The sequence below is a fragment of the Halopseudomonas aestusnigri genome (genome assembly GCF_002197985.1).
GTDB lineage: Bacteria > Pseudomonadota > Gammaproteobacteria > Pseudomonadales > Pseudomonadaceae > Halopseudomonas > Halopseudomonas aestusnigri.
The window spans coordinates 250,694-308,364 of sequence record NZ_NBYK01000001.1 but is presented as its reverse complement, the minus strand read 5'-3'; the positions used below and the strand labels follow the sequence as shown (position 1 = coordinate 308,364).

The 57,671-nt window shown below is 61.1% G+C and carries 49 protein-coding genes and 1 riboswitch (2 of these 50 running past the window's edge); of the genes, 16 read left to right on the top strand and 33 right to left on the bottom strand.

What is annotated here, in order from left to right:
- On the top strand, positions 1-1,442 hold the 3' portion of the coding sequence (locus B7O88_RS17905) for an AhpA/YtjB family protein (protein WP_088273424.1). It extends 106 nt beyond the left edge of the window; only the last 1,442 of its 1,548 coding nucleotides appear in the window; its start codon lies beyond the left edge, outside the window; it ends in the stop codon at positions 1,440-1,442.
- 17 nt (positions 1,443-1,459) lie between these two features.
- Here B7O88_RS17905 and parC read toward each other — a convergent pair whose 3' ends face one another.
- The 8 genes from parC to thiC all read right to left on the bottom strand — a co-directional run bounded on the left by parC (position 1,460) and on the right by thiC (position 11,358).
- Complete coding sequence (parC, locus tag B7O88_RS01480; protein ID WP_088273423.1) at positions 1,460-3,745, bottom strand: DNA topoisomerase IV subunit A; 2,286 nt, start codon at positions 3,743-3,745, stop codon at positions 1,460-1,462.
- A 51-nt stretch (positions 3,746-3,796) separates the two neighbouring features.
- Positions 3,797-4,276, bottom strand: a complete 480-nt coding sequence (locus B7O88_RS01475) for a retropepsin-like aspartic protease family protein (protein ID WP_088273422.1) — start codon at positions 4,274-4,276, stop codon at positions 3,797-3,799.
- A gap of 41 nt (positions 4,277-4,317) precedes the next feature.
- Positions 4,318-5,343, bottom strand: a complete 1,026-nt coding sequence (locus B7O88_RS01470) for an SdiA-regulated/phytase-like domain-containing protein (protein WP_088273421.1) — start codon at positions 5,341-5,343, stop codon at positions 4,318-4,320.
- Positions 5,343-7,238: a DNA topoisomerase IV subunit B gene (parE, locus tag B7O88_RS01465; RefSeq protein ID WP_088273420.1), complete on the bottom strand. Its 1,896-nt coding sequence runs from the start codon at positions 7,236-7,238 to the stop codon at positions 5,343-5,345. Before parE ends, B7O88_RS01470 begins: the two co-directional genes overlap by 1 nt.
- A 143-nt stretch (positions 7,239-7,381) precedes the next feature.
- Positions 7,382-8,182 (bottom strand): 3',5'-cyclic-AMP phosphodiesterase, encoded by an 801-nt coding sequence (cpdA, locus tag B7O88_RS01460; protein ID WP_088273419.1) that lies wholly within the window; start codon positions 8,180-8,182, stop codon positions 7,382-7,384.
- Positions 8,183-8,254: 72 nt separating this feature from the next.
- Positions 8,255-8,716 carry a DUF1249 domain-containing protein gene (locus tag B7O88_RS01455; RefSeq protein ID WP_088273907.1) on the bottom strand — a complete coding sequence of 154 codons (462 nt, stop codon included), beginning with the start codon at positions 8,714-8,716 and terminating at the stop codon, positions 8,255-8,257.
- Positions 8,716-9,330, bottom strand: coding sequence for an NUDIX domain-containing protein (locus tag B7O88_RS01450; protein ID WP_412779047.1), 615 nt, complete (start codon positions 9,328-9,330; stop codon positions 8,716-8,718). The genes B7O88_RS01455 and B7O88_RS01450 overlap by 1 nt, the downstream gene beginning before the upstream one ends.
- Positions 9,331-9,474: 144 nt before the next feature.
- Positions 9,475-11,358 carry a phosphomethylpyrimidine synthase ThiC gene (thiC, locus tag B7O88_RS01445; RefSeq protein WP_088273418.1) on the bottom strand — a complete coding sequence of 628 codons (1,884 nt, stop codon included), beginning with the start codon at positions 11,356-11,358 and terminating at the stop codon, positions 9,475-9,477.
- A gap of 73 nt (positions 11,359-11,431) precedes the next feature.
- A riboswitch (TPP riboswitch) is annotated at positions 11,432-11,531 on the bottom strand.
- 220 nt (positions 11,532-11,751) lie between these two features.
- Between thiC and B7O88_RS01440 the strand changes: the two genes are divergently transcribed.
- The gene (locus B7O88_RS01440) at positions 11,752-13,188 is read left to right on the top strand and encodes a TolC family outer membrane protein (protein ID WP_088273417.1); all 1,437 of its coding nucleotides are present in this window, start codon (positions 11,752-11,754) and stop codon (positions 13,186-13,188) included.
- A 60-nt stretch (positions 13,189-13,248) separates the two neighbouring features.
- Here the strand turns inward: B7O88_RS01440 and waaA are convergent, their stop codons facing one another.
- On the bottom strand, positions 13,249-14,511 hold the full coding sequence (gene waaA, locus B7O88_RS01435) for a lipid IV(A) 3-deoxy-D-manno-octulosonic acid transferase (protein ID WP_088273416.1): 1,263 nt from the start codon (positions 14,509-14,511) through the stop codon (positions 13,249-13,251).
- Positions 14,512-14,647: 136 nt separating this feature from the next.
- Here waaA and B7O88_RS01430 point away from each other — a divergent pair, with 136 nt between their 5' ends.
- The 3 genes from B7O88_RS01430 to B7O88_RS01420 are packed head-to-tail and all read left to right on the top strand — an operon-like array spanning position 14,648 to position 17,517.
- Complete coding sequence (locus tag B7O88_RS01430) at positions 14,648-15,826, top strand: NAD(P)/FAD-dependent oxidoreductase (protein ID WP_088273415.1); 1,179 nt, start codon at positions 14,648-14,650, stop codon at positions 15,824-15,826.
- Positions 15,823-16,626: an aldo/keto reductase gene (locus B7O88_RS01425; RefSeq protein ID WP_088273414.1), complete on the top strand. Its 804-nt coding sequence runs from the start codon at positions 15,823-15,825 to the stop codon at positions 16,624-16,626. The genes B7O88_RS01430 and B7O88_RS01425 overlap by 4 nt, the downstream gene beginning before the upstream one ends.
- A 3-nt stretch (positions 16,627-16,629) precedes the next feature.
- A complete protein-coding gene (locus B7O88_RS01420; protein ID WP_088273413.1) occupies positions 16,630-17,517 on the top strand; it encodes a metal ABC transporter ATPase in 888 nt (295 codons plus the stop codon).
- Positions 17,518-17,545: 28 nt separating this feature from the next.
- On the opposite strand, the gene ispD is transcribed toward B7O88_RS01420, so the two are convergent.
- From ispD to rpsB, 23 genes are all read right to left on the bottom strand, one after another.
- Positions 17,546-18,244 (bottom strand): 2-C-methyl-D-erythritol 4-phosphate cytidylyltransferase, encoded by a 699-nt coding sequence (ispD, locus tag B7O88_RS01415; protein WP_088273412.1) that lies wholly within the window; start codon positions 18,242-18,244, stop codon positions 17,546-17,548.
- On the bottom strand, positions 18,241-18,471 hold the full coding sequence (locus B7O88_RS01410) for a septum formation initiator family protein (protein ID WP_088273905.1): 231 nt from the start codon (positions 18,469-18,471) through the stop codon (positions 18,241-18,243). The genes ispD and B7O88_RS01410 overlap by 4 nt, the downstream gene beginning before the upstream one ends.
- A gap of 98 nt (positions 18,472-18,569) precedes the next feature.
- Positions 18,570-19,859: a phosphopyruvate hydratase gene (eno, locus tag B7O88_RS01405; RefSeq protein WP_088273411.1), complete on the bottom strand. Its 1,290-nt coding sequence runs from the start codon at positions 19,857-19,859 to the stop codon at positions 18,570-18,572.
- Between the two features lie 52 nt (positions 19,860-19,911).
- Positions 19,912-20,757 (bottom strand): 3-deoxy-8-phosphooctulonate synthase, encoded by an 846-nt coding sequence (gene kdsA, locus B7O88_RS01400; protein ID WP_088273410.1) that lies wholly within the window; start codon positions 20,755-20,757, stop codon positions 19,912-19,914.
- Between the two features lie 21 nt (positions 20,758-20,778).
- On the bottom strand, positions 20,779-22,407 hold the full coding sequence (locus tag B7O88_RS01395) for a CTP synthase (protein ID WP_088273409.1): 1,629 nt from the start codon (positions 22,405-22,407) through the stop codon (positions 20,779-20,781).
- Between the two features lie 131 nt (positions 22,408-22,538).
- The gene (gene tilS, locus B7O88_RS01390; protein WP_088273408.1) at positions 22,539-23,870 is read right to left on the bottom strand and encodes a tRNA lysidine(34) synthetase TilS; all 1,332 of its coding nucleotides are present in this window, start codon (positions 23,868-23,870) and stop codon (positions 22,539-22,541) included.
- Positions 23,871-24,827, bottom strand: a complete 957-nt coding sequence (gene accA, locus B7O88_RS01385; protein ID WP_088273407.1) for an acetyl-CoA carboxylase carboxyl transferase subunit alpha — start codon at positions 24,825-24,827, stop codon at positions 23,871-23,873.
- Positions 24,828-24,925: 98 nt separating this feature from the next.
- Positions 24,926-28,459, bottom strand: a complete 3,534-nt coding sequence (gene dnaE / locus B7O88_RS01380) for a DNA polymerase III subunit alpha (protein WP_088273406.1) — start codon at positions 28,457-28,459, stop codon at positions 24,926-24,928.
- Positions 28,460-28,563: 104 nt separating this feature from the next.
- Positions 28,564-29,154: a ribonuclease HII gene (rnhB, locus tag B7O88_RS01375; RefSeq protein ID WP_088273405.1), complete on the bottom strand. Its 591-nt coding sequence runs from the start codon at positions 29,152-29,154 to the stop codon at positions 28,564-28,566.
- A gap of 11 nt (positions 29,155-29,165) precedes the next feature.
- Positions 29,166-30,347: a lipid-A-disaccharide synthase gene (lpxB, locus tag B7O88_RS01370; RefSeq protein WP_088273404.1), complete on the bottom strand. Its 1,182-nt coding sequence runs from the start codon at positions 30,345-30,347 to the stop codon at positions 29,166-29,168.
- Between the two features lies 1 nt (position 30,348).
- Positions 30,349-31,125, bottom strand: a complete 777-nt coding sequence (gene lpxA, locus B7O88_RS01365; RefSeq protein ID WP_088273403.1) for an acyl-ACP--UDP-N-acetylglucosamine O-acyltransferase — start codon at positions 31,123-31,125, stop codon at positions 30,349-30,351.
- The gene (gene fabZ, locus B7O88_RS01360; protein WP_088273402.1) at positions 31,122-31,559 is read right to left on the bottom strand and encodes a 3-hydroxyacyl-ACP dehydratase FabZ; all 438 of its coding nucleotides are present in this window, start codon (positions 31,557-31,559) and stop codon (positions 31,122-31,124) included. The genes lpxA and fabZ overlap by 4 nt, the downstream gene beginning before the upstream one ends.
- A gap of 51 nt (positions 31,560-31,610) precedes the next feature.
- Positions 31,611-32,672, bottom strand: a complete 1,062-nt coding sequence (gene lpxD, locus B7O88_RS01355) for a UDP-3-O-(3-hydroxymyristoyl)glucosamine N-acyltransferase (RefSeq protein ID WP_088273401.1) — start codon at positions 32,670-32,672, stop codon at positions 31,611-31,613.
- Complete coding sequence (locus B7O88_RS01350; protein ID WP_088273400.1) at positions 32,672-33,178, bottom strand: OmpH/Skp family outer membrane protein; 507 nt, start codon at positions 33,176-33,178, stop codon at positions 32,672-32,674. The genes lpxD and B7O88_RS01350 overlap by 1 nt, the downstream gene beginning before the upstream one ends.
- A gap of 44 nt (positions 33,179-33,222) precedes the next feature.
- Positions 33,223-35,574 carry an outer membrane protein assembly factor BamA gene (gene bamA, locus B7O88_RS01345; protein WP_088273904.1) on the bottom strand — a complete coding sequence of 784 codons (2,352 nt, stop codon included), beginning with the start codon at positions 35,572-35,574 and terminating at the stop codon, positions 33,223-33,225.
- A gap of 75 nt (positions 35,575-35,649) precedes the next feature.
- Positions 35,650-37,011, bottom strand: a complete 1,362-nt coding sequence (rseP, locus tag B7O88_RS01340; protein ID WP_088273399.1) for an RIP metalloprotease RseP — start codon at positions 37,009-37,011, stop codon at positions 35,650-35,652.
- A gap of 36 nt (positions 37,012-37,047) precedes the next feature.
- A complete protein-coding gene (gene ispC / locus B7O88_RS01335) occupies positions 37,048-38,235 on the bottom strand; it encodes a 1-deoxy-D-xylulose-5-phosphate reductoisomerase (protein ID WP_088273398.1) in 1,188 nt (395 codons plus the stop codon).
- Positions 38,232-39,047, bottom strand: coding sequence for a phosphatidate cytidylyltransferase (locus B7O88_RS01330; protein ID WP_088273397.1), 816 nt, complete (start codon positions 39,045-39,047; stop codon positions 38,232-38,234). The genes ispC and B7O88_RS01330 overlap by 4 nt, the downstream gene beginning before the upstream one ends.
- Positions 39,047-39,799, bottom strand: coding sequence for a polyprenyl diphosphate synthase (uppS, locus tag B7O88_RS01325; protein WP_088273903.1), 753 nt, complete (start codon positions 39,797-39,799; stop codon positions 39,047-39,049). The genes B7O88_RS01330 and uppS overlap by 1 nt, the downstream gene beginning before the upstream one ends.
- A 23-nt stretch (positions 39,800-39,822) precedes the next feature.
- On the bottom strand, positions 39,823-40,380 hold the full coding sequence (gene frr, locus B7O88_RS01320) for a ribosome recycling factor (protein ID WP_088273396.1): 558 nt from the start codon (positions 40,378-40,380) through the stop codon (positions 39,823-39,825).
- A 3-nt stretch (positions 40,381-40,383) separates the two neighbouring features.
- Positions 40,384-41,118 carry a UMP kinase gene (gene pyrH, locus B7O88_RS01315; RefSeq protein WP_088273395.1) on the bottom strand — a complete coding sequence of 245 codons (735 nt, stop codon included), beginning with the start codon at positions 41,116-41,118 and terminating at the stop codon, positions 40,384-40,386.
- A gap of 186 nt (positions 41,119-41,304) precedes the next feature.
- The gene (gene tsf, locus B7O88_RS01310; RefSeq protein ID WP_088273394.1) at positions 41,305-42,174 is read right to left on the bottom strand and encodes a translation elongation factor Ts; all 870 of its coding nucleotides are present in this window, start codon (positions 42,172-42,174) and stop codon (positions 41,305-41,307) included.
- A gap of 138 nt (positions 42,175-42,312) precedes the next feature.
- Entirely contained in the window at positions 42,313-43,050 is a 738-nt protein-coding gene (rpsB, locus tag B7O88_RS01305; protein WP_088273393.1) for a 30S ribosomal protein S2, read from the bottom strand.
- Positions 43,051-43,332: 282 nt separating this feature from the next.
- Between rpsB and map the strand changes: the two genes are divergently transcribed.
- From map to dapD, 5 genes are read left to right on the top strand one after another with little or no spacing between them, the layout of a single operon-like run.
- Positions 43,333-44,121: a type I methionyl aminopeptidase gene (map, locus tag B7O88_RS01300; RefSeq protein ID WP_088273392.1), complete on the top strand. Its 789-nt coding sequence runs from the start codon at positions 43,333-43,335 to the stop codon at positions 44,119-44,121.
- Between the two features lie 52 nt (positions 44,122-44,173).
- Complete coding sequence (locus B7O88_RS01295; RefSeq protein ID WP_235005700.1) at positions 44,174-46,873, top strand: [protein-PII] uridylyltransferase; 2,700 nt, start codon at positions 44,174-44,176, stop codon at positions 46,871-46,873.
- 9 nt (positions 46,874-46,882) lie between these two features.
- Entirely contained in the window at positions 46,883-48,079 is a 1,197-nt protein-coding gene (gene dapC / locus B7O88_RS01290; RefSeq protein ID WP_088273390.1) for a succinyldiaminopimelate transaminase, read from the top strand.
- A 3-nt stretch (positions 48,080-48,082) separates the two neighbouring features.
- The gene (locus B7O88_RS01285) at positions 48,083-48,436 is read left to right on the top strand and encodes an ArsC family reductase (RefSeq protein WP_088273389.1); all 354 of its coding nucleotides are present in this window, start codon (positions 48,083-48,085) and stop codon (positions 48,434-48,436) included.
- A gap of 24 nt (positions 48,437-48,460) precedes the next feature.
- Positions 48,461-49,495 carry a 2,3,4,5-tetrahydropyridine-2,6-dicarboxylate N-succinyltransferase gene (dapD, locus tag B7O88_RS01280; RefSeq protein ID WP_088273388.1) on the top strand — a complete coding sequence of 345 codons (1,035 nt, stop codon included), beginning with the start codon at positions 48,461-48,463 and terminating at the stop codon, positions 49,493-49,495.
- A gap of 247 nt (positions 49,496-49,742) precedes the next feature.
- Here the strand turns inward: dapD and tcdA are convergent, their stop codons facing one another.
- Positions 49,743-50,525, bottom strand: coding sequence for a tRNA cyclic N6-threonylcarbamoyladenosine(37) synthase TcdA (gene tcdA / locus B7O88_RS01275; protein WP_088273387.1), 783 nt, complete (start codon positions 50,523-50,525; stop codon positions 49,743-49,745).
- A gap of 110 nt (positions 50,526-50,635) precedes the next feature.
- Between tcdA and B7O88_RS01270 the strand changes: the two genes are divergently transcribed.
- The 6 genes from B7O88_RS01270 to dapE all read left to right on the top strand — a co-directional run.
- Positions 50,636-51,139: a sigma-70 family RNA polymerase sigma factor gene (locus B7O88_RS01270; protein ID WP_088273386.1), complete on the top strand. Its 504-nt coding sequence runs from the start codon at positions 50,636-50,638 to the stop codon at positions 51,137-51,139.
- A complete protein-coding gene (locus B7O88_RS01265) occupies positions 51,132-52,049 on the top strand; it encodes a FecR family protein (RefSeq protein ID WP_088273385.1) in 918 nt (305 codons plus the stop codon). The genes B7O88_RS01270 and B7O88_RS01265 overlap by 8 nt, the downstream gene beginning before the upstream one ends.
- 96 nt (positions 52,050-52,145) lie before the next feature.
- Entirely contained in the window at positions 52,146-54,950 is a 2,805-nt protein-coding gene (locus tag B7O88_RS01260) for a TonB-dependent receptor plug domain-containing protein (protein ID WP_172409626.1), read from the top strand.
- Between the two features lie 3 nt (positions 54,951-54,953).
- Positions 54,954-56,033 (top strand): cytochrome-c peroxidase, encoded by a 1,080-nt coding sequence (locus B7O88_RS01255; protein WP_235005699.1) that lies wholly within the window; start codon positions 54,954-54,956, stop codon positions 56,031-56,033.
- 158 nt (positions 56,034-56,191) lie between these two features.
- Positions 56,192-57,148, top strand: coding sequence for a 23S rRNA (adenine(1618)-N(6))-methyltransferase RlmF (gene rlmF / locus B7O88_RS01250; RefSeq protein WP_088273384.1), 957 nt, complete (start codon positions 56,192-56,194; stop codon positions 57,146-57,148).
- A gap of 99 nt (positions 57,149-57,247) precedes the next feature.
- Positions 57,248-57,671, top strand: the beginning of a protein-coding gene (gene dapE / locus B7O88_RS01245) for a succinyl-diaminopimelate desuccinylase (protein ID WP_412779055.1). It continues 746 nt past the right edge of the window; 424 of the gene's 1,170 nt are visible here — the first part of the coding sequence; its start codon is at positions 57,248-57,250; its stop codon lies off the right edge, out of view.

The window sequence follows — 57,671 nt, the reverse complement described above, 5'->3', positions numbered from 1 at the left end:
CGCCCTTGATCCTGATCCTGGTGCTCATCCTCTGGCTGGGCAAGGTACAGTTGCAACAGGATGTCGCCCAGCAGGCCGACCGCGTTGGCAGCACGCTGGCGCGCCAGATAGCGGCGAGTGCCGCCGAGCCACTGGCAGCGGAAGATCGCTTGAGTCTCAACATCCTGCTGGCCCAGTGGAACCAGAACCCGATGATCGCCCACGCGAGCCTCTACTCACCGAGCAATCGCCTGATTGCCGAGGCTGGCAGCGAACCGCCCCGCCAGCAGCGTGCACCCGGCCAGGGGAAATACATTGCTGCGATACATCTGCAGGATCAGCTTACCGGCCAGGTACAGCTGACACTGGCAGCCTCGCCATTCATCCAGCCCGCCAACCTGATGCTGGAACGCCTGATCTGGGGCCTACTGCTGATTGGCTGCGTCGCCGGGCTTTTCGCCTGGCATCGCGGCCGCGAACTGGCGCGTCAGCTCAACGCCCTGGCGCTGTGGGACAGCACCCCCGTCTACCCGGCACCTGCCTGCAAACGCAACGATGAACTGGGTGAACTGTCACGGACGCTGCTCAACAATCGCGGCCTGATGCCAGAGCCAGAGCCAGAGCCAGAGCCAGAGCCAGAAATAATAGCCGAGCCCGAGCCCGAGCCATTAACCGAACCGGCACCGATTACCAGCGCACCCGCACTCAACTCCGGTGCCATCCCGATACTGGTGCCTGACGCGCCGCAGGACAACGATGACGCCGCAGACGGCCCGCAAGCACCCGCAGACTTGCAGCCAACGACCGACAGCGATGGCGAGGTCGTCGAGCATGGGCAGACTGCAGGGGAAACAGAGGGCGAAACCGAAGCCGAGTCCGAAACACCGCTTCAGAAACAGGGCTTGCTGGCAGTGCGCCTGGGTAACCACGACGCCCTTCGCCGGCTGCCCCGCGACCGCCTGATGAGATTGCTGGAGCGCTACCGTCAGCAAGTACAGCATGCCTGTCAACTCTACGGCGGAGAACAACATACCCTGCACGATGGCACCAGTATCGTACTGTTCAGAGATAGCACAGGGGATGGATCAGAACTGAAACACGGATTGTGCTGCGGCGAACTGCTGCGCGTGCTGGGCCATGATCTGCAGATCGAGATCGCCGACACCGGTATCGCGCTGCATCTGCAACTGGCGCTGGGTCATGCGGCCGGCCTTGAAGGGATGAGCGACGAAGCCCTGGGGCAGCATTCGGCCTGTCAGCAGGTTATCGAACACCTGCAGCACAGCCGTAACCTGCTGCTGGTGGATGCCGAACTGGCCGCCAGCGAAGGCCTGTCGCAATGCGCATCGGCGCGGCGCCTGGCAAGCCAGCCTGGCACCTTCTGCATCGAACGCCTGCTTGAGCCCTATCAGTCGCTGCTTGAGCGTCAGCTCAGCGCACTGTACAACCAGAGCCAATCCTGAGACTGGCGCCAGCCTCGCTACTCTGCGGCAGGCTCACTGCTTGCCGCAGCTCCCAGCTCTACCGCAACCGCATCAACCTTCTGGAAGCCGCGAGGCAGCTTGTTCCCGCGCCGGCCGCGCTCACCGCTGTAGTGCTCAAGGTCGGCCGCCTTCAGCGTCAATGTGCGTTTGCCGGCGGTCAGGACCAACTGCGCGCCCGGTGGCAACACCGCCAGCCCGGCAACGAACTCCTCACGCGATTTCACCCGCGCCGCAGGCAGCGAAATGATCTTGTTACCCTTGCCCTTGGCCAGCTGCGGCAGGTCCTTGAGCGGAAATACCAGCAATCTCCCCTCATTGGATACCGCAGCAAGGTGACTGCTTTGCGGATAGCGGACCGGCTGCGGAGCCAGAATTCGACCGCCGTCCGGAATGTTCAGCAACGCCTTACCGTTCTTGTTCTTGGCCAGCATGTCCTCGCCCTTGACCAGGAAGCCGTAACCGGCGTCGGATGCCAGCAGATACAAGCCCTGCTCATCCGGCATCAATACCGCGTCAAATCCTGCCCCGGTCGGTGGACTGAAGCGACCAGTCAGCGGTTCACCCTGGCCACGCGCCGACGGCAGTGTATGCGCCGACAGTGAGTAACTGCGACCAGTGCTGTCGATGAATACCGTCTGCTGATTGGAGCGCCCGCTGGCCTGCGCAAGGAAGCCGTCACCCGCCTTGTAACTGAGCGTAGTGCCATCCACATCGTGGCCCTTGGCACAACGCACCCAGCCCTTCTCTGACAGCACCACCGTCACCGGCTCGGAAGGTACCAGCTCGGTTTCCGACAGCGCACGCGCTTCCTTACGCTCAACCAGCGGCGAGCGGCGCTCGTCACCATAAGTCTCGGCATCGGCAGCGAGCTCGTCGCGCACCAGCGTGCGCAGCTTGCGCTCATCGCCGAGAATGCTCTGCAACTCATCGCGCTCTTCGCGCAGCGCGTCCTGCTCGGCTCGGATCTTCATCTCTTCCAGCCGCGCCAGCTGACGCAGACGGGTGTCAAGAATGTAGTCGGCCTGCAGCTCGCTCAAGTCGAAGCGCGCAATCAGTTCCGCCTTCGGATGCTCCTCGGTGCGGATGATGTGAATGACTTCATCCAGATTGAGGAAGGCGACCAGCAAACCGTCCAACAGGTGCAGACGCGCCAGTACCTTGTCCAGACGGAATTGCAGACGGCGTCGCACCGTGGCAACCCGGAAGCCCAGCCATTCGCTGAGCATGCCCCACAGGTCTTTCACCGCCGGCTTGCCGTCGGTGCCGATCACGTTCATGTTGACCCGATAACTGTGCTCAAGGTCGGTGGTCGCAAACAGATGCTGCATCAGATCGTCCAGATCGACCCGATTGGAGCGCGGCACGATCACGATACGCGTCGGGTTTTCATGATCGGACTCATCACGCAGGTCAGCTACCATCGGCAGCTTCTTGTTCTGCATCTGTGCGGCAATCTGCTCGAGTACCTTGGCACCTGAGACCTGGTGCGGCAGCGCGGTGATAACCACCTCACCGTCTTCCCTGCTCCAGACGGCGCGGCAACGCACCGAACCGCGGCCGCTGGCGTACATCTTCAGCAGCTCCTGGCGAGGGGTAATAATCTCCGCCTCGGTCGGAAAGTCAGGCCCCTGAATATGCTCGAGAATCTCGTCAAGGCCGGCGCCCGGATCGTCCAGCAGACGAATGCAGGCCGCGGCAACTTCCTTCAGGTTGTGCGGCGGAATGTCAGTGGCCATGCCAACGGCGATACCGGTAGTGCCGTTCAGTAGCAGGTTCGGCAACCGTGCAGGAAGAACCATGGGCTCATCCATTGTGCCGTCAAAGTTGGGTTGCCAGTCGACGGTGCCCTGCCCCAATTCGGTCAGCAATACCTCGCTGTAGCGCGCCAGACGGGCCTCGGTATAGCGCATCGCGGCAAACGACTTGGGATCGTCCGGCGCACCCCAGTTGCCCTGACCATCCACCAGCGGGTAACGGTAGGAAAATGGCTGGGCCATCAGCACCATGGCTTCATAGCAGGCTGAATCGCCATGCGGATGGTACTTGCCCAGCACGTCGCCAACGGTACGTGCCGATTTCTTGTGCTTGGAGCTGGCTGACAGCCCCAGCTCACTCATCGCATAGACGATACGGCGCTGCACCGGTTTGAGGCCGTCGCCGATATGCGGCAGCGCCCGATCCATGATGACGTACATGGAATAGTTGAGGTAAGCCTCCTCGGTAAAGGACGCCAGCGAACGTCGCTCAATACCGTCCAGGCTCAGATCCAGTGCATCACTCATGCTTGTTCTCCACACAGGCGGCAGCGCGCATTGCCCTGCCTGCCAGATAACTCATTGATACTGTCGCAGCAGCAGATCACCGCCCTGCGAACGAAAATCCAGTTGCCTGAGGGCGCTCATGCCCAGCAATACCTCTTCACCCGCCATACCGGGCACGATACCGGCCTCAACGTCGTGCAACAGAATGTCGCCCAGCTGCAGTGTCTGTAGCCGCGTGGCGTAGCCCTCGGCGGTGCCGTTGGCGGTATCAACCATGAACTGCCGACCACGCGGCAACCCCAGCTCGTCAGCCAGCGCGGCAGGAACGGCGACAAAACTGGCTCCGGTATCAACCAGCAGGGTCACCGCCTTGCGGTTGATCTGACCGCTGAGCAGATAGTGCCCCTGCCTGTTCGGCTCCAGCCTCACTTCCACGGCATTGCCCAACTGACTCGACGCCGGTCGCTGGTTGGGATTGCGCTGACGCTCTTCCACGCTGCTGAACCAGTAGGCCGCCAGCAGCAGCCCGGCCACCCAGGCCAGAATCATCATCCCGGTCCCCAGCTTGCGCTGTGAAGGTGGCAACGGTTCGGTCACGGCTGATAGCCCTCACGCCAGTCGTCAGGCAGAGCAAAGTGGAACAACCAGGGCCGCGTATCACCATCCGGACGCGCCCGGCCGTTGTTATCCAGACCGATGATGATGCCGTCATCGCTGATCAGCAGCGCTTCGGCCAATCCGAAGGGAGCGTCCGGATAGAAATACGGTTCGACCAAAACGCTCTGGACAAAGGACCAGCAGCGCTCACGCTTGCCCGATAGCGGATTGCGGCGGCAGACCTGATGCGCATTGCGCTCCAGCGTCCACAGCCGCCCCTGCCAGAACACCAGATCAGAAAAATCCACCGGCATCACTTCTCGATTCAAAATACCGGGACCAAAGGGCTCGGTTGGCAGGAATCGACGCTCCGCCAGCAGGACACAACCGGCCAGCGGGCATTTCCATTCATCGCCCTGACGCTGCAACTTGATCAGGCCCCGCGCCTGGCGCTCGGCGGCGAGCCAAAGGGTTCCAGCCTCGGCGTCAACCGCGATGCCTTCAGCCAGCGCGTTTATCTGCTGCCATAAGCCACGCGCCTCACCTTCGGTGTAAACGGCCGCATCCAGCGTCAGCCATTCACCGGTCACCGCTTGCTCAGCCGGCGGCGGCAGACGCAGCACCCCCAACTGGCTTTCGCTCACCAGATAGCGGTTACCCTCGCTGTCGCACGCCAGACCCTCGAAATCCAGTGCCGGGCCACTCAGACCGCGCAACCAGGCACCTGCAAGCAGCTGCACAGGCAGCATCGAAGGCGCTTGTGCCGGCAGCAAAAACGCTTCGACCTCAGCCTGGTAGCTTTCTTCGGCACGTTGCAGCACAAACAGGCTGCTATCTTCGCGATCAGATACAGCCAGCAAGCGCCCGTCGCAGCGCTGCAGTGCAGACAGATTGCCGCGCGGCATGCCGTCCAGCGGCAAGGCAGACTCCAACTGCAACTCCGGGGCGCGCTCAAATGCCAGCGCAGCACCGCTGACTGCCATCAGGAATGCGCCAAGCAGGCGCAGACGGATGCCACTCATCAAAGCAGCACCTCAGCCAGATTGCCCTTACTCTCGAGCCAGACCTTACGGTCGGAGGAACGCTTTTTGGCCAACAGCATGTCCATCAACTGCTCTGTATCCTGCGTCTCATCGACAGTCAGCTGCACCAGTCGGCGGGTTTCCGGCGCCATGGTGGTTTCGCGCAGCTGCAAGGGGTTCATTTCGCCCAGGCCCTTGAAGCGCGTTACCTGAATCTTGCCGCGCTTGCCCTCGGCTTCGATACGGTCGAGGATGCCCTGCTTTTCGGCATCATCCAGTGCGTAGTAAACATCCTTGCCGATGTCGATACGGTAGAGCGGCGGCATGGCAACAAACACATGACCGGCTTCAACCAGCGGGCGGAAATGACGGACGAACAAGGCGCACAGCAGCGTCGCAATGTGCAGCCCGTCCGAGTCCGCGTCGGCAAGAATACAGATCTTGCCGTAACGCAGTTGCTCGAGACTGGCCGCGCCCGGATCCACCCCGATGGCAACGGCAATGTCGTGCACTTCCTGCGAACCCAGCACCTCACTGGATTCCACTTCCCAGGTATTCAGAATCTTGCCGCGCAGCGGCATGATGGCCTGAAACTCCTTGTCTCGCGCCTGCTTGGCGCTACCGCCGGCGGAATCACCTTCCACCAGAAACAGCTCCGAGCGCTTGCTGTCCTGCCCGACGCAGTCCGCCAGCTTGCCCGGCAGGGCAGGCCCCTGGGTAATGCGTTTACGCTCGATCTTCTTGCCCGCCTTGAGCCGACGCCCGGCATGGCTGATCGCCATCTCGGCGATCTGCTGGCCGATCTCTGCGTGCTGATTCAGCCACAGACTGAAGGCATCCTTGACGACACCTGATACGAAGGCAGCCGACTCACGGGACGACAGTCGCTCCTTGGTCTGGCCGGAGAACTGCGCCTCGGCCATTTTCAGTGACAGCACATAGCTGACCCGCTCCCAGATATCTTCCGGTGCCAGTTTGAGGCCGCGCGGCAACAGGTTGCGGAATTCGCAGAACTCGCGAATCGCTTCAAGCAGCCCTGCGCGCAGGCCATTGACGTGGGTGCCACCCTGGGCGGTCGGGATCAGGTTGACGTAGCTTTCCTGGACCAGCTCACCGCCTTCGGGCAACCAGAATACGGCCCAGTCCACCGCCTCCTGCTTGGCACTGAAACTGCCGGCGAAGGGTTCTTCCGGCAGTTTTGGCCATTCGGCGCAGCTGTCGACCAGGTAATCGCGCAGGCCGTCTTCGTAGTACCAGCTGATCTTTTCCCCGGCCTGACGGTCGTCAAAGTCGACCTTGAGGCCCGGGCACAGCACCGCCTTGGCCTTGAGCAGATGCTTGAGGCGGCTGATGCTGAATTTGGGGGAATCGAAATATTTGGCATCCGGCCAGAAGATGACCGTGGTGCCGGTATTGCGCTTGCCGACGGTACCGATGACCTCCAGCTCACGGACCTTTTCGCCATTCTCGAACGCCATGGCGTATTCCTGTCCATCGCGCTTGACCCGGACCTCAACCCGCAGCGAAAGCGCGTTGACCACCGAGATGCCAACCCCGTGCAAACCGCCGGAGAACTGGTAGTTCTTGTTCGAGAACTTGCCGCCGGCATGCAGGCGGGTAAGGATCAGCTCGACCCCCGAGACGCCCTCCTCCGGGTGAATATCCACCGGCATTCCGCGACCATCATCGCTGACCTCAAGCGAATTGTCCTGATGCAGTACCACGCTGATGCTGCGGGCATGCCCGGCGAGTGCCTCGTCGACACTGTTGTCGATGACTTCCTGCGCCAGGTGATTGGGACGCGTGGTGTCGGTGTACATGCCCGGTCGGCGGCGCACCGGATCGAGACCGCTGAGTACTTCAAGCGCATCCGCGTTATAGGTCGAATCTGACATGGTGTGAGCAGGTATCCTTCTTGAATTTCTTCAACGCCCACCCGCCTGCCTGACTGACTGACGCCGGCCATCGGAGTGAGCTTGCATGGGGTCACATAGTATCCGGCGAGCGGACTGCCTGCCACCGTCAGTGCGGCTGCAACTCAATAGCCCACTGCTCCCGGCTCAGGCAAAAACAGGCCTTCCGGAAGGCGGCGAACAGCCGTTTCGATACGACCGTCGTCGTACAGACGCAGCCAACGATAGCCAGGCGCCAGCGTATCAGTGGCAAAATCGCTGCTGCCCGCGGCAAACTGGACGCAGGTGGAAGGCGTGGCCAGCAGACGCAAATGACCAAGCTGCTGGTCGAACTGCTGGTGAATATGCCCCCAAAGCACCACCTTTACCTCGGGGCGATGCTGGATACGGCCCAGCAAGTCCTGCGGGTTGAGCAGCCCGATCGGCGCCATCCAGTCGCTACCGATGTCGACCGGCTGGTGATGCAGACAAACCATGACGTGGCGCTCCTCTGCTGACGCCAGTGCGTCATCCACAATCTGGAGCTGTGATGCTGCCAGTCGGCCAGGCACGGCACCGGAAATACTGGTATCGAGCAGAACAATTCGCCAGTTGCCGAGGTCAACCCAGGGCCGGCTAAGGCCAAGAGGCTTTCCAACCTCGGCCATCAATTCGGCGTCATCGTGATTGCCGGGAATCCAGTAGCAGGGTGCGGGCAGGCGCTGGCTGGCGGCGATAAAACGACGGTAGGCATCTTCGCTGCCATCCTGGGTTATGTCCCCGGTCGCCAGCACCAAGTCCATCTCGGGTGTCTGTTCAAGCACCATATCAATGACAGCGTTCAAACTGGCGTGCGTATCCAGCCCCAGCAGGTCAGCACCCGCATCGGCAAACAGGTGACTGTCCGTCAACTGCACCACGCAGACGAAATCCGCCCCTAACGACATCGTGCCCCCACTTCTCGCTCCTTGTTTACACTCAATCTTGGCGGTTGCCGCCAGAGGAATCCAGCGATTCGGTCACAGACCCTGGCCGGCAATTGATAACGGCTGCGCGCTTTGTCCATTGCGCTGACAGTATCCCAGCCACTCCCCGAGAAACTGATTCAACTGAAACTTTTCGTCCGGCTGCAACATCTGCTCGTTCGGGTAGGGGTACACCCCCCGAAACCGGCGACTGTTATAGGCCGCAACCACCTCCGCCAGGCCCGCATCGTGATAAAGCCGAACTTCCATACTCGGCGGTGTTACCCACTCGTGCCGCCGCTCGTGAAACAGCTGCAGCGTCGAGGTATAGGGGCAACGCTCAAGCACGCGCATGACCAGCGCCTGAGCCGCACCATCGCCAGCATCGACCACAATGCGGTGCTCATCCTCCTCGTGCATACGCGGCATCAGCTTCAGCAGCTTCCAGTAATTGCTCTCGCACAGCGCCTGCAGGCCGATCAGATCAACGTGATAACGGGGCTTGCGCAAGGTCATCATGGCTGGGGCCCCGCCTCGGCGCGCAGGCGCTCGGCATGCAGCTGCAGCCACTGCAGCGCGATGATGCTGGCGGCATTGTCGATCCGGCCATCCTCAACCGCAGTAATGGCCTCGGCCCGCGGCCACAGGCTGACGCGAATATCCTCGCCTTCCTCGGCCAATCCGTGAATACCGCCCGCACCACGACTGTCGACCAGCGCACAATAAAGGTACACACGCTCGTCACTGCCGCCGGGGGACGGAAAATAGCGGGTAATGGGGTGCAGAGACAGCAGCGTCAAACCGGCCTCTTCCTGCGCTTCGCGGTGAGCGACCTGCTCCGGCGCCTCATCGGTATCGATCAGGCCGGCGACCAGCTCCAGCATCCACGGACTGTCACTTTTTTCCAGCGCACCCACCCGCACCTGCTCGATCAGAACCAGCTGATCCAGCCAGGGGTCGTAGGGCAACACACAGACAGCGTCGTGGCGCACGAACAGCTCACGGCGCAGTACCGGGCCCCAGCCACCGTCGAACAGACGATGGCGCAGCTGCAGGACATCCAGGCGATAGAAACCACGGAAGCCATCTTCCCGGCTGATGATCTCCACGTCGGCACGTGTAAAGGACAAGGCAATACCCCCGAAGGAAACAAATTGCAGCGGATCCGAAGCCCGAGGACCGACCAAGACCCGCTGCCGAGCGTCTAAGCTCGCATATCTTTCGGGGCAACGGCAAGGGTTCAGACGTGCCAGAACCCTCGCCGCACTGACTTGCTAGAGCTTGTGGTAGAGCTGCGATCCGGCAGTGCGGAACTCCTGCGACTTGGCCTTCATGCCCTCTTCAACCGCCAGATCAACCGCAGCGATGCGCTGCTCGGCCGCATATTCGCGCACTTCCTGGGTGATTTTCATCGAGCAGAACTTGGGGCCGCACATCGAGCAGAAGTGCGCCACCTTGGCGGATTCCTTCGGCAGCGTTTCATCGTGGAAGGCACGCGCGGTGTCCGGATCGAGCCCCAGGTTGAACTGGTCCTCCCAGCGGAACTCGAAGCGCGCCTTGCTCAGGGCGTTGTCACGAATCTGCGCGCCCGGGTGCCCCTTCGCCAGATCGGCTGCGTGGGCTGCGATCTTGTAGGTAATGATGCCGGTCTTGACGTCATCCCGGTTCGGCAGCCCCAGGTGTTCCTTGGGCGTTACGTAGCAGAGCATGGCGCAGCCGAACCAGCCGATCATCGCCGCACCGATACCGCTGGTGATGTGGTCGTAACCTGGCGCTATGTCGGTCGTCAGCGGACCCAGGGTGTAGAACGGCGCCTCATCGCAGCACTCCAGCTGCTTGTCCATGTTCTCCTTGATCAGTTGCATCGGCACGTGGCCCGGACCTTCGATCATGACCTGGACATCGTGCTTCCAGGCGATCTTGGTCAGCTCGCCCAAGGTTTCCAGCTCGCCGAATTGGGCTTCGTCGTTGGCATCGGCAATGGAGCCGGGACGCAGGCCATCGCCGAGCGAGAAGCTGACGTCGTAGGCCTTCATGATTTCGCAGATGTCTTCGAAGTGGGTATAGAGGAAATTCTCTTTGTGGTGCGCCAGACACCACTTGGCCATGATCGAGCCACCGCGCGACACGATGCCGGTGACCCGTTTGGCGGTCATCGGCACATAGCGCAGCAACACACCAGCGTGAATGGTGAAGTAATCCACGCCCTGTTCGGCCTGTTCGATCAGCGTGTCGCGGAAGATGTCCCAGGTCAGGTCTTCGGCCACGCCGCCAACCTTCTCCAGCGCCTGATAGATCGGCACGGTGCCAATCGGCACCGGCGAGTTACGGATGATCCACTCGCGGGTTTCGTGAATATTCTTGCCGGTCGACAGGTCCATGACCGTGTCGGAGCCCCAGCGAATCCCCCAGGTCATCTTCTCGACCTCCTCCTCGATGGAGGAGCCCAGGGCCGAGTTACCGATATTGCCGTTGATCTTTACCAGGAAGTTGCGGCCGATGATCATCGGCTCCAGTTCCGGGTGGTTGATGTTGGCCGGGATAATCGCTCGACCACGGGCGATCTCTTCGCGCACGAACTCGGGGGTAATTTCCTTCGGAATACTTGCGCCGAAACTGTGACCGGCATGCTGATCCTTGAGCAGCCCCGCATCACGCGCCTGCTGCAGCTTCATATTCTCGCGAATCGCGACGAACTCCATTTCCGGCGTAATGATGCCGCGGCGGGCGTAGTGCATCTGCGTCACGTTGCAGCCGGCCCTGGCGCGGCGCGGCGTGCGCACGTGGGCAAAACGCATGTGGTCGAGTGACGGGTCAGCCAGACGCGCGGCGCCAAACTCGGACGTCAGCCCCGGCAACACTTCTGTATCACCCCGTTCGTCGATCCAGGCACTGCGCACATCGGCAAGCCCCGCGCGCAGATCGATGCTGACGCCCGGATCGGTATAGGGGCCGGAGGTGTCATAGACCAGCACCGGTGCGTTGGCCTCGCCGCCAAAGTCGGTTGGCGTGTCGGCCAGGCTGATTTCCCGCATGGGCACGCGGATATCCGGACGCGAGCCGGTCAGGTAGACCTTGCGGGAATTGGGAAAAGGCTGGGTGGCGGCGCTGTCGGCACCGGAGGTGGCGATGGCGGTATCAGGCAACGTGCTGTTCATTATTGTGCTCCACTGCGTTGAGGTGCGCAGGGAACCGAATGACCACGACCACCCCAGCCCGGATGGACTGGGGCCTGCGATCGATCTCGATTCCTACGCCGGTACTAACCGGTTCAGGTTCAACGGGTATCATCTCAGCCCCCTGCAAGCAGGCAGCACCCCGTCAAGATGTCCGCACAGTCTAGAGATATGCTGTTACCGTCTCAAGCCCACGACAGATATCCCTTCCCAACACGCAGATCAAAGCGCCCGTGATGGCTGACAAAATCCGCGAAAACGTCAGCAAAAGACGCAACAACAGATTGTTCCCAATTGTGTCCCCCAAAGCCGCTTGACCCCGGCCCCCGACCCTTTTAGCCTTGCCTGACCTCCTCTCATGCGAAGGATTCGTGCATGTTGCGTCCGCTTACCGTTGCACTGCTGCTGGCCGGAGCTTCCGCTCACGCCGCTGCCAATACCGATCTGATGACCGTTTACCAGCAGGCGGTGCTCAACAGCGCTGACCTGGCCGCAGCACAAGCGGATGCACTGGCCCGTCAGGAAGCCCTGCCCCAGGCCCGCTCGCAGCTGCTGCCCAACCTCGGCGTCGCCGCCGGCGCATCACGCCAGGACCTCGACATTGATAACGTAGGCGGCGACGAATACTCCAACCACTACTATCAGGCCAGCCTTACCCAACCCCTGTTCCGGGCTGACCGCTGGTTCAGCTACCAGGCCGCCAAGTCGGTGAGTCAGCAGGCCCAGCTGGAGTTCTCGGCAACCCAGCAAAACCTGATCCTTGAGGTCTCCCAGGCCTACTTCAACGTCCTGCGCGCGTCAGACAACCTGGCAACGGCAAAAGCCGAGGAAAAAGCCTTTTCCCGCCAGCTGGAGCAGGCACGGGAGCGTTTTGAAGTCGGCCTGTCCGCACGCACCGACGTTCTCGAGGCACAGGCGGGATACGACAGTGCACGCGCAGCGCGCCTGACCGCCCAGACCAATCTGGACGTCAGCTACCAGGCGCTGACCCGCCTGACCACTCAGGACTACGACAGCCTGTACGGCATTAGCCACGAGCTACCGATCCTGCCGCCGACACCGGCCAGCATGCAGCAGTGGGTCGAAACCGCCGCCGAACAGAATCTGACCCTGCAGGCCAGCCGTTACGCCATCGACGGCGCCGAAGACAGCCTGCGCAGCAGCAAGGCCGGCTATGCTCCGGTCGTCGATGCCTTCGTGCGCTACAGCAACGACAACGGCGGCGCCAGCATCGCCGGTACCGGTCAGGCCAGCACCGATACAGAGCTGACCAGCTTTGGCGTGGAACTGAGCATGCCGCTGTTTACCGGCGGCCTGACCACCTCCCGCGTGCGCGAGTCGACCTACCGCCTGACCCAGGCCGAACAGAGCAGCGAGGCGCAGCTGCGCCGGGTTGTGGAAAGCACGCGCAACCTCTACCGCACCGTCACCTCCAGCGTTGATGAAGTGGCCGCACGGCGTCAGGCCATCGTCTCCGCCAAAGCCGCGCTCGACGCCACCCAGACCGGTTACGAAGTCGGTACACGCAACGTGGTAGATGTGCTGGAAGCCCAGCGCAACCTGTTCCGCACCGTGCGCGACTACAACACCGTGCGCTACAACTACATCATCAACAACCTCAGCCTGAAGCAGGCTGCCGGCACACTGAGCCCGCAGGATCTGCAGGACCTGTCACAGTGGCTGAACCCGAACTACGACCCGGATCGGGATTTCATCCCGCAGACAACCGAAGAGGAAGCCCGGCAGATGTCGATGGGCGGCCAGCCGCAGCCGCCTGCCATGCCAGCCAACGGCGACAGCAGCACGTTCTGAACGCCGGGCACAGAAACACAAACAGCGCCCTCGGGCGCTGTTTGTGTTTATACGGCAACCTCAGACTAGCAGGCGGGCGATGCCTTCGAGCAAGCGTTCCAGCGCGCCCTGATTGTCTACTACCACCGCTTGACCAGCCTGACCGGCACGCTGACGAGTCACGTCGTCCTGCAACCAGTCCTGCACTGCAGCAGCCAACGCAGCCTCGTCAGCTATCACCTGCAGGGCGCCTGCGCCTTCAAGCAGCTCGCTGATTTCGGTGAAATTGAAGCGGTGCGGCCCGGACAACACCGGCAGCCCCAGTGCCGCCGGCTCAAGATAGTTATGACCACCGTTCGGCACCAGCGAGCCGCCGACGAACGCCAGATCAGCGCAGGCGTAGAGAAACACCAGCTCGCCCATGGTGTCGCCAACCAGCACCTGCTGGTCAGCAGCCGGCAGCGCACCGCTGCTGCGCCGTACCATACCGAAACCCGCCTCACTGACCTGGCGCGCGACCGAATCAAAGCGCTCGGGATGCCTCGGCACCAGAATCAGCAATGCATCGGGCAGCGCATCCAGCACCTGACGATGCGCTCGCAGCACCTGCTCATCCTCGCCAGCATGGGTGCTGGCCGCAATCCATACCGGGCGGTCGCCGCCCCAGCGCGCGCGCAGCTCCTGCGCCTGCTGTACCTGCTGCGGATCGGGACGAAAATCGAACTTGATGCTGCCAGTCACCTGCATCTGCTCGCGCCCCACACCCAGCTCGATAAAACGCAGTGCCTCGGCCTGGCTCTGCACGGCAACCCAGTCCAGCGCCGCAAACATTGGCCGAACCAGCGCACCTACTCGCTGATAGCCGCGGGCGGAGCGAGCCGACAGCCGCGCATTGGCCAGTACCAATGGCACCCTCGCACGCCCGGCCTCGGCCACCAGATTCGGCCACAGCTCGGTTTCCATGATGATGCCGATCTTTGGCTGCAGCCGGCGCAATAACCGACGCTGCAGCCACGGCAGGTCATAGGGCAGATAGACGTGACCAACCTGACCGCCGAACAGCTTGCGGATCTGCTCGGAACCGGTCGGCGTCATGCAGGTGACGGTGATCGGCAGCGCCGGATAACGCTTGAGCAATTCACGCACCATGGGCGCGGCGGCAATACTCTCGCCGACCGACACCGCGTGCACCCAGATTCCGCCGCTGCGCACATCGCCTCCCAGAGCAAAACGTTCAGCCCAGCGTCGGGCATAGGCAGGCGCCTTGATCGCGCGATACAGCAGACGCAATAAAATCAGCGGCAGGCAAAGGAAGAAAAACAGGGTATAGAGACGACGGGCCATGAAAGCATCCTGTAGCAGCTAGGCGTCCGGTAAGGGCTGCGCTAAACCAGCGCTGGCTCCTAGGGTAACAGATGTGACCAGGCACGCCCCCAGTGACTATACTAGGGGGCCTTTTTAACCAGAGCTGCGGGAGCACATGAGTACAACCCTGGATACTGACATCTGCATTATCGGCGGCGGCGTCGCCGGACTATGGCTCAACGCGCGCCTGCGCAAGGCTGGCTATCATACCGTGCTGATTGAGCGTGGCGCCCTGGGAGGCGGCCAGAGCGTCAAGTCACAGGGCATCATCCATGGCGGTATCAAGTATGCACTCGGAGGCAAGCTCAACGCCGCAACGGAGGCGATCGCCGACATGCCCAACCGCTGGCGGCAGTGCCTGGCCGGCGAAGGCGAACTGGACCTGAGTGGCGTGCGCGTGCTTTCCCAGCACCATTATCTGTGGTCACCCGGCAGCCTGATCAGCAATCTGGCCGGCTTCTTCGCCAGCAAGGCCCTGCGCGGGCGGGTGGATCAGATCAAGGGCAAGGCGTTGCCCACCGTATTCAACAACCCGGGCTTCAAGGGCAAGGTGTATCAGCTCGGTGAGCTGGTGCTGGACGTGCCGGATGTGATTCAGCGTCTGGCAGAGCTCTCGGGCGACAGCCTGATCAGCGACAATAACCCGCATATCCTGCGTGACGACAACGGTGAGATAGCCGGGATTCAGCTGACCGGCACACGGGTCCGCGCCAGCCGTTATGTGCTTACCGCCGGGGAAGGCACCGAAGGTCTGCTGCAGGACTGGGGCGTCAGCGAGCCGGCAATGCAGCGTCGCCCGCTGCAAATGGTGCTGGTCAAGGGCCCGGACCTGCCACCCCTGTATGCCCACTGTCTCGGCGCCAGCCCCAAGCCGCGCCTGACCGTGACCACTCACCCCTGTGAAGACGGCCAGTGGTGCTGGTATCTGGGTGGCGACCTCGCAGAGCAAGGGGTCAATCAAGCACCGGACCAGTTGATCGACCAGGCTCGCCGCGAACTCCGTGAGCTGCTGCCGTGGATCGACCTTAGCGCGTGCCAGTGGACCACGCTGCCAGTCAACCGGGCCGAGCCGGCCCAGAGCGGGCTGGTACGCCCCGATAACGCCTATGTTCAAGCCTGTCACAATGCGCTGATCAGTTGGCCGACCAAGCTGGCCCTGGCACCCAATCTGAGCGATCTGGTGATGCAGGAACTGACTCGCCAGCAGGTAACATCGACCGGGCATCCGCCGCTGCCGCCAGACCTGCCGCGCCCGCGTGTGGCCGCGCCGCTCTGGGACGCCTGCTTCCAATGAGCACCCTGCACCCCTTCTACCGCACCCTGGGAGACACCGGCCTGCGCCTGTCTCCCCTCGGGCTGGGTACCGTCAAGATCGGCCGCAATCAGGGCGTCAAATATCCGAACGGTTTCGAATTGCCAGACGATGACGCTGTGCGCAACCTGCTCGCTCTTGCGCATGATCTGGGCATCAATCTGCTGGACACCGCGCCGGCCTACGGCACCAGCGAGCAACGCCTTGGCCCGCTGCTCAAGGGCCAGCGCGACAGCTGGATCATCTGCAGCAAGGTTGGCGAGGAGTTTGTCGAAGGCCAGTCGCAATTTGATTTCTCAGCCAAACATACCCGCCATTCGGTAGAGCGATCCCTGAAGCGCCTGGGCACCGATCGACTGGACCTGGTACTGGTGCACTCCGACGGCAACGATCTTGAGGTGCTGGATCAGGAGGTCTACCCGACGCTGGCCCAACTCAAGCAGGAAGGCCTGATTCTCGCCTACGGGTTCTCCGGCAAGACGGTAGCCGGTGGTCTGCGTGCCCTGCAGCAGGGCGATTGTGCCATGGTGACCTATAACCTGCGCGAACAGGCAGAGCGCGAGGTGCTCGACTTCGCCCTGCAACACAACAAGGGCATTCTGATCAAAAAAGCGCTGGCCAGCGGACACGTCTGCCTGAATGGCGAGGACCCGGTACGCAACAGCCTGGAATTGGTTCTCGGGCACCCCGGCGTGACCAGCGCGATTATCGGCACCATAACCCCCAGCCACCTTGCGCAGAACGTCAGCGCGGCCCTGTCGGTACTATCCAGCATGGAGTAAGGCATGACTCAAATCGTTGCCCGGAAAAATCCCGTCGCATTCAAGACCCAGGCCATCGCGGTTACCGCCAGTGCAGAGGTATTACGCTACGAACCTACCGGCAGCCCTCTGAGTTTTGCCCAGATGCAGGAGCGTCGCGTCCCGCTCCAGCTCAGCGACCCCAACCACTTCAATGTCGTTCTGGCCAATCTGGGGGTCTCGGTCGATCTGAATCTGCACTGGCAGCAGCGGGATTTTCGCCTGCTGGTACGTCAGGACCGGCCGGACCATGGCGACCAGGTTCTGAAACTGTTGTCCGGCTACGTTCCTTCCCACGAACTGCGCGTGCCGCTGTTGACCGTCATGACCGAGATCGCCGAGGAATTACTGATCGAGACTCGGAGCGGCTGGCTGCAGGGGCGCTATCAGGATACCTGGCTGCCGACGCCCTATGCAGAGAGTCTGCCATTGGACAGTGAACGCCATTTCACCCTTGGCGCACGCGCCGGAAACACCAGGCCGGTGCTCTGCCGGGAGCTGAACCTGCTTGAGCGCCCACGGGCATACGTCCACTTGCCGACCAGTTCGCTGCAACTGGTCTACCAGATGCAGCTTGCTCTGCCGGACGACATAGACGCCCCTTCGCTCTTGCATGCCGACGAATATCTTGATCCGGACAGCAGGGAACTGATCGCCCGGGTTGACCACCAGCAACCGGACCTGTTTCTGGCCGAATACCGCAATGGCGAACCCACCGGTGAGCTATATCATCTGCAACGCGGTGAGCTGGTCGCCCAGCCAACGGGGGGCCTGCTGCTGAGCGAGGCCTTTGCCGAACAACAGGGCTGGGTGGTCACCGCAGCCAACTGCCCACTGCAGCAGGGCCTTGGCCTGACGGACGGCACAGCGTAACCACTGATTCGGCGCAACCGTGTCAACATCAGCGCTCGCGCTGGCGCAGCCACTCCAGATCTTCGGGGCGGGTAATTTTCAGATTGTCTGCACGGCCTTCCACCAGCAGCGGTGCCTGACCGACCCACTCCATCGCCGAGGCCTCATCGGTAATCCGTGCGCCAGCGGCCAGCGCCTCGGCCAGCGCCCGCTGCAATGGCCCGAGACGAAACATCTGTGGCGTATACGCCTGCCAGAACAGGCTGCGATCGGGTGTTGATGTCACCCGGCCATCTGGACCGATCTGCTTGAGGGTGTCGCGCACCGGCACCGCCAGCAGTCCACCGACCGGATCATCGGCTAACGTGTTGAGCAGCTTGTGCAGGTCGCTATCGGCGAGATTGGGGCGAGCCGCGTCGTGCACCAGTACCCAGTCGTCATCAGCTGCGCCCAGCTCGCCTAACGCAATCAGGCCGTTCAGCACCGAGTCGGCACGCTCGCGGCCGCCAACAGCTCGGGTAATACGCGTATCCTGCGCGCAGGGCAGCGTCGGCCACCAGCCATCGTCAGCAGACAGGGAGACCACCAACCCGCGCAATCCCGGCTGATCCAGGAAGCAGGCCAATGTGTGTTCGATCAGGGTGCGTTCACCCCAGAGAAGGTATTGCTTCGGACGGTCTGCCTGCATGCGCGCGCCGACACCGGCGGCGGGCAGAACGACCCAGAAATCAGGTGTAACGACGCTCATTGGTCGCTCAGTTGGAACAGGGTTTCGCCCTGCTTGACCATGCCCAGCTCACGACGGGCACGCTCTTCGACAGTTTCCAGCCCCTGCTTGAGCTCAATGACCTCTGCCGTCAGCACGCGATTGCGCTCCAGCAGCTGCTCGTTCTCGCGCTGCTGCTCGGCAATCTGCTGCTTGAGCTGGGAAACGTGGGCAAGACTGCCCTCGCCAACCCAGAGTCGGTACTGCATCGCCGCCAGCAGCGACAGCGCAATGAGCCAGAGCCATTTCAAGCCGGATGCTCCTGTCGAGGAATGGCGGGTACGCTCGCACGCACCCGCCAGACCGATCAGCCGCGGAACTCGGCGCGACCCTTGTAGGGCGCCTTGTTACCCAGTTGCTCTTCGATACGCAGCAGCTGGTTGTACTTGGATACGCGGTCGGAACGGCATAGCGAACCGGTCTTGATCTGACCGGCAGCGGTACCCACTGCCAGATCGGCGATGGTGCTGTCTTCGGTCTCACCGGAGCGGTGCGAGATAACCGCAGTAAAGCCGGCAGCCTTGGCCATCTGGATCGCTTCCAGGGTCTCGGTCAGCGAACCGATCTGGTTGAACTTGATCAGGATGGAGTTGCCGATCTTCTCGTCGATACCGCGCTTGAGAATCTTGGTGTTGGTCACGAACAGGTCGTCACCGACCAGTTGTACCTTCTCGCCGATCTTGTCGGTCAGGACTTTCCAGCCAGCCCAGTCGGACTCGTCCATGCCGTCTTCGATGGAGATGATCGGGTAGCGCTGGGTCAGACCAGCCAGGTAGTCGGCAAAACCGGCCGCATCAAACACCTTGCCTTCGCCAGCCAGATCGTAATTGCCGTCCTTGTAGAACTCGCTGGAAGCGCAGTCCAGTGCCAGAGTGACGTCGTCACCCAGGGTGTAACCGGCGTTGGCTACGGCCTCGGCGATGGCTGCCAGCGCGTCTTCATTGGACGCCAGGTTCGGCGCGAAGCCGCCCTCGTCACCCACAGCAGTGTTCAGACCACGGGCCTTCAGAACCGCTTTGAGGTGATGGAAAATCTCGGCACCCATGCGCAGCGCATCGGCGAAGTTCTTGGCGCCAACCGGCTGCACCATGAACTCCTGGATGTCGACGTTGTTGTCGGCATGTTCACCACCGTTGATGATGTTCATCATCGGTACCGGCATGGAGTAGACACCAGGGGTACCGTTCAAGTCGGCAATGTGCGCGTACAGCGGCACGCCCTTGGCCTGGGCAGCCGCCTTGGCAGCAGCCAGGGAGACGGCGAGGATGGCGTTGGCGCCCAGAGTGGCCTTGTTCTCGGTACCATCCAGCTCGATCATTGCGCGGTCCAGATCGGCCTGGGCGGTGGCATCGCGGCCAACCAGCAGCTCGCGGATGGGGCCATTGATATTGGCGACGGCCTTGAGCACGCCCTTGCCGAGGTAACGGCTCTTGTCGCCATCACGCAGTTCCAGTGCTTCGCGCGAACCGGTTGACGCACCGGAAGGAGCGCAGGCGCTGCCCATGATGCCGCCTTCCAGAATTACGTCCGCTTCAACGGTCGGGTTACCGCGCGAGTCCAGAACTTCACGGCCCTTGATATCAATGATTTTTGCCATCTTTACTTGCTAGCTCCGTATATCGGGTCAATCGGGTGAAAGCGTTAGCGGCTCAAGCCGTTTCCAGCACCGGGAAGCTCTTGACCAGATCGTCAAGGGCCTTCAACTGGCCAAGGAACGGCTCCAGCTTGTCCAGGCGCAGGGCACAGGGGCCGTCGCACTTGGCGTTATCAGGATCGGGGTGCGCTTCGAGGAACAGACCCGCCAGGCCCTGGCTCATGCCCGCCTTGGCCAGATCGGTAACCTGGGCGCGACGACCGCCGGCCGAGTCACTGCGACCACCCGGCATCTGCAGGGCATGGGTCACGTCGAAGAACACCGGGTACTCGAACTGCTTCATGATGCCGAAGCCCAGCATGTCGACTACCAGATTGTTGTAACCGAAGGACGAACCGCGCTCGCACAGCACCAGTCGGTCGTTGCCGGCTTCTTCACACTTGGTGAGGATGTGCTTCATTTCCTGCGGCGCGAGGAACTGGGCCTTCTTGATGTTGATCACGGCGTTGGTTTTGGCCATCGCCACAACCAGATCCGTCTGCCGCGACAGGAAAGCCGGCAGCTGAATGATGTCGCAGACCTCGGCAACCGGCGCGGCCTGATAGGGCTCGTGCACGTCAGTGATGACCGGCACGTTGAAAGTGCGCTTGATCTCTTCAAAGATCTTCAGCCCCTCTTCCATGCCGGGGCCGCGGAACGAGTTGATCGACGAGCGGTTGGCCTTGTCGAAGCTGGCCTTGAACACGTAGGGAATCCCCAGCTTGTCGGTGACTTCAACGTAGTGCTCGCAGATCTGCATTGCCAGATCTCGCGACTCCAGTACGTTCATGCCACCAAACAGAACGAAGGGTTTGTCGTTGGCCATCTCGATGTCACCAACGCGCACGATTTTCTGTGCCATAAGCCAGCTTCTTCCTTAATCTCAGCCGTTCTTGTGCTGACGCAGCGCGGCGCCGATGAAACCACTGAACAGCGGGTGGCCGTAACGCGGAGTCGACGTAAACTCCGGGTGGAACTGGCAGGCCACGAACCACGGGTGATCCTTGACCTCGACTACCTCGACCAGCGCGCCGTCGCCGGAACGGCCGGAAATACTCAAACCGCCAGCCTGCAGATCGGGCAACAGATTATTGTTGACCTCGTAGCGGTGACGGTGACGCTCGACGATCACGTCCTTGCCATAGCAGTCGTGCGCCTTGGAGCCCAGCTCCAGCGTGCATTCCTGCGCACCCAGACGCATTGTGCCGCCCAGGTCGGACGCCTCGGTACGCAGCTCGGTCTGACCGGTCGCATCCTGCCACTCGGTGATCAGACCCACAACCGGGTGACCGGAGGTCTTGTTGAACTCGGTGGAGTTGGCATCACTCCAGCCCAGCACATTGCGGGCGTACTCGATGACCGCGACCTGCATGCCCAGACAGATGCCCAGGTACGGAATCTTGTTCTCGCGGGCATAGCGCACGGCCGCGATCTTGCCCTCGACACCACGGGAGCCAAAGCCGCCCGGCACCAGAATGGCGTCGACCCCTTCCAGCAGACCGGTGCCTTGCTGTTCGATATTCTCGGAGTCGATATAGCGCACATTCACCTTGGTGCGTGCCTGAATGCCGGCGTGGCTGAGTGCCTCGATCAGCGACTTGTAGGCATCGAGCAGCTCCATGTACTTGCCGACCATGGCGATGGTGACTTCGTGCTCTGGGTTGAGCTTGGCGTCTACCACGCGGTCCCACTCGGACAGGTCGGCCTGACCGCACTCCAGACCAAAGCGTTCGACGACGAAGTCATCCAGGCCCTGTGCGTGCAGTACAGACGGAATCTTGTAGATGGTGTCGACGTCTTCCAGACCGATAACCGCGCGTTCTTCCACGTTGGTGAACAGCGCGATCTTGCGGCGTGAAGACAGGTCGATCGGATGATCGGAGCGGCAAATCAGCACATCGGGCTGCAGGCCGATGGAGCGCAGCTCCTTGACCGAGTGCTGGGTCGGCTTGGTCTTGGTCTCGCCAGCGGTGGCGATGTACGGCACCAGCGTCAGGTGCATCAGCATCGCGCGCTTGGCACCGACCTCCACCCGCAGCTGGCGGATGGCTTCCAGGAACGGCTGGGATTCGATGTCGCCCACGGTACCGCCGATTTCAACCAGTGCCACGTCGGCATCGCCGGCACCCTTGATGATGCGGCTCTTGATCTCGTCGGTAATGTGCGGAATGACCTGAATGGTCGCGCCCAGATAGTCACCACGGCGCTCCTTGCGCAGCACGTCGGCATAGACACGGCCGGTGGTAAAGTTGTTGTTCTGGGTCATGGTAGCGTTGACGAAACGCTCGTAGTGCCCCAGATCGAGGTCGGTTTCCGCGCCATCATGGGTCACGAAGACTTCACCATGCTGGAAGGGACTCATGGTGCCCGGATCCACGTTGATATAGGGATCCAGCTTGAGCATGGTGACCTTCAGACCACGCGCCTCGAGGATAGCCGCGAGGGAAGCCGAGGCGATGCCCTTACCCAAAGAAGAAACAACACCACCCGTGACGAAGATGTAGCGCGTCATGAAAAACCCATAGATTGAACAGTTAAGCGGTTTGCACCGCGAGGAATTCGAAGGGAGTCAGAGGTGACCTGAAGGGTCAGCCAAAGTCTCGTCAAGATGGGAAGTCAGGATACCAGACGGGCCCCGCTTGCTCAATCCGAAACAGGCTTCCAACTGACCGTAAAACCACTCTGATTTCCGTCCACCAGAGCCTGCTCGGCGTTCCAGCGCCCCGCCACCGAAACCAGCTCGCCGCCTGAGTATAGCAACGGCACCGAAGGACGCAGCCAGGCAGGTACGCGGGCCTCCTGAAGCAGTTGTTTGACCGACCGGGTAGGCCGGCCCGCCAGCTTTATTCGCTCGCCCCCCTGCCGATACGCAAGCTGCCACCCAGCCGCACCGGGAGCTCGTAAACCGCCGGACGACGGCGCGATACAGAGGGTCCCGTTACCGGCCGACAGCGACTGACAGGCAAGCGGCTGACAAATCTGGGCACTCCCCTGCCGGGGCCAGCTGGCTTCCACCAGCCAGAGACGATCTGACGAACGGTATAGCCTGTGGCTACCCAGCAGCAGTTGCGGTTGCGCGTCGCTGCAGGCTGCGAGTTGCTGCACCCACTGATCAAGATGGCGCTGATCCGGCATCAGCACGCCCTGCTGCCTCAACCAGAAACGCAGCAGATTGCGCTGCCTGGCGGGCGACAACACCAAAACCGGTGCAAGCAGCAGACTCGGCCAGTGACCAAGCCATGCATCATCAAGCGGTAATACGGCAGACTGCAGATCAGATGCTGCCAGGTCATCCAGCAACCCGCTGGCCTCATCAGCATGTTCTGCCAGGCGGCGCAGACTCTGGTCTACCTGCGGCCAGCTGTTACGCAGCGCCGGCAACAACTCGTGCCGCAGCGCCGTACGGGCAAAACGCGCATCCCTGTTGGCAGGATCCTCAATCCAGTTCAAACCCTGTCGAACAGCGAAATCCGCAAGCTCGGCGCGCGACGCGTCCAGCAGCGGTCGTGACAGCCAGCCACGCCCGAGCGGGCGACGAGCAGGCATCCCTGCAAGCCCTTGAATACCCGTGCCACGCAGCATGCGAAACAACATCGTTTCCAGCTGATCATCGGCATGATGCGCCAGCAGCAACTCGGCGCCCTCCGGCAGTGCCTCAGCAAAGGCTGCGTAACGCGCGTCGCGGGCAGCCTGTTCGATACTGGGACTCTGCCCCACCCGCACCCGCACCACCGTCAGCGGCACACCCCGGGCATCGCAGGCACGCTGACAATGCATCGCCCAGGCGTCAGCCTCGGGGTGCAGTCCGTGATGAATGTGAATGGCGTAAAGAGGCGGAATATCAGAGGATTGGCGCGCCTGGACCAGCAGCTCAAGCAGAACCATGGAATCCAGACCACCGGACAACCCCAGCCACCAGGCCGGGGCGCTTAAACAGGAGCTGAGCTGCTCGCGCAGCCCCTGCGGGATGAGCATTTACTGAATACCGAAGGACATCAGCCGCTGGTAGCGGGTTTCCAGCAGTTGCTCGGGAGTGCGCTCGTCAAGTTTGGCCAGTTGCGCAACCAGCTGCTGCTTGAGGCGCTCGGCGGTTTCCTGAGGTGAGCGCTGTGCGCCACCCAGCGGCTCGGGGATCAGGGTGTCGACCAGTCCCAGCTCTTTCAGACGCTCGGCGGTGATACCCATGGCCGCCGCTGCATCAGCCGCCTTTTCGGCGCTCTTCCAGAGAATGGAAGCACAGCCCTCAGGCGAGATTACCGAATAGGTCGAGTACTGCAGCATCATCAGATGATCGCAGACACCAATGGCCAGCGCACCGCCGGAGCCGCCTTCACCAATAACAGTGGCGATGATCGGCGTTTTCAGACGCGACATGACCTGCAGGTTCCAGGCAATGGCCTCACTCTGGCCACGCTCTTCGGCATCGATACCCGGATACGCGCCAGGGGTGTCGATAAAGGTCAGGATCGGCATTTTGAAGCGCTCGGCCATTTCCATCAGGCGGCAGGCCTTGCGGTAGCCTTCCGGCTTGGGCATGCCGAAGTTGCGGCGCACCTTTTCCTTTACGTCACGACCTTTCTGGTGACCGATGATCATCACCGGACGGCCGTCCAGACGCGCAATACCGCCGACGATGGCGGCATCATCGGCAAAATGGCGATCGCCGTGCAGCTCTTCAAAGTCGGTAAAGATGTGACGGATATAGTCCAGCGTATAGGGACGCTGCGGGTGGCGCGACATCTGGGCAACCTGCCAGCTGCTCAGGTTGCCGAAAATGCTCTCGGTCAGGGACTTGCTCTTCTCCTGCAGCCGAGTGATTTCTTCGGTGATGTTCAGCGCGTTGTCACTGCCGACCAGACGCAGCTCTTCGATCTTGGCCTGCAGGTCCGCAATTGGCTGTTCAAACTCCAAGTATTTCTGGCTGTTGCTCATAGGCATCCATCATCCGCTTGCGCCCGATCCGGGCATCCAAAAGTTTCGCAAATAACCTTACGGGATTGCCGGGCGCCCGTCGAGCATCCGGCTTTGCGCTATCTATAGTGCAGAGAGACGCTGTCTTTGCCCAACTGGTCACGCAGGCTTTGCAGCAGATCGTCTGCCGGCTCCACACGCCACTCGTCACCGAGGCGCAGCAACGCTGCCGCATCGGCCCGCTGGTACCCGACCGTAACCGGGCAGCCGCCGCGATACTGCTGCAGCAGCCCTGCCATTCGGCTCAGCGCGGCGGCGTCGTGACGAGTGCCATCGAGGTTCACCCGTACACTGTCGAGCAGCCCGGTACGCGCCTCCTCCAGACTCATCACGCGTTTGGCACGCACCCGCATGCCGCCGGAGAAGTCATCGACCGCGACCTCCCCTTCGACCACCAGCATGGCGTCCTTCTGCAACAACGCCTGCGCCGCATTGTAGGCCTCGGAAAACAGCGACACCTCGATCCGCGCCGATCGGTCATCGAGGGTGATAAAGCCTACCTTGTCGCCGCGCTTGTTCTTCATCACCCGCATGTCGAATACCAGCCCAGCGATGGTCTGGCTCTCGCGCGAAGGCTTCAGATCCAGAATGCGCTGACGGGCGAAGCGGCGAATCTCACGTTCGTACTCGTCAATCGGGTGACCGGTGAGGTACAGACCCAGGGTTTCCTTCTCGCCACGCAGGCGTTCCTTGAAGGTCCACTCGCGCACCTTGCGGTAGGGCTCGTACACATCGCGTTCGGTAGATGGCCCCAGCAGATCACCAAACAGGTCGTCGTGGCCGCTATCGGCGCTGCGCGCGGTCTGTTCGGCCGAGGCAATCGCCTCTTCCATCGCGCTCATCAATGCTGCGCGGTTACGGTCGATCTGCTTCTGATAGGCCTGAACTTCCTCGGCGAAGAACGGCCCGAGGCGATCCAGCGCACCGCTGCGAATCAGCGCTTCCATCACCCGCTTGTTGATACGCTTGAGGTCCACCCGGGCGCAGAAGTCGAACAAGTCGTTAAACGGGCCGCCGGCCTTGCGGGTCTCAACGATGGTTTCGACCGGACCTTCACCCACGCCCTTGATCGCGCCGAGGCCGTAAACCACATCACCGGCGTCATCTACGGTGAACTTGAATTCCGAAACGTTGACATCCGGCGCCTTGATCCGCAGGCGCATGCTGCGGCATTCCTCAATCAGCGTCACCACCTTGTCGGTGTTGTGCATATCCGCCGAGAGAACCGCTGCCATGAAGGGTGCCGGGTAATGGGCCTTCAGCCAGGCAGTCTGATAGGACACCAGACCATAGGCGGCCGAGTGCGACTTGTTGAAGCCGTAACCGGCGAACTTTTCTACCAGATCGAAAATATTACCGGCCAGGTCCGCGTCAATGCCGTTATTGGCGCAGCCTTCGATAAAGCCGCCACGCTGCTTGGCCATCTCTTCTGGCTTTTTCTTACCCATCGCCCGGCGCAGCATGTCCGCGCCACCCAGGGTGTAGCCGGCCATCACCTGGGCGATCTGCATGACCTGTTCCTGATACAGGATGATGCCGTAGGTGGGCTTGAGCACCGGCTCAAGACCTGGGTACTGGTAGTTCGGGTGCGGGTAGGAAATCTCTTCGCGGCCGTGCTTGCGGTTGATGAAGTCGTCCACCATGCCTGACTGCAGCGGGCCCGGACGGAACAGGGCCACCAGTGCGATCATGTCTTCCAGGCAGTCGGGCTTGAGCTTCTTGATCAGCTCCTTCATGCCGCGCGATTCAAGCTGGAAAACGGCTGTGGTTTCCGCCTTTTGCAGCATGCTGTAAGTCGGTGCATCATCCAGCGGAATCAGGTCGATATTGACCAGTTCCTCGTCACTGACGCCCTGCGCACGCTGCTGGCGGTGGATGGTTTCCATCGCCCACTTGATGATGGTCAGGGTCCGCAGACCGAGGAAGTCGAACTTCACCAGACCGGCTGCTTCCACGTCGTCCTTGTCGAACTGGGTAACCAGACCGCCACCGGATTCGTCGCAATACAGTGGCGCAAAATCGGTCAGCTTGGTCGGCGCGATTACCACCCCCCCGGCGTGCTTGCCGACGTTACGGGTAATGCCCTCCAGCTTGAGCGCCATGTCCCAGATTTCCTGGGCTTCCTCGTCGTTGGCGAGGAAATCGCGCAGCATCTCTTCCTGCTCATAGGCCTTGGTCAGCGTCATGCCGACCTCGAAGGGAATCATCTTCGACAGCTTGTCGGCCAGGCCGTAAGACTTGCCCTGCACCCGCGCCACGTCGCGCACTACCGCCTTAGCCGCCATGGTACCGAAGGTGATGATCTGCGAGACCGCGTTGCGGCCGTAGGCGTCGGCTACATAGTCAATGACCCGATCGCGGCCTTCCATGCAGAAGTCGACGTCGAAGTCGGGCATGGAAATACGCTCCGGGTTGAGGAAGCGCTCGAACAGCAGATCGTAGGCCAGCGGATCAAGGTCGGTAATCAGCAGCGAATAGGCGACCAGCGACCCCGCCCCCGAGCCCCTGCCCGGGCCTACCGGCACGCCATTGCCCTTGGCCCACTTGATAAAGTCCATCACGATCAGGAAGTAGCCGGGAAAGCCCATCTGATTGATGATGTCGAGTTCGAAGTTGAGACGGTCGATGTAGACCTGGCGCTTGGCCTCATAGTCCGGCGTGTCCGGCGGCAGAATGACCTTCAGACGCTCTTCCAGGCCCTCGAAGGAGACCTTCTTGAAGTACTCCTCGATGGTCAGACCATCCGGAATGGGAAACTCCGGCAGAAAGTAGGTACCCAGCTGGACATCGATATTGCAGCGCTTGGCAATTTCGACACTGTTTTCCAGCGCCTCGGGGATATCGGCAAACAGCTCGGCCATTTCCTCAGAGGTCTTAAGATACTGCTCCTCGCTGTACTGACGCACCCGGCGCGGATCGTCCAGCGCCCTGCCCTCACCAATGCAGACACGGGTCTCGTGGGCCTCAAAGTCACCGCGCTTGAGAAAGCGTACATCGTTGGTCGCCACAACCGGACAGCCGCTGCGCGCCGCCAGCGCGACGGCGGCGTGCACGTGTTCCTCGTCATTGACGCGACTGGTGCGCTGCAGTTCGAGATAAAAGCGATCAGGGAAGACACCCATCCAATAGGCCAGCAGCTCATCCGCCCGTTTGGGGCTGGAAGACAGCAGCGCGATACCAATCTCCCCTTCCTTGGCTGCCGACAGAGCGATCACGCCTTCGCTGGCCTCGGCAATCCACTCCCGACGAACCGTAACAACGCCGTTGCGCTGGCCCTCGGTATAGCCGCGCGAGACCAGCTCGGTGAGATTGCGGTAGCCCTTGGGGTTCATCGCCAGCAGGCTGATGCGGGTCAGCACGCTGTCGTCTTCGGCATCGGTCAGCCACAGATCAACGCCGGAAATCGGCTTGATGCCACCGCCCATCGCAGCCTTGTAGAACTTGACCAGGCTGCACATGTTGCTCTGGTCGGTAATCGCCACCGCCGGCATGCCCGCCTCGGTAACAGCCTTGATCAGGGGTTTGACCTTGACCAGTCCGTCGACCAGGGAGTACTCACTGTGGACACGCAGGTGAACAAAGGAAAATGACATGGAAATCCTGTTTCAGATGGCGAAGCGTCAGGCAGAGAATTGTAGCGACGGGGAACTGCTGCGGCCAGTCGCAGCATACAGAACGATGTGACCGCTGCAGCCGGTTACCGTTCCAGCGCCTTGCGCACCGGCGCAAAGGAACGACGATGAATGGGTGTCGCACCCAGCTCACGCAGTGCGGCAAGGTGCACCGGCGTTGGATAGCCTTTGTGACCGGCTATGCCATACCCGGGATATTGCCTGTCCAGCTCTTGCATCTCACGATCACGCGCGACCTTGGCCAGAATCGACGCCGCCGCAATTGCCGGCACCCGACTATCGCCCTTGATCACCGGCTCGCTGCGCATCGGCAACGCAGGACAGCGGTTGCCGTCCACCAGCACCAGATCGGGGCGAACCTGCAACCCCGCTACCGCGCGCTGCATCGCCAGCATGGTGGCGTGCAGAATATTCAGCCGGTCGATTTCTTCCACCTCGGCTCGGGCAATACACCAGGCCAGCGCGCGCTCCTGAATCACCGGAAAAAGCGCCTCTCGCCGCGCCTCGGTCAATTTCTTGGAATCATTCAGCCCCTCGATCGGACGGGCCGGATCCAGGATAACGGCCGCGGTAACCACCGCACCACAGAGCGGACCGCGCCCTACCTCATCAACCCCGGCGATCAGCTCCTCGCCAGCCGGCAATGACCAGTCCATGCCGAGCTGACTCACAGGTGTCCGCGCTCGGCGATCAGGTCGGCAACCGCGTCCGCCGCGCACTGATCGGCATCACGACGCAGCATCTGGTGCAGCTGCATGAAGGTCTGTTCTGTTTCGGCTCGCTCTGCGGTCGGCAGCAGGCGGGCCAGCAGCGCCTCGCCCATAGCCTCGGGCGTGGCCGCATCCTGCAGGAACTCGGGAGCCACTTCGCGCCCGGCCAGCAGGTTCGGCAGCGATACATGCCCCACCTTGACCAGCCGCTTGAGGATACGGAAGGTCAGCCCCGCCATACGATAGGCCACCACCATCGGCCGCTTGAACAGCATGGCTTCGAGCGTGGCGGTGCCCGAGGCGATCAATACCGCATCACAGGCAGCCAGCACCTCGTGGGCGCGCCCGTCAAACAGGGTCAGCGGCAACTCAAGTCCGCTCTCGGCGAGAATGGCATCCATCTGCTGACGGCGTTCAGGGCTGGCGCAGGGCATGATGAACTGCAGGTCCGGCTGGCGTTCGAGACACCAGGCGGCGGTCTCAAGGAACAGGCGCCCCAGCTTGCGCAGCTCACCGTTGCGGCTACCCGGCAGCAGAGCGACAACCCGTCCCGCTTCCGGCAGACCCAGCGACTGCCGCGCGGCGGCACGATCCGGCTCCAGCGGGACACGGTCGGCCAGGGTGTGACCGACGCAGCGCACCGCCACACCGTGCCGGCGGTAGACGTCTTCCTCAAAGGGAAACAGGGTCAGCATCAGATCGGTCGACTGAGCGATACCCAGAACCCGCTTCTCGCGCCACGCCCAGACCGACGGGCTGACGTAGTGCACCGTGGGAATGCTCGCGTCACGCAAACGCTGCTCAACCCCAAGGGTGAAGTCCGGCGCATCAATACCAATGAATACGTCCGGCCGCTCCTGCTTGAGGTAATCGACCAGCTCGCGACGGATTCTGAGCAGCTCGCGCAGACGCCCTAGCACCTCGACCAGCCCCATTACCGACAGACGCTCCATTGGCACCCGGGTCTGCATGCCCTCGGCGAGCATGCGAGGCCCTCCGATACCAATAAAGCGTGCATTGGGGAAACGTTGCTTGAGCGCCGCGATCAGCCCTGCCCCCAGGGTATCGCCGGACGCCTCACCGGCAACCAGGGCGATACACAGGGGCTTGTTCGAACGCAACGGGGCGATACCTGACATGTCAGCGGGTAATGCCGCGGGTCGACTCGTTGATGGAGGCACAGTACAGCGCAACTTCCGGGAACTGCTCGGCAGCCTCAGCCAGTTGCGCCATCGCCTCGCTGGTGGTCAGACCCTGACGGTAGACCACCTTGTAGGCACGGCGCAGCGCACTGATCAGCTCGGCGGAATAGCCGCGCCGACGCATGCCCTCGAAGTTCATGCCATGGGCACTGGCCGGGTTACCACCGACCATGACAAACGCCGGAATATCCTTGAACACCGCGGTATTGGCGGCGCTCATGGCAAAGGAGCCGATGTGGCAGAACTGGTGGACTGTAGTGTAGCCACCCAGAATCGCACCATCGCCCACATGTACATGACCGGCGATGGTCGCATTGTTGGCCATGATGATGTTGTCACCAACCACACAGTCGTGGGCGACATGGACATACGCCATCAGCAGATTGTTGCTGCCGATACGGGTGATGCCCTGGTCCTGCACGGTTCCGCGATGCAGGGTGCAGCCTTCGCGGATGATGTTGTTGTCACCAATCACCAGCCGGGTAGGCTCACCCTTGTACTTCTTGTCCTGACACTCCTCGCCCACCGACGCGAACTGGAATATCCGGTTCCCGCGCCCGATGGTCGTCGGCCCCTTGATAACAACATGGGAGGCTACCTGCGTGCCGGCGCCAATCTCGACGTCGGCACCGATATAACTCCAGGGGCCTACCTCGACGTCATCAGCCAGCCGTGCGGCCGGGTCAACAATCGCCAGAGGGTGAATACGACTCATATCTTGCGTTCCGCACAAATGATTTCAGCTGAACAGGCTTCCTTGCCGTCAACGGTAGCACGGCAGGCAAACTTCCAGATACCACGCTTGTCACTCAGATAGCTGGCTTCCAGCTGAAGCTGATCGCCCGGCACAACCGGCTGGCGGAAGCGCAGTTTGTCGGAGCCGACAAAATAATACAGAGTGCCATCCGCCGGCTTTACGCCCATCATCTTGAAGCCGAGCAGGCCGGCGGCCTGAGCCATGGCCTCGATGATCAGCACACCGGGCATGATCGGGTGCTGGGGAAAATGACCATTAAAGAACGGCTCATTGACCGAGACGTTCTTGTAGGCGCGAATGCGCTTGTTCTCAAGATCCAGCTCCTGAACCCGATCCACCAGCAGGAAGGGGTAACGGTGGGGCAGGTATTCTTTGATTTCGTTGATATCCATGTATCGCTGGCCTTGCTGAAAAGGATAAAAGCGCCCCGAACGGGGCGCCACTCAGGCGTTTGATGAGTCGGGGGACTGCCGAGTCACCTGTTCAAGCTGTTTCTCGAGCTGCTGGAGTCGCTTGGCCATACCATCAAGCTGACGGATACGCGCTGCGCTCTTCTTCCATTCGCCAGCCGGCTGCATCGCCGTACCTGAAGAATAGGCACCGGGCTCGGTAATGGAGCGGGTGACCATGGTCATGCCGCTGACGAACACATTGTCGCAGACCTCGATATGCCCGACCATGCCGACACCGCCGGCAATCATGCAGTGGCGACCGATTTTGGTGCTGCCGGAGATACCGACGCAGGCCGCCATTGCCGTGTGATCACCGACCTGCACGTTATGTGCGATCTGAATCTGATTATCGAGCTTGACCCCGTTGCCGATCAGGGTATCGGCCAAGGCGCCGCGGTCGATGGTGGTATTGGCGCCGATTTCGACATCATCACCAATACGCACTCCGCCAATCTGGGCAATTTTCTGCCAGTGGCCAGCCTGATTGGCGAAGCCAAACCCCTCGGAGCCGACTACCGCACCCGACTGAATCACCACTCGCTCGCCAATATGAACGTCGTGGTAAAGGGTCACCCGGGGAGCGAGCCAGCCACCCGCACCGATAGTCGAACGCGCACCGACATAGCACTGCGGACTCAGGGTAACGCCGGCACCGATAACGGCCTCGGCCTCGACAACCACACCGGCGCCAATGCTGGCGCTGGGATCAACCTGCGCGTTCGCTGCCACCACCGCAGTCGGATGAATACCGGCAGCAGCTTTGGGCTTGCGGTCAAAGCGGTGAGACAGGCGAGCGTAGGTCAGATAAGGGTCGGCCACCACCAGCGCATTGCCGGCAAACCCCTCGGCATCGCGCTCGGTCAGCAGGACCGCACTGGCACGCGTGTCAGCCAGGTACTTGCGATACTGGGCGTTGGCCAGAAAAGCGAGTTGGCCGGGGCCGGCATCCTGCAGGGTCGCCAGGCCGAGGATTTCCGTTTGCGGGTCCCCAATAAGCTGCGCGCCGAGCTCTTCAGCCAGGCGCGCAAGGGACAAGGACAGGATTTCGGACATCAGCGGGTGCTATTCAGGCGCTCAATCACCTGACGGGTGATATCGAACTGCGGCTTCACTTCAATCACGCCACCGCGATCGAGTACCAGATCGTAGCCACCGGCAGACAAAACGCCTTCAACTGCGGCATCCAGGCGCGGACGCAGGGTTTCCAGCATCTGACGATCGGACTGGGCCTTGGCCTCATTCAGCTCACGCGACTGCAGCTGGAACTCACGTACCTTCTGACGCAGTTCAAGCTCCAGCTTTTCGAGCTCGGACTGCTCCATCTGACCGCCATCACGCTGCAGGCGCTCCTGCAATCGCTTGGCTTCAGCTTCCAGATTCTTTACGCGTTGCAGCTGCGCACCGAACTGCTTTTCGGCGTCAACCGAGTATTTCTTCGCTGCATCAGACTCCAGCAGCGCCATCTGATAATCCAGCACGGCAATCTTCATCTCGGCAGAGGCCTGGAAACTGGCCAGAGCCAGCAGGGACATCACCGCTACACGCGTAAACTTACCCACTCTAAAACTCCTGATTTCGATACCACGTTGTTATTGGTCTGACGTCAGAACGTCTGGCCGAGAGTGAACTGGAACACCTGGGCGTCGTCGGCCGAATCAGCATTCAGCGGCATGGCCAGACTGAAGCCCAAGGGGCCCAGAGCGGTCAGCCAGGACAGGCCAACACCGACACTGTAACGCAGCTCACCGAGGTCAACATCGCCACAACCGGGATTCTTGTCGCCCTCAACCGTCTTGGTCTGCGTGCACTGGGTATCGTATATGTTACCTACGTCGAAAAACAGGGCCGTGCGCAACGAACGCTGGTCTTTGACGAAGGGGGCCGGGAAGATAACTTCCGCACCGCCAGTGATCTTGATGTTACCGCCAAAGGGCAGCGAGTCCTGATCAGGGTCGTTGACATTCGGGGTACTCTTCGGGCCCAGGGTGCTGTCCTCGAAGCCGCGCACAGAACCGATACCGCCGGCGTAGTAATGCTCGTAGAACGGCATGCGGTCGGTACCGCCAAAGCCGCGACCAAAGCCCAGATCGGTGTGCAGACGCAGGGTCAGGTCTTCAGTCATCGGGAAGAAGCGCTGACCGCGATAATCCATGGTGTAGAACTGCAGATCACTGCCCGGCACGGTCACATGCCAGCTCAGGCTTTGCGAGTGGCCACGATCCGGAAATACGCCGCGATTGAGCGTGCTCTGCGACCAGGAGGCGTCGAAGAACAGGTTGGTAAAGCTGTCCCCTTCGGTATCCAGGAAATTCAAAATCTCCTGCACGGTATAGATACCGCTCTTGATGGTGTCCTGCTGGGCACTCATCCCGAAGGAGATGCGCGAGGTGTCACTGACCGGATAACCGAAGTTGAAGCCGCCACCGAAGGAGTCGACGGCGTAGCTGGTGACATCGACGTCCAGCTCATCGTAGTCGGTAGTCCGGTAGAACGCGTTATAGCCCAGGCTCATGCCATCAACGGTGAAGTACGGATCCAGAAAGCCGAAGGACAACGAGGTCTGATAATCGGAGCGGTTTGCCCCGACACTTACCCGGTTACCGGTACCGAAGAAGTTGTTCTGGCTGATCGAGCCACCGAGGATGATACCGGAGCTCTGGGAAAAACCGAGGCTGGCGGTTACCGAGCCGGAAGGCTGCTCTTCAACGCTGTAATTGACGTCAATCAGGTCGTCGGTGCCGGGTACCGGAACCGTCTCGACATTCACTTCCTTGAAGAAGCCCAGGCGCTCAAGGCGGGTCTTGGACTGATCAATCAGATAGGTTGACGCCCAGCCACCCTCCATTTGCCGCATTTCGCGACGCAGCACCTGATCTTCGGTCTTGGTGTTGCCACGGAAGTTGATGCGATTGACGTAGGCACGCTTGCCCGGGTCGACGTAGAAGGTCACGGCAACCGTCTTGTCTTCTTCGTTGATCTCGGGAATACCGTTGACGCTGGCGAAGGTGTAACCCTCATTACCCAGTCGACGGCTGATCAGGTCGGAGGTAGACGTCATCACCTGGCGGGAGAAAATCTGACCCGGTTCAATCAGCATCAGACGCTTGATCTCGTCCTCACCTACGACCAGATCACCGGACAGACGCACATCGCTGATGCTGTAGCGCTCGCCCTCGGTAATGTTGACGGTGATATAGACGTGTTTCTTGTCCGGGGTGATGGATACCTGGGTCGAAGCCACGTTCATGTTGACGTAGCCACGGTCCAGATAATAGGAGCGCAGCCGTTCCAGATCACCCGACAGCTTCTCGCGGGAATACTTGTCGTCACTGCTCAGGAACGAGAACCAGCCCGACGTCTTCAGCTCGAACAGATCAACGAGATCTTCGGTCTCGAAGACGGTGTTGCCGACGACGTTGATGTGCGAAATCGCCGCAACCGACCCCTCGTCGATGACAATCTTCAAGGCAACCCGGTTACGCGGTTCGGGAATGACCTGCGCCTCGATATCGGCAGAGTAGCGGCCCTGGGATACGTACTGACGAAGCAGCTCGTTGCGCACCCCTTCCAGGGTTGCGCGCTGAAAAATCTCGCCTTCAGCCAGGCCGGCGGCGCTCAGGCCCTTGAGCAGGTCCTCGCTCTTGATCGCCTTGTTGCCTTCCAGCTCGATAGAGGAAATGGAGGGGCGCTCGACCAGGTTGATTACCAGCACGTCGCCTTCGCGACCCAGCTGAATATCCTGAAAGAAGCCGGTACGGAACAGGGAGCGCGTAGCTTCGACCAGTTCCGGATCATCGACTTCGTCACCAATGTTCAGCGGCAAGGCGCTGAATACGCTGCCGGCGGAAACCCGCTGCAAACCATTGACGCGGATATCGGAGATCTGGAAGGCAGCGGCGTGAGCCCCCGGCGCCAATAGCATCGAAAAAAGCGCAGGCAATAGGTAACGTTTCATGAAATCCGTTTTGATCCAGCTGATTGAATTCTTATCTGCCATCAATGGCAGGTCGTGTTCAGGCAGTGCACTTGGTCAGCCGCCCAGGCGGCTAATATCGTTATAAATGGCAAACAGCATGACTCCGACGATCAGGCTCAAGCCGATCTGCAGTCCCCATGTCTGAATTCGCTCGGAGAGAGGCTTGCCCCTGACCCACTCGGCCACGTAATACACCAGGTGACCACCATCCAGAACCGGTATCGGGAGAAGGTTCAAAACCCCCAGACTGATACTCAAGTACGCAATAAAACTGAGAAAACTTTCCAACCCTGACTTGGCAGAGGCGCCCGCCACTTTAGCAATCGTAATCGGACCACTCAAGTTTTTTGCCGAGACCAGCCCTGTCAGCATCTTCCACAGTGAGTCCAGCGTCAGCGCTGTCATTTCCCAGGTTTTCTGCATCGCGACCGGCACAGCGACCAGGGGGTTGTAACTTATCTGGCGCTGCATGTGAGCCGGCATGTCGATCGGCTCGACGCCTGCACCAACGTATCCGACAACCACATCGTCACTTGCCTTGGGACGCGGCGTCAGCGCGATATCAACCAGGCTGCCGTTGCGCTCGACCTGTAATTGCAGGACCTGCTGCGCATTGGCCTGAATGGTCGGCACCACGTCGGTCAGCCAGTCGGATACCGGCTCACCGTCAATAGATAGAATCAGATCGCCAGGCTGCAAACCGGCCTCGGCCGCGGCACCGTCAGGCGCAACCTGGCCGATACGCGGGGGAATTTGAGGCTGCCATCCGGTCAACCCGAGCGCCACCATTGGATCGGGCGCCTCTTCCCCCTTGAGCCAGCTATCGAGGGGCAGCTGGTAACGCTGCTCACTGCCGCCGGAAAAGGGTTTGGCAGTCACATCAATGCTGCCACTCTCTCCAAGACGCCGGATCAGTTGCAGATTGATTTCGTGCCAGCTTCGTGTCGAGGTGCCATCAACAGCGGTAATTTCCAGCCCTTCGTGCATGCCGGCCAATGCAGCAGGGGAACCGGCTGGGACGGGGCCAAGCACTGGCGCCACCGTGCTGAAACCGATCACCGCGACAATCCAGAAGGCGAGGATCGCGAGCAGGAAATTCGCCAGCGGCCCTGCAGCCACAACCGCAATGCGCTGCCTTACCGTTTTGCGATTGAAGGCCTGATCCAGCTCGTGCTCGGCAACCGGCGCCTCGCGCTCGTCGAGCATTTTGACGTAGCCGCCCAGCGGAATGGCGGCGATGGCATATTCGGTTCCGCGCCGATCGTGCCAGCGCAGCAGCGCAGGGCCGAAACCGATCGAAAAGCGCAACACCTTGATGCCGCAGCGCCGGGCTACCCAGAAATGACCGTACTCGTGAATGGTGACCAGCAGCCCGAGAGCGACCACCGTAGCCAACAACGTAGACAGCAGCTCCATTCAGTACCTCACAGGGCGGACAAGCCACCCGATAACTTAGCTTCCGTTTGCCTCTACCCAGCTCGAGGCGTGCTCACGCGCGCTGCGATCTGCCTGCAGAATATGCTCCAGATCACGCACCGCCTCACTGGGCAAACGGTTCAATGTGTCCTCGATGATAACAGGGATGTCCACAAAGCGAACGCGCCCTGCCAGAAAGGCTTCGACCGCCACCTCGTTGGCCGCATTCAGCAAGGCGCAACTGGTGCCGCCGGCGAGAGCCGCTTCCCGGGCAAGACGCAGACAGGGAAACCGCACCGGGTCCGGGGCTTCAAAATCAAGTCGTGCGGTTGTCAGCAGGTCCAGTGCGCTGACACCGGAATCAATGCGCTCCGGCCACGCCAGGGCATGAGCAATGGGCGTTCGCATATCCGGGTTTCCCAGCTGAGCAAGCACGGACCCGTCGACATAATCGACCAGCGAATGCACTACGCTCTGAGGGTGCACAACCACCTCAACCTGATCCGGATGTGCCGCAAACAGCCAGCAGGCCTCGATCAACTCGAGCCCCTTGTTCATCATGCTGGCCGAGTCCACCGATATTTTCTGCCCCATCGACCAGTTCGGATGCGCACAGGCCTGCGCCGGCGTTACCTGAAGTAACTGTTCGTAGGTAAAGCTACGAAACGGCCCGCCCGAAGCCGTCAACAGAATACGACGCACCCCTGCCTTGCCGAGCCCCGCCGAATAATGCTCGGGCATGCACTGAAAAATCGCATTGTGCTCGCTGTCGATCGGCAGCAAACGTGCGCCGGAGGCCTTCACGGCTTCCATGAACAATGCACCGGACATGACCAGCGCTTCCTTGTTCGCCAGCAATACCCGCTTGCCCGCCTGGACTGCGGCCAGGGTTGGCCGAAGGCCGGCCGCGCCGACAATGGCCGCCATCACCACATCCACTGCATCATCGGCAGCAACCCGCGCCAACGCGTCGGCACCATGGAGCACCTCGGTCTGCAGCCCTTCTGCAAGCAGCTCAGCCTGCAGGACATCGGCCTGAACCTCGTCAGCGACGACCGCATACTGCGGGCGATGAGCACGACACTGCGCCGCCAGCACACTCATGCGGCTATAACCGGTCAGCGCAAACACCTGATAGCGCGACGGGTGACGGGCAATCACGTCCAGCGTGCTGACACCAATCGACCCGGTAGCACCCAGAACGGTAACCTGCTGCCGGCTCACGCCAAACGGCTCCCGAGCAGCAGCCAGACCCCAACGTACAGCGGAATCGCCGCAGTCAGACTATCGATGCGATCCAGCACGCCACCATGTCCCGGCAACAGATTACTGCTGTCCTTGAGGCCGGCCTCGCGCTTGAACAGGCTTTCAGTCAGATCGCCGACTACCGATATCAGCACCACCAGCGCCGAACCGACAAGGCCCAAAACAATCGCCTGCAGCCCCCAGCCCAGATAGAGCATGGCTGCCAGTGCCAGCGACAGACTCAGCAGCAGGCCGCCGAGCAGGCCTTCACGAGTCTTGCCGGGACTGACATTGGGCAGCAACTTGGTGCGACCAAAGGCCTTGCCGGAAAAGTAGGCGCCGATATCAGCACCAAACACCAGTACCGCAAGCCCCAGAAGCATCCACAGCCCGTGCTCCTGGGCCCGCAACCAGACCACTCCCGCCCAGGCCGGCAACAGGATCAGCAACCCGAACAGTTGACGCAGAAAACTTCCGCGCCACAGACCGGCGCCGTTGGGATAGCGCAGGATCATCAGCGTCGCCATGCCCCACCAAACCAGCGCCGGAGCAACAAAGTAGATGATGGCCGGAGCGTCGCGATACAGACCGACCATGAACAGGCCAAGGGTAGCGGCATAGACAATGCGACCGCTCTGACGGCTTTCACCGCACAGCCGCATCCACTCCCAGGCAGCCAGCATGACCACCGCACCAATAAACGCCGCAAACCATGCGCCCTGCAGGCCGACAAACCCGGACACTGCAATAAGCGCCAGAATGACGCCTGTTATTACCCGTTGCTTGAGCATCAGGACTCCGCTGCGATCTGATCGCTGGTTTTGCCAAATCGGCGTTGACGACCCGCAAAATCACACATCGCCTCGCGCAGGGCGGCATGCTTGAAATCGGGCCAGTAAAGATCGGAAAAGTACAGCTCGGCGTAGGCCAGCTGCCATAGCAGGAAGTTGCTGATGCGCTTCTCACCGCCAGTGCGAATGCACAGGTCCGGCAACGGCAGGCCCGCAGTACTGAGACGCGCCTCAATCGCCTGCTCGTCAATCGATGCCGGCGTACGCTCACCGCGCACTGCTTCTTCCGCCAGACTTCGTGCAGCCTGGGCCATGTCCCACTGGCCACCGTAATTGGCGGCAATGACCAGTGTCAGGCGACTGCAATGGGCAGTCTGCTGCTCGGCCTCCAGCATTGCCTGCTGAAGCTCGCGGGAAAACCGGCTGCGATCACCGATAATGCGCAGGCGCACACCATTCTCGCCCAGCTTGCGAACCTCGCGGCGCAGGGCACTGAGGAACAGCTCCATCAGCGCACCGACCTCGTCGGCCGGGCGCTGCCAGTTTTCGCTGGAGAAGGCAAACAGGGTCAGCACCTCGACCCCTTCCTCGACGCAGACCTCAATCATTGCCTTTACCGCATCGACACCTGCCTTGTGCCCGGCAACGCCGGGCATCAGGCGCTTGCGCGCCCAACGGTTGTTGCCATCCATGATGATGGCAATGTGGCGAGGCACGACGGCCAGGCTACCAGCCTGCTTTTTGTTGTTCATTTGGAAGCCGGTCACTGACAGCCTCAGATGGCCATCAGATCCTTTTCTTTCACTTCCAGCGCCTTGTCGATTTCGGCGATGAACTTGTCGGTCAGCTTCTGCACCTCATCAGCGGCGCGACGCTCCTCGTCTTCGCTGATTGCCTTCTCTTTCTGCAGATCCTTGAGCTGACTCAGCGCATCGCGGCGAATGTTGCGCACGGCAACGCGACCGCCTTCAGCCTCTGCACGGGCCTGTTTGGTGTAGCCCTTGCGAGTCTCCTCGGTCAGCGCCGGCATGGGTACACGAATGGTCGTGCCGGAGGTGGCCGGGTTGAGGCCCAGATCAGAGGTCATGATCGCCTTTTCGACCGCCTGAATCATGCCCTTGTCGAACACGCTCAGAGCCAGGGTCCGCGAATCCTCAACGATGACGTTGGCAACCTGACGCAGCGGCGTATCGGAGCCGTAATAGGAGACCATGATGCTGTCCAGCAGAGCCGGGTGAGCGCGACCGGTACGAATCTTGGCGAACGCGTGCTCCAGCGCCTCAACGGATTTCTTCATGCGCTCCTGCGCGTCTTGCTTGATTTCGTTGATCATTACTCAACCCTCGATCAGTGTTCCTTCGGCGCTGCCAACAACCGCATTCAGCAACGCACCAGGTTTGTTCATGTTAAACACCCGCAGGGGCATATTGTGGTCACGGATCAGGCAGATTGCCGTCAGGTCCATGACTTCCAGCTTAAGATCCAGAACCTGGTCATAGCTGAGTGTTTCGAAGCGTTCGGCGTTCGGGTCTTTCATCGGGTCGGCGTTGTAAACACCGTCCACCTTGGTCGCCTTGAGCACCAGATCGGCGTCGACCTCGATACCGCGCAAACAGGCCGCCGTATCGGTGGTGAAGAAAGGGTTACCCGTGCCGGCGGAGAATATTACCACGTCACCACCAGCGAGGTAGCGCATTGCCTTGCGGCGGTCGTAATGCTCGGTCACGCCTTCCATGGTGATGGCCGACATCACCCGAGTCTGGATGTTGGACCGCTCCAGCGAGTCGCGCATGGCCAGCGCATTCATGACGGTCGCCAGCATACCCATGTGGTCGCCAGTGACCCGATCCATGCCGGCTGCGCTCAACGCAGCTCCCCGGAACAGGTTGCCACCGCCAATCACCAGACCGACCTGGACGCCAATACCAATCAATTGCCCGATTTCCAGCGCCATACGGTCCAGCACCTTGGGATCAATACCGAAATCCTCGGTTCCCATCAGCGCCTCGCCGCTGAGCTTGAGAAGAATGCGCTTGTATTTGGGTTGGCGGCTACTGGGTACCTGGGCCATGTCTTAGTCTCCTGGGCTGGAAGGGAGAAATACTCAACGAGTTCCACCCAGACCATCGGGGCGCGAACTTGTTCAGTATTTCTTGAAAAAGAGGCTTCACGCCTGCGCGGGAAGCCTCTCGGATCAACCTTGTCACCCCCACCGATGGGCGGGGGCGGTGCACCGGTCAGCGTGCACTATAGCGTATTACTGCTTGGCAGCAGCCAGCTGAGCGGCAACTTCGGCAGCAAAGTCGGTCTCGGCACGCTCGATGCCCTCACCCACTTCGAAACGCACGAAGGAAACTACTTCAGCACCGGCTTTCTTGGCCAGCTCACCGACCTTGACGTCCGGATCCTTGACGAAGGGCTGCTCGATCAGGCTGCCTTCGGAAACAAACTTGTTGATACGGCCCTTGACCATGTTCTCAACAATATTTTCCGGCTTGCCGGCGATCTTGTCAGCGTTCAGAGCCAGGAAGATTTCCTTCTCTTTGGCGATCGCTTCTTCGGATACCTGGGAGGCATCCAGGAACTGCGGGTTGCTGGCAGCAACGTGCATGGCGATGTCACGGGCCAGTTCTTCGTTACCGCCATTCAGGGTAACGACAACACCGATGCGGTGACCGTGCAGGTAAGCACCAACCACATCACCTTCAACGCGGGTCAGGCGACGGATGTTGACGTTCTCACCAGTCTTGGCAACCAGAGCTTCGCGGGCCGCTTCCTGATCAGCGATCAGCGGAGCAGCGTCGGTGTAACCAGCTTCAAACGCCTTGTCCAGGCTGGCAGCAACGAATGCCTTGAAGTCTTCCTGCAGAGCCAGAAAGTCGGTCTGGGAGTTGACTTCGATGATGACTGCGGACTTGTTGTCGGCAGCAACCTTGACGGCGATGGAGCCTTCAGCGGCGATATTGCCTGCTTTTTTGGCTGCCTTGATGGCGCCGGAAGCGCGCATGTCGTCAATCGCCTTCTCGATATCACCTTCAGCGGCAACCAGAGCCTTTTTGCACTCCATCATGCCCTGACCGGTACGCTCGCGCAGTTCTTTGACCAGTGCTGCAGTAACTTCTGCCATGGATTCTTCCTCACATAACTGGATTAGTTCCTGCTTCCGATAATCAGCAGGAAGCAACGAATCATCTTGCGATAAACACATTGCAAAAAGGGGGCATCGCCCCCTTTTTGCTACGGCAACAATTCAGCCGTATGCACCTCAGCCCTCAGAGGCTTCCGGAGCAGCTTCTTCGACGAACTCGTCAGCAGCGCCGGCGTTGCCCTTGCCACGCATTACTGCGTCAGCCATGGCAGCAGCGTACAGCTTGATGGCGCGGATTGCGTCGTCGTTACCCGGGATAACGAAGTCAACGCCATCCGGGCTGCTGTTGGTATCAACGATGCCGATGACCGGAATACCCAGCTTGTTGGCTTCGGTGATGGCAATGCGCTCGTGCTCGACGTCGATGACGAACAGGGCATCGGGCAGGCCGCCCATATCCTTGATACCACCCAGGCTGCGATCCAGTTTTTCCAGATCGCGCGAGCGCATCAGCGCTTCTTTCTTGGTCAGCTTGGCGAAGGTGCCGTCCTGAGACTGAGCTTCCAGGTCGCGCAGACGCTTGATGGACTGACGGATGGTCTTGTAGTTGGTCAGCATGCCGCCGAGCCAACGGTGATCAACATAGGGCTGACCAGCACGTGATGCTTCTTCAGCAATGATCTTGCTGGCAGCGCGCTTGGTGCCGACGAACAGGATCTTGTTCTTGCCGGCAGCCTGCTTTTCCACAAAGCTCAGGGCTTCATGGAACATCGGCATGGTCTTTTCCAGGTTGATGATGTGAATCTTGTTGCGAGCGCCGAAAATGTACTTGCCCATTTTCGGGTTCCAGTAACGGGTCTGGTGGCCGAAGTGCGCACCGGCCTTCAGCATGTCGCGCATAGAGACTTGGGTCATGATAACTCCAGTAAGTCGGGTTGGGCCTCCACGCATCCCAGCATCCAACCCCGAAGGGCACCCAGGATACCGTGTCGATACGTGTGCGGTTTTAAGGTAAATGCCGAGCGAGCTCGATGACTCTTTTCTCAGCGGGGCGCTTTATACCATATCGACCACCCTGAATAAAGCATTGCCGTCATGCAGACGACGCACGGCCGGCTCAACAGGCGCGCGCAGGTCTGATAGAATCCCTTGCTTTTCCAACGTCGCCAGCCGGCGCCCAATCAAGAGAGTCCTGCCATGACCGTTACCATCAAGACCGCTGAAGACATTGCCGGCATGCGGGTTGCCGGCCGCCTCGCGGCAGAGGTTCTGGAAATGATCGGCGAGTACGTCAAACCGGGCGTCACCACCGACGAACTCAACACCATCTGCCACGACTACATCGTCAACGTCCAGAACGCTATTCCAGCACCGCTCAATTACGGCGGTGCTCCGGGCCGCATGCCCTTCCCCAAATCCATCTGCACCTCCATCAACCATGTCGTCTGCCACGGCATTCCGAATGACAAGCCACTGAAGAACGGCGATGCGCTGAATATCGACGTTACCGTCATCAAGGATGGGTACCACGGCGACACCAGCAAGATGTTCATGGTCGGCGAAGTGCCGGAGTGGGTCGAGCGCCTGAGCCGTGTTACCCAGGAATGCATGTATAAGGGTATCTCGGTAGTGCGCCCCGGCGCCCGTCTGGGTGACATCGGCGCGGTGATTCAGGAACACGCCCATGCCAACCGCTACAGCGTGGTGCGCGAGTACTGCGGTCATGGTATCGGCAAGGTATTCCACGAAGAGCCGCAGATTCTGCACTACGGCCGTGCCGGCACCGGGATGGAGCTGGTCGAAGGCATGACCTTTACCATCGAGCCGATGATCAACCAGGGCCGTGCGGAAACCCGTCTGCTGGGCGACAACTGGACCGCCATCACCAAGGACCGCAAGCTGTCAGCACAATGGGAACACACCATTCTGGTAACGGCCGACGGGTACGAGGTGTTGACCCTGCGCAGCGAAGAGACCTTCCGCTGACCGGCGACTGATTCGCTGTCCGGCCAACCCGACCTGCCGAGGAACTGAGATGATGGATGACGCGCTTTTCGATCCCGGCCAGTTTCAGGCCGAGCTAGCCCTCAAGAGCAGCCCGATTGCGGCCTTCAAGAAAGCCATTCGCCAGGCCGACGCGCTGATTGCCCAGCGCTTCGAGGAAGGCCGTGACATTCACCAGCTGATCCATGAGCGCGCCTGGTTTACCGACCAGATCCTGCAGCAGGCGTGGGCCAGGCTGCCCTGCGCCAGCGATCCCGGTATCGCGTTGCTGGCGGTTGGCGGCTACGGCCGCGGCGAGCTTCATCCACACTCGGACATCGACCTTCTTATCCTGCTGCGCGGCGACGCAGAGCCCTTTCGCGAGTCGATCGAAGCCTTCCTGATGCTGCTCTGGGACATCGGTCTGGAAGTGGGCCAGAGCGTGCGCAGTATCGAAGAGTGCCAGCATGAAGCCCGCGCCGACATCACCGTCATCACCAACCTGATGGAGTCGCGCACCCTGGCGGGCGACGAGGCACTGCGCCAGGACATGATGCAGGCGATCGATACCAGCCACATGTGGACCGACGCCGAGTTCTTCCGCGCCAAGCGCGCTGAGCAGCACGCCCGCCACGCCAAGTTCAACGACACCGAGTACAACCTCGAACCCAACGTAAAAAGCTCTCCGGGTGGTCTGCGCGACATTCAGACCATCGCCTGGGTCGCCCTGCGCCATTTCGGCACCAATGACCTGAGCGAGCTGGTCCAGCAGGGCTTTTTGAACGAGCCCGAGTACCGCATCCTCGACTCCGGACGCGCCTTCCTCTGGAAGGTGCGCTTTGCCCTGCATACCCTGTCGGGCCGCGCCGAAGACCGCCTGCTGTTCGATCACCAGCGCGCCCTGGCCAAGCTGCTCGGTTACGAGGGCACCGACAGCAAGCTGGCGGTCGAGCGTTTCATGCAGAAGTACTATCGGGTGGTGATGTCCCTGTCGGAGCTGAACGACCTGCTGATGCAGCACTTTGAGGAAATCTTGCTGCGTGATGCCGAAGCGGCCGACATTCGCCCACTCAACAGCCGCTTCCAGGTACGCAACCACTACATCGAGGTCACCAACCCGAATGTTTTCAAGCGTACCCCGTTCGCGATTCTGGAAATCTTCCTGCTGATGGCCCAGCACCCGGAAATCCGCGGGGTGCGCGCCGATACCATCCGCCTGCTGCGCGACCATCGCCACCTGATTGATGACGACTTCCGCAGCGACATCCGCAACACCAGCCTGTTTATCGAACTGTTCCGCTGCAAGGAAGGCATCCACCGTAACCTGCGCCGAATGAACCGCTATGGCATCCTCGGCCGCTACCTGCCGGAATTCGGCAAGATCGTCGGCCAGATGCAGCACGACCTGTTCCACATATACACGGTCGATGCGCACACCCTGAATCTGATCAAGCACCTGCGCAAACTGAACCGCCCCGAATACCAGGACAAGTATCCGCTGGCCTGGCGGATTTTCTGCCGTCTTCCCAAGCCGGATCTGCTTTACATGGCGGGGCTGTATCACGATATCGCCAAGGGCCGCGGCGGTGACCATTCGGAACTCGGCGCAGTCGATGCCCAGCAGTTCTGCACCCGTCACCACCTGCCGGCCTGGGATACTCACCTGGTCAGCTGGCTGGTCGAGAACCACCTGCTGATGTCGACCACCGCGCAGCGCAAGGACATCTCCGACCCACTGGAGATCCACGACTTCGCTACCAAGGTCGGCAATCAGGTGCGGCTCGACTACCTCTATGTGCTGACCATCGCCGACATCAACGCGACCAACCCGACGCTGTGGAACTCCTGGCGCGCGTCCCTGCTGCGCCAGCTGTATACCGAGACCAAGCGCGCCCTGCGCCGCGGCCTGGACAATCCGCCGGATCGCGAAGAGCACATCCGCCAGACCCAGCAGGCCGCGCTCGATATTCTGGTGCGCAACGGCATCGAGGAAGAGGATGCCGAGGATCTCTGGTCAGAGCTGGGTGAGGACTATTTCCTGCGTCACACCGCCAGCGATGTGGCCTGGCACACCGAGGCGATCGTTCAGCACAACGACCGCCACGGCCCACTGGTACTGATCAAGGAAACCGCCCAACGCGAATTCGAGGGCGCGACCCAGATCTTCATCTATACCCCGGAACAGAACGACCTGTTTGCGGCGACAGTGTCAGCGATGGATCAGCTCAACCTGAGCATTCAGGATGCGCGCATCATCACTTCGACCAGCCAGTTCAGCCTGGACACCTACATCGTGCTCGACTCTGACGGCGGCTCCATCGGCGAGAATCCCGAACGCATCCGCCAGATCAAGCAGGGGCTGGTTGACGCCCTGTCCGACCCGGATGCCTACCCGAGCATCATCCAGCGCCGCGTGCCACGTCAGCTCAAGCACTTTGCCTTTGCACCCGAGGTCACCATTTTCAACGACCCGAGCGGCCTGCATACCATTCTGGAATTGAGCGCACCGGACCGGCCCGGCCTGCTGGCGCGCATGGGCCGCATCTTCCTCGACTTCGACATCAGCGTGCAGAACGCCAAGATCGTCACCCTGGGCGAGCGCGTGGACGACGTATTCGTCATCACCGACGCCAACAACCAGGCGCTGTCCGACCCGCAACTGTGCGAACGTCTGCAGCAGACCATTATCGACACACTCAGCAGTACCCAGCCGACCGGCCAGGAGTACAGCAGCCCCATTGCCATCGGCCCCTGAGGACACCGCATGAATCACGACCTGCAGCGCCTGCAGCCCTACCCTTTTGAAAAGCTGCGCGCCCTGATCGCCGACGTCACCCCGAACCCGGCACTGCGCCCGATCTCGCTGTCAATCGGCGAGCCCAAGCACCCGTCTCCGCCCTTCGTGCTGCAGGCCCTGGCCGACAACCTCAACCAGGCGGCGGTCTACCCGACGACCCAGGGTAAGCCCGAGCTGCGCCAGAGCATCGCCGAGTGGCTGACAAAACGCTTTGCACTGAAACACGGCAGCCTGGATATCAATGGCAACATCATCCCGGTCAACGGCACCCGTGAAGCGCTGTTCTCCTTTACCCAGGCACTGATCGCCCGCGATCCGCAGGGGCTGGTGGTCAGCCCCAACCCCTTCTATCAGATCTATGAAGGCGCGGCGTTTCTGGCTGGTGTAGAGCCGCACTACCTGGCCTGCGACGGCAGCAATGGCTTTATCCCGGATTTCGGCGCCGTCCCGGCCGACATCTGGCAGCGCTGCCAGCTGCTGTTTATCTGCACACCGGGTAACCCGACCGGTGCAGTCATTCCACTGGACACCCTGCAGCAGTTGATCAAGCTGGCCGACCAGTACGACTTCGTGATCGCCTCGGACGAGTGCTACAGCGAAATATACGCCCCGGACGGCCCCGCGCCGGTCGGTCTGCTGCAGGCCTGCGCCGCCATGGGCCGTGACGACTACGCCCGCTGCGTGGTGTTCCACAGCCTGTCCAAGCGCTCCAACCTGCCGGGCCTGCGCTCGGGCTTCGTCGCCGGCGACGCCAGCCTGCTCAAGCCGTATCTCACCTACCGTACCTACCACGGCTGCGCGATGCCGATCCACAGCCAGATCGCCAGCATCGCCGCGTGGCAGGATGAAGCGCACGTTGCCGACAACCGCGCCCAGTATCAGGCCAAGTTCGACGCTGTTCTTGCCATTCTCGCCGACGTGATGGAGGTCGAGCGCCCCGACGCCGGTTTCTACCTGTGGCCCAAGACCCCCATCGACGACGAGACCTTCACTACCCGCCTGCTGGCCGAGCAGAATGTCGCCGTGGTGCCCGGACGTTACCTGTCACGGGAAATTGATGGTTATAATCCCGGCGCCGGACGGGTCCGCATGGCGCTGGTCGCCCCGCTGGACGAGTGCATTGAAGCTGCCGAACGCATCCGCGACTTCATCAGGAGCCTGTAAGCCATGATTATCCTGTACGGCATCAAGGCCTGCGACACCATGAAAAAGGCCCGCACCTGGCTCGAAGAGCACGGTGTCGACTACCAGTTTCACGATTACAAGACGCAAGGCATCGACGCCGAACGCCTGCATGCCTGGTGCGCCGAACACGGCTGGGAAGTCGTCCTCAACCGCAAGGGCACTACCTTCCGCAAGCTTGACGACGCGGATAAGGCAAACATCGATACAGACAAGGCGGTTGCGCTGATGCAAGCCAACCCCTCAATGATAAAAAGACCGGTACTGGATATCGGCTCGCAGCGCCTGGTCGGCTTCAAGCCGGAGTGGTACGCCAGCGCGTTTGAATCCAATGCATAGCACTAGCATCAAAGGAACCGCCCCATGAGTGAATGTTTCAGTCTGGCCTTTGGCATCGGCACCCAGAACAGCGCAGGTGAGTGGCTGGAGGTGTTCTATCCGCAACCCCTGCTCAACCCCGGCAACGCCCTGGTCGACGTGGTCAAGGCCGAGCTTGGTTATGCCGAAGGCAATCAGGCAATCGGTTTCGCCGCCAGCCAATGCGGCGCACTGAGCCAGGCACTGAATGCGGCCGGTTTCAGCGAGCAGGCCGCCCTGGTCGCGCAGATGGCCGACAGCAGCCGTCCGCTGGTCGCGACCGTACTGGCCAGCGACGAGGCGCCCAGCTCCACTCCGGAAGCCTACCTCAAGCTGCACCTGCTCTCGCACCGTCTGGTCAAGCCGCACGGCGTGGTACTGGCCGGCATCTTCCCGCTGCTGCCGAACGTCGCTTGGACAACCCAGGGTGCGATCGATATCAGCGAGCTGCCGCAGCGTCAGATGGCTGCCCGCATGAAGGGTGAGTCGCTGGTCGTGCACAGCATCGACAAGTTCCCATCAATGACCGACTACGTCGTCCCGGCCGGTATCCGCATCGCCGACACCGCCCGTGTACGTCTGGGCGCCTACGTGGGCGAAGGCACCACCGTCATGCACGAAGGCTTTATCAACTTCAACGCCGGTACCGCAGGCACCAGCATGGTTGAAGGCCGCATCTCCGCCGGCGTGTTCGTTGGCAAGGGTTCCGACCTGGGCGGCGGCTGCTCCACCATGGGCACCCTGTCCGGTGGCGGCAACATCGTCATCTCCGTGGGCGAAGGCTGCCTGATCGGCGCCAACGCCGGTATCGGTATCCCGCTGGGCGATCGCTGCACCGTTGAAGCCGGTCTGTATATCACCGCCGGCATCAAGGTCGCGCTGCTGGACGACGCCGACAACCTGGTCGAAATCGTCAAGGCCCGCGACCTGGCCAACCAGTCCGACCTGCTGTTCCGCCGCAACTCGCAGACTGGCGCCATCGAGTGCAAGACCAACAAGAGCGCGATTCAGCTGAACGATATGCTGCATGCCCACAACTGATCGCGTTGTGGGAGCTGCAAGCGGCAAGCTATAAGCTGCAAGCAGGCGGCGAAGAGGCCCGTACCGGTGAACGGTTCGGGCCTCTTTTATAGCTACAAGCCTCAAGCGGCAAGCTACAAGCCAAAAGCCAAAAGCGCTTTGTGGTTTCAGGCTTACCCCGCCGCGCTTGCAGGTTATAGCGCTGATAACTCCCTTCACTCGAACTGCTTGTAGCTTGCCGCTTGAGGCTTGCTGCTCGCTTGCTGCGCTAGCGGAGCAAGCGCCCAACAGCCTGCGCCGCGGCTACCATGCCGAAGGTAGCGGTAACCATGGTGACCGCACCAAAGCCGCCGGAGCAGTCCAGGCGCACACCCTCACCGACGAAGGATTTCTGAGTGCAGACGCTGCCGTCGGGTTTAGGATAGCGCAGCTGTTCTTTCGAGTAGACGCAGGGCACGCCGAAGCTGCGCTTGCTGTCGGCGCGGGGGAAGTTGTGGTCGCGGCGCAGCAGTGAGCGGGCCTTGGCGGCCAGCGGGTCGTTGACGGTTTTGGACAGGTCCGCGACGGTAATCTGCGTCGGGTCGATCTGCCCGCCCGCACCACCGGTGGTGATCACCGGAATCTTGCGGCGGCGGCACCAGGCAATCAGTGCCACCTTGGCGTTGACGCTGTCGATGCAGTCGACAACGCAATCGATGTCATCGGTTATCAGCTCGGCCAGATTGCTGGGCGTGACAAAATCCATCACCGGGCGCACGTCGCACTCCGGGCTGATCGCCCGCAGACGCTCGGCCATCACCTCAACCTTGGGCCTGCCCACCTGACCGTCCAGCGCGTGCAGCTGACGGTTGACGTTGCTGACGCAGACCTCGTCCATGTCGATCAGACTGATGCGGCCAACACCGCTACGGGCCAGCGCTTCGGCCACCCAACTGCCGACCCCACCAATCCCGACGACCACCACATGACTGGCCGCCAGACGCGCAAGCGCATCGGTACCATACAAACGGCCAATTCCGGCAAAACGGGGGTCTTCGGTAATCATGGGCATCCTCCTGCGGCGCAACAGTATACGGTAAGCGGCAAAATACCGACCCTCATTTATTGATAATAATTATCATTTGCGCAAAAATACCCACTTCGCCATCACTGAAACGCAACATGAAATCGGGTCCTCCCCTACTGGAACTCTACCTTCGCCATCGCACCGCGCTGATCGATTACGCCCAGCCGATCGTCCACAGCCGTGCCCAGGCAGAAGACATCGTGCAAGAAGCCTGGCTGCGCTTCAGCCGCCAGAGCAGCACGCCGCGCATCGATAACCCGGTCGCCTATCTGTATCGCATCGTTCGTAATCTCGCAGTCGACTGCAGCCGACGCCAGCAGATCGAAAACACTCAGCCGGATGGCGATGCCCTGCTCGACAGTCTGCCCTCGGCACTCGGCCAACCGGAAGCGATTACCCAGCATCAGGACACATTAAAACGAATCGAGGCGGGCCTGAACTCCCTGCCAGAACGCACCCGCCGCGCCTTCCTCTTGCACCGCGTGCATGGACTCCGCTTCAAAGAGATCGCTGCAGAACTGAGCATATCCACAACCCTCGCCCACCAGCTGGTGCATACTGCACTGCTTCATTGCATGCAGCAGGTCAGCGATGACTGAGCCATACGCCAAAGACAGCCCAGATGCCGCCGCCGCCGACTGGCTCCTGCGACAACAGCAGGTTCCGGACGACCCTGCGCTGGATGCTGAGCTACAGCAGTGGCTGCAGCAAGACCCAAGCCACTGGCGGTCATGGCAACGCGCTCAGCAAGTCTGGCAGCTTACGGCAAGCCTCACGCCGCTGCCGCGGACAAACAAACCCAGACAACGCCGCTGGCGTTATCCGTCAGCACTTGCGGCCAGCGTTCTGCTGTCCACAGTCATCGGTCATAGTCTGCTGCACAAGCACCCGCAATATCGCAGCGATAACCAACCCGAGCAGATTACTCTGACCGACGGCACCCGCGTATTTATGGATGCTGGCACCGAGCTGGATGTCAGCATGGCCAACGACAGCCGCCATCTCGATCTGCACAAGGGCCGAGTGTTCCTGCAAGTCAGCCCAGACGCCAGCCGCCCGTTTCAAGTGTTCACGGATGATCTGACCGTCACCGTCACCGGCACCGCCTTTCTGGTAGATACCGATAGCAGGCGCAATGCTGTTCAGGTTCGCGAGGGGCAAGTCCGGGTGGCCTACCCGGACGGTCCAGAGGTTGTGCTCAATGCAGGCCAGCAGCTTGCAGCCAATGACTGCCGGAACGACTGCATCAGCGCGGTAGACAGCACACACATTGCCGAGTGGCAAACCGGTTACCTGACAGTTCAGGACCAACCTCTGACCAGCGTGCTGGTGGAACTGGGCCGATATCGATCCGGATACCTGTGGCTGCGCAGCCCGGAGCTTGCCCAGAAGCGGGTCACAGGCCGCTTCAAACTAGACACTCCGGATGCAGCCTTACGTGCCGTTTTAGGCCCCTACAATGCCCGCATCAACAGCGTTTCACCCTGGTTGACCATCATCAGCGACTAATTTTCCCCGCATTGCTGAAAAAACGCGGCACTCACACGTCACACCCCTGCAAACGCGAATCATTATCAATTCAAAATTCAACAGGGAGCCGTGTCTGTGCCCAACCAACCCACCCTGCGGTCACTCCGCCCTTGCGCACTTACGTGCGCGATTGCTCTGGGACTTATCCCGCTTGCCAGTCAGGCCAACACTGCCAGCGACAAGCAAATAAGCTTTTACATCTACGACATCCCGGCACAACCTCTGGCAACTGCTTTACTGGCGTTTAGCAACCAGTCTGGCCTGCAGGTCAGCGCGCCGTCGGAATTGCTGGCTGATCATCAGGCGCCAGCCATTCAGGGGCAGCTGTCGGTTCTGACTGTGCTTGGCATGCTGCTGGAAGGCAGTGGCCTGAGCTGGCAACTCAGCGATGACGACACTGTCATTATTCTTCCGCAACAACTGATTCAATCCGACGCCGCCGGTGACGTTCGCCTGCCCACCCTGCAGGTCCTTGCCGAACACACGTCCAGCCCCTACCAAAGCAGCAACACCTTGCCCCGTTCAGTAATCGAGGCGCTGCCTGCAGGCAATGGCGATATCACCAGCCTGCTGAAAACCAACCCGGCGGTGCAGTTCGACAACAGCCAACAAAGCAGCCGCACTCCGGGGGAAATCAGCCCGGCCGATATCAGCATCAACGGTGCTCAGTTCTATCAGAACGCCTTTATCGTCGATGGTATGAACATGAACAACGACATCGACCCGGCCCAAGAAGACACTCCTTATCGCCTGTTTGCCGTACCCGGTCGCAGCCAGGGTTTGGCCCTGGATACCGACCTGCTGGAAGAGATCGAAGTACTCGACAGCAACGTGTCCGCCGAATACGGCGGTTTCAACGGCGGCGTAGTCAATGCCCGCACCCGCGACCCCAAGCGCGAGCTGTCCGGCAGCCTGTCCTACCAGATCACCCGCTCGGAGTGGACCGAATACCACATTGACCCAGTGGAAGCCGACGACGTTGAAAACGCCTCCTCCTGGGATGACGGCCAGCCGGAGTTCGAGAAAACGACCGTGCGCGGTACTCTGGAAGGCTACCTGAACGACGACTTCGGCCTGCTCGCCAGCTTCAGTCAGAAGCGTTCGGAGATCCCGCTCAGCTTCTATTCCTCACACCTGGTCGATACCTACGGCTACCGCGAAGAAGAACAGACTCGCAGCATCGACAACTACTTTCTCAAAGGTATCTGGCATGCCTCCGACCGCCTGACCCTGCGTGGCAGCGTCGCCTATGCGCCAGAAGAGGCACAGTACTTCCGCTCAAACATTGCCAACTCGGACATCTACATAGAGTCTGGCGGCACTCAACTCAACCTAGAAGGGGTTTGGCAGGGAGACAGCCTCACCCTCACCCAGAGTCTGGGCTGGAACCAGCTGGAGCAGTCTCGCAACCCGGACTTTGACGATTACTACGCCTGGCGCACCTCGGAAAGCAAATGGTGGGGCACCGGAAACAGCACGCTGGAAGGCGAGTTTGGCGATATCGAACAGCAGCAGTCCGGCTGGCAGTACAAGCTCGACGCCGCAGCGAAACCCATCAACTGGCTGGCCAGCGAACACCGTCTGCGCGGCGGCCTAGAGATCGGCGAAGACGAGGTCTTCTACGAACGCACCAGCGAAAGCAGTACCTATGTCACCCCCCGCGAAACCGACACCTGTACCAACAGCGCCGGCCAGCAAGTCGACGCCTGTTCCATGGGCCTGACCAACAACGGCTGGGCCGGCCAGTACATGAGCCGCCGTACCCGATATGCCGCCGGCGACTTCAGCTTTACCACCCTGAGCTGGGGCGCCTGGCTTGAAGACGATATCCAGATCGAACAGCTGCGCATCCGCCCGGGCGTGCGGATAGACAGCGACAACTACATGGACCAGACCACCATCGCTCCGCGCTTTGCCGCAGAGTACGACCTGTTCGCCAACGGTAATACCCTGCTGCAGGCCGGTGCCAACCGCTACTACGGCCGTAATATCGCCGCCTGGCGCCTGCAGGAAGGCCGCAATCAGTTGCGTTACAACAGCGAAACCCGGGCGTCGATTGACGACGACTGGACCGTCGGCACCCAGGCACAAAACCAGGTCAGCTTCAGTCAGCTGAATATTGCCTACGACGATGAGCTGATGCTCGGCGTGGTACAGCGCTGGAATAATCTGGAGTTCGGCCTCAAGTACGTCAACCGCAAGGGGCGCGATCAGGTCGTTCAGGTCAGCGGCGAAACCCTCGGTGAGCCGTCCACCGATCCGACGCTGGATGACGACTACACCACTTGGGCTAACGAAGGCAAAAGCGAAACCGACATCTTCACGCTGATGGTCACGCCGCTGCGGGCCTATTCGCTTTGGGGCACCAGCACCAGCGGCCAGTTGGCACTGGACTGGACCAACAGCAAGAGCAGCGCTCCCACCTATTTCGATGACAGCGCCGGCGAGCTGTACTTCGAGAACCCGTATATCTCCTACCAGGGCAAGTTCATCCGCTATGCTGACCGCCCGGCCGATAACTTTACCCGCCCCTGGACCGCACGCCTGACCACCATCACTCAGGTACCGCAGGCCAACCTGATCTGGAGCAACTTCTTCCGCTACCGTGCCGACTACAGCAAAGTGGCCGATACCGGCGAGAACATCGACTATCAGGGCGTCTCTGTCGACGTCTGGGAAGTACAGGATTACGGCGGCGCGCTGACCTGGGATATGCGTCTGGCATGGGCGCTGGATCTGCCAAAACAGCAGGAGGTGTTCGTCAACGTCGACGTGTTCAACGTGCTAAACGAACGTAGCGCCGCAGAGGTATCCAGCAACAACACCGTTACCTACGAAACCGGACGGCAATTCTGGCTGGAACTGGGCTATCGATTCTGAGCCATGTTTATGCACACAGGTTTCATTGTCGCAGCCCTGCTTGCGGTGCTGGGCTCCGGGCAGTCCCGCGCCGCCGAACCCTGCGACCTGAGCACAGCCGCCTGTCTGCGAGCGCACTACAGCGCACCGCAGGCGCAATGGCCACCGGCGCAGATTGACGCCGGGCAACCACAGCAGGACCTGGCCCCGCTGCCGGTCCTTCCTGCTCTGGACCCTGCACGTGTGGCGCTGGGCGCAGCCCTGTTCAGTGAGCCGCTGCTGTCGCAGGCACGCGACATTGCCTGCAGCAGTTGCCACGATCCACGGCAGGCATTTGCCGACGGGCTGCGCGTCTCTCCCGGGCATCAACAACAACTCGGTACGCGCAATACGCCAAGCGTTGTGGCCGCTGCGCTAATCGAGCACCTGTTCTGGGACGGCCGCAGCGATAGCCTTGAGGATCAGGCGCTGAAGCCAATTGAGGCTCCGCATGAGATGGCCGCCCGGCTGCCCGAAGTGCTGCAGCGGCTCAATCAGAATCCGGATTACCGCCAGCGCTTTGCTGACGTGTTCGACCACTCGCCCATCGACTCCGGCCAGCTGGCCAGCGCCCTGGCCGATTTTCAGCGCAGCCTGATCCCCAGGGACCGTCCGCTGGATCGATTTCTGCGTGGCGACACCACGGCACTGAGCGACCAGCAACTGCAGGGACTACATCTGTTCCGCACCAAGGCGCGCTGCCTTAACTGCCATCAGGGTGCAGCACTGACCGACCAGCGCTTCCACAATCTGGGCCTCACCTACTACGGCCGCAAGTACGAAGACACCGGCCGTTATCAGGTAACCGCTGATCCGAGCGACGTCGGCAAGTTCCGAACTCCCTCACTACGCCTGGTCAGCCAGACCGGCCCCTGGATGCACAACGGCCTGTTCCCCAACCTGAGCGGGGTGTTACGCATGTACAACGCGGGCATGCCCCGCCCGCATCCAGCAGCGCATCAACAGAATGATCCGCTGTTTCCACAAACCTCAGAGCTGCTGCAACCGCTGGGGCTGGACAGCGATGAGCTGGCCGCACTGGAGGCTTTCCTGCAAGCGCTGTAATCGATCAGAAAACAACCAGTCTTGCGCAGCCGCCAGCCCTGCTGGAGTTGAGGTGGATATCCTGAACTTATCCACAGCATCATCCCCAGCTTCTGTGCACAACAGATGACAAGCCCCACATCGGCGTGGGAAGCTCCCCCTCCAGCTCAGGAGTCAACATGTCGCGCCGCTCATCCAAGCCACCAGCACTGCATCCACGCAACCGTTATCAGGGCCGTTACGACTTCCCCCTTCTGGCCCGCAAGTGCCCGCCACTAAAGGCTTTTATCCGCCAGGGCAAGGATGGACAGACGACCATCGACTTTACAGATCCGGCCGCCCTGCGCTGCCTCAACGGTGCCCTGCTCACGCACTGGTACGACATCAATGGCTGGCAGATCCCGGACAACGCCCTGTGCCCGCCCATCCCCGGCCGCGCCGATCTTATCCACCACCTGGCGGATTTGCTTGCAAGCAGCCACGATGGCGTTATCCCCAAGGGCGCGAGCCTGCGCGGGCTGGATGTTGGCACCGGTGCCAACCTGATTTATCCCCTGATCGGTAACGCCGAATATGGCTGGCAATTCGTCGGCAGCGACATTGATGCCGACGCCCTGCGCAACGGCACGCAGATCCTCGCGGCCAATCCGACCCTGCAGTCCCGGATCGAGCTGCGCCGGCAGGCGGACCCCGCGTGCATTTTCACTGGCATCATCGGCGCCGACGAGCAGTTCGACTTCACCCTGTGCAACCCGCCGTTCTATGCCAGCGCCGACGAGGCCCGGCAGGCCAACGAGCGCAAGTGGCAGGGCCTGGGCAAGCAACCCGGCGGGCGCAATTTCGGCGGCCGCGCCAACGAGCTGTATTGCGCCGACGGCGAGGCAGGCTTCCTTCGCCGCATGGCCGAGCAGAGCAGGACCTGCGCGTCGCAGGTATTCTGGTTCACGACGCTGGTCGCCAGCGCATCCAGCCTGAAAGCACTGCCCGAGCAGTTGCGCGATCTCGGCGCCACCGACGTACGCATCATCGACATGGGTCAGGGCAGCAAGCGCAGTCGGCTGCTGGCCTGGACCTTCCTCAACAAGAAGCAGCGTCGGGCGTGGCGACGGGCACGCTGGCCCGACACGCGAATCTGAACAACCGGTGCCGACCTCGGTCACCGGCGGGAACCGAACGGCCTCACTTGGACAGGCAGCCCTGATCAGGCGGGAAGAGCGCCGCATGACTCTGGTATGATGGCCCTTTCTCCGCCCAGACGAACCGGAACCATGACCGAGCTATCCCCTACCCTGCAGCTGGCCTGCGACCTCATCTCCCGCAACTCCACTACCCCTGAGGACGCTGGCTGTCAGCAACTGATGGGCGAGCGACTGGCGGCGGTCGGTTTTCAGCTGGAGCCTCTGCGCTTCGGCGAGGTCGATAACCTGTGGGCAAGACGCGGCAGCGAAGGTCCGGTGTTGTGTTTTGCCGGTCACACCGATGTGGTGCCAACCGGCCCGGTCGAGCAGTGGCAGACCAACCCCTTCATCCCGCAGATTCGCGACGGCATGCTGCACGGCCGCGGCGCAGCCGATATGAAGGGCAGCCTGGCGGCGATGGTGGTGGCAGTCGAACGCTTCGTCGCCGCCCATCCCGACCACAAGGGCTCGATCGCCTTTC

Bases quoted from the DNA above. Each gene is read 5' to 3' on its own strand.
- lpxD (WP_088273401.1), bottom strand. From the start codon at position 32,672: ATGTCCGAAATCCTGTCCTTGTCCCTTGCGCGCCTGGCTGAAGAGCTC.
- tsf (WP_088273394.1), bottom strand. From the start codon at position 42,174: ATGGCAGAAGTTACTGCAGCACTGGTCAAAGAACTGCGCGAGCGTACC.
- rpsB (WP_088273393.1), bottom strand. From the start codon at position 43,050: ATGACCCAAGTCTCTATGCGCGACATGCTGAAGGCCGGTGCGCACTTC.
- B7O88_RS01425 (WP_088273414.1), top strand. From the start codon at position 15,823: ATGAGCACCCTGCACCCCTTCTACCGCACCCTGGGAGACACCGGCCTG.
- B7O88_RS01395 (WP_088273409.1), bottom strand. From the start codon at position 22,407: ATGACGCGCTACATCTTCGTCACGGGTGGTGTTGTTTCTTCTTTGGGT.
- B7O88_RS01440 (WP_088273417.1), top strand. From the start codon at position 11,752: ATGTTGCGTCCGCTTACCGTTGCACTGCTGCTGGCCGGAGCTTCCGCT.
- B7O88_RS01285 (WP_088273389.1), top strand. From the start codon at position 48,083: ATGATTATCCTGTACGGCATCAAGGCCTGCGACACCATGAAAAAGGCC.
- B7O88_RS01270 (WP_088273386.1), top strand. From the start codon at position 50,636: ATGAAATCGGGTCCTCCCCTACTGGAACTCTACCTTCGCCATCGCACC.
- ispD (WP_088273412.1), bottom strand. From the start codon at position 18,244: ATGAGCGTCGTTACACCTGATTTCTGGGTCGTTCTGCCCGCCGCCGGT.
- B7O88_RS01255 (WP_235005699.1), top strand. From the start codon at position 54,954: ATGTTTATGCACACAGGTTTCATTGTCGCAGCCCTGCTTGCGGTGCTG.
- tilS (WP_088273408.1), bottom strand. From the start codon at position 23,870: ATGCTCATCCCGCAGGGGCTGCGCGAGCAGCTCAGCTCCTGTTTAAGC.
- lpxB (WP_088273404.1), bottom strand. From the start codon at position 30,347: ATGTCAGGTATCGCCCCGTTGCGTTCGAACAAGCCCCTGTGTATCGCC.
- B7O88_RS01295 (WP_235005700.1), top strand. From the start codon at position 44,174: ATGGATGACGCGCTTTTCGATCCCGGCCAGTTTCAGGCCGAGCTAGCC.
- rlmF (WP_088273384.1), top strand. From the start codon at position 56,192: ATGTCGCGCCGCTCATCCAAGCCACCAGCACTGCATCCACGCAACCGT.
- B7O88_RS01455 (WP_088273907.1), bottom strand. From the start codon at position 8,716: ATGACCTTGCGCAAGCCCCGTTATCACGTTGATCTGATCGGCCTGCAG.
- map (WP_088273392.1), top strand. From the start codon at position 43,333: ATGACCGTTACCATCAAGACCGCTGAAGACATTGCCGGCATGCGGGTT.
- tcdA (WP_088273387.1), bottom strand. From the start codon at position 50,525: ATGCCCATGATTACCGAAGACCCCCGTTTTGCCGGAATTGGCCGTTTG.
- parE (WP_088273420.1), bottom strand. From the start codon at position 7,238: ATGTCAGATTCGACCTATAACGCGGATGCGCTTGAAGTACTCAGCGGT.
- rnhB (WP_088273405.1), bottom strand. From the start codon at position 29,154: ATGGACTGGTCATTGCCGGCTGGCGAGGAGCTGATCGCCGGGGTTGAT.
- lpxA (WP_088273403.1), bottom strand. From the start codon at position 31,125: ATGAGTCGTATTCACCCTCTGGCGATTGTTGACCCGGCCGCACGGCTG.
- bamA (WP_088273904.1), bottom strand. From the start codon at position 35,574: ATGAAACGTTACCTATTGCCTGCGCTTTTTTCGATGCTATTGGCGCCG.
- dapC (WP_088273390.1), top strand. From the start codon at position 46,883: ATGAATCACGACCTGCAGCGCCTGCAGCCCTACCCTTTTGAAAAGCTG.
- B7O88_RS01470 (WP_088273421.1), bottom strand. From the start codon at position 5,343: ATGAGTGGCATCCGTCTGCGCCTGCTTGGCGCATTCCTGATGGCAGTC.
- parC (WP_088273423.1), bottom strand. From the start codon at position 3,745: ATGAGTGATGCACTGGATCTGAGCCTGGACGGTATTGAGCGACGTTCG.
- dnaE (WP_088273406.1), bottom strand. From the start codon at position 28,459: ATGTCATTTTCCTTTGTTCACCTGCGTGTCCACAGTGAGTACTCCCTG.
- thiC (WP_088273418.1), bottom strand. From the start codon at position 11,358: ATGAACAGCACGTTGCCTGATACCGCCATCGCCACCTCCGGTGCCGAC.
- uppS (WP_088273903.1), bottom strand. From the start codon at position 39,799: ATGAACAACAAAAAGCAGGCTGGTAGCCTGGCCGTCGTGCCTCGCCAC.
- frr (WP_088273396.1), bottom strand. From the start codon at position 40,380: ATGATCAACGAAATCAAGCAAGACGCGCAGGAGCGCATGAAGAAATCC.
- cpdA (WP_088273419.1), bottom strand. From the start codon at position 8,182: ATGTCGTTAGGGGCGGATTTCGTCTGCGTGGTGCAGTTGACGGACAGT.
- B7O88_RS01475 (WP_088273422.1), bottom strand. From the start codon at position 4,276: ATGATGATTCTGGCCTGGGTGGCCGGGCTGCTGCTGGCGGCCTACTGG.
- B7O88_RS01265 (WP_088273385.1), top strand. From the start codon at position 51,132: ATGACTGAGCCATACGCCAAAGACAGCCCAGATGCCGCCGCCGCCGAC.
- accA (WP_088273407.1), bottom strand. From the start codon at position 24,827: ATGAGCAACAGCCAGAAATACTTGGAGTTTGAACAGCCAATTGCGGAC.
- B7O88_RS01430 (WP_088273415.1), top strand. From the start codon at position 14,648: ATGAGTACAACCCTGGATACTGACATCTGCATTATCGGCGGCGGCGTC.
- fabZ (WP_088273402.1), bottom strand. From the start codon at position 31,559: ATGGATATCAACGAAATCAAAGAATACCTGCCCCACCGTTACCCCTTC.
- pyrH (WP_088273395.1), bottom strand. From the start codon at position 41,118: ATGGCCCAGGTACCCAGTAGCCGCCAACCCAAATACAAGCGCATTCTT.
- dapD (WP_088273388.1), top strand. From the start codon at position 48,461: ATGAGTGAATGTTTCAGTCTGGCCTTTGGCATCGGCACCCAGAACAGC.
- rseP (WP_088273399.1), bottom strand. From the start codon at position 37,011: ATGGAGCTGCTGTCTACGTTGTTGGCTACGGTGGTCGCTCTCGGGCTG.
- waaA (WP_088273416.1), bottom strand. From the start codon at position 14,511: ATGGCCCGTCGTCTCTATACCCTGTTTTTCTTCCTTTGCCTGCCGCTG.
- kdsA (WP_088273410.1), bottom strand. From the start codon at position 20,757: ATGGCACAGAAAATCGTGCGCGTTGGTGACATCGAGATGGCCAACGAC.
- B7O88_RS01420 (WP_088273413.1), top strand. From the start codon at position 16,630: ATGACTCAAATCGTTGCCCGGAAAAATCCCGTCGCATTCAAGACCCAG.
- B7O88_RS01330 (WP_088273397.1), bottom strand. From the start codon at position 39,047: ATGCTCAAGCAACGGGTAATAACAGGCGTCATTCTGGCGCTTATTGCA.
- eno (WP_088273411.1), bottom strand. From the start codon at position 19,859: ATGGCAAAAATCATTGATATCAAGGGCCGTGAAGTTCTGGACTCGCGC.
- B7O88_RS01410 (WP_088273905.1), bottom strand. From the start codon at position 18,471: ATGCAGTACCGACTCTGGGTTGGCGAGGGCAGTCTTGCCCACGTTTCC.